General features: G+C 51.3%; 39 protein-coding genes (2 of these 39 only partly in view). 13 read left to right on the plus strand and 26 right to left on the minus strand.

From position 1 onward, the window contains the following. Together AC6I7T_RS18055 and AC6I7T_RS18060 are read right to left on the minus strand one after the other, a co-directional pair. Nucleotides 1-420, minus strand: the beginning of a protein-coding gene (locus AC6I7T_RS18055; protein WP_497788816.1) for a DUF3857 domain-containing transglutaminase family protein. It extends 1545 nt beyond the left edge of the window; the window shows 420 of its 1965 coding nt (coding positions 1-420); the start codon lies at nt 418-420; the stop codon falls past the left edge of the window. Beyond that, a complete protein-coding gene (locus AC6I7T_RS18060) occupies nt 420-2390 on the minus strand; it encodes a DUF3858 domain-containing protein (protein WP_497788818.1) in 1971 nt (656 codons plus the stop codon). The genes AC6I7T_RS18055 and AC6I7T_RS18060 overlap by 1 nt, the downstream gene beginning before the upstream one ends. Nucleotides 2391-3317: 927 nt before the next feature. Here AC6I7T_RS18060 and AC6I7T_RS18065 point away from each other — a divergent pair. Then, on the plus strand, nt 3318-4625 hold the full coding sequence (locus AC6I7T_RS18065) for an NCS2 family permease (RefSeq protein WP_497788819.1): 1308 nt from the start codon (nt 3318-3320) through the stop codon (nt 4623-4625). A 15-nt stretch (nt 4626-4640) separates the two neighbouring features. Here AC6I7T_RS18065 and AC6I7T_RS18070 read toward each other — a convergent pair whose 3' ends face one another. The 6 genes from AC6I7T_RS18070 to AC6I7T_RS18095 all read right to left on the minus strand — a co-directional run bounded on the left by AC6I7T_RS18070 (nt 4641) and on the right by AC6I7T_RS18095 (nt 9855). Then, nucleotides 4641-5237, minus strand: a complete 597-nt coding sequence (locus AC6I7T_RS18070) for a putative signal transducing protein (protein ID WP_497788820.1) — start codon at nt 5235-5237, stop codon at nt 4641-4643. A gap of 14 nt (nt 5238-5251) precedes the next feature. After that, nucleotides 5252-6445, minus strand: a complete 1194-nt coding sequence (locus AC6I7T_RS18075; RefSeq protein ID WP_497788821.1) for an LssY C-terminal domain-containing protein — start codon at nt 6443-6445, stop codon at nt 5252-5254. A gap of 107 nt (nt 6446-6552) precedes the next feature. Further along, nucleotides 6553-7617: a bifunctional DNA-binding transcriptional regulator/O6-methylguanine-DNA methyltransferase Ada gene (ada, locus tag AC6I7T_RS18080; protein ID WP_497788822.1), complete on the minus strand. Its 1065-nt coding sequence runs from the start codon at nt 7615-7617 to the stop codon at nt 6553-6555. Between the two features lie 211 nt (nt 7618-7828). Next, entirely contained in the window at nt 7829-8566 is a 738-nt protein-coding gene (locus AC6I7T_RS18085) for a carbonic anhydrase (RefSeq protein ID WP_497788823.1), read from the minus strand. 28 nt (nt 8567-8594) lie between these two features. After that, the gene (locus tag AC6I7T_RS18090; RefSeq protein WP_497788824.1) at nt 8595-8897 is read right to left on the minus strand and encodes a hypothetical protein; all 303 of its coding nucleotides are present in this window, start codon (nt 8895-8897) and stop codon (nt 8595-8597) included. 13 nt (nt 8898-8910) lie between these two features. Further along, nucleotides 8911-9855, minus strand: a complete 945-nt coding sequence (locus AC6I7T_RS18095; protein WP_497788825.1) for a HipA family kinase — start codon at nt 9853-9855, stop codon at nt 8911-8913. Nucleotides 9856-10139: 284 nt separating this feature from the next. On the opposite strand from AC6I7T_RS18095, the gene AC6I7T_RS18100 reads away from it, so the two are divergent. Beyond that, a complete protein-coding gene (locus AC6I7T_RS18100) occupies nt 10140-13334 on the plus strand; it encodes a glycoside hydrolase family 2 protein (RefSeq protein ID WP_497788826.1) in 3195 nt (1064 codons plus the stop codon). A gap of 101 nt (nt 13335-13435) precedes the next feature. Here the strand turns inward: AC6I7T_RS18100 and AC6I7T_RS18105 are convergent, their stop codons facing one another. From AC6I7T_RS18105 to AC6I7T_RS18120, 4 genes are all read right to left on the minus strand, one after another. Continuing rightward, nucleotides 13436-14203, minus strand: coding sequence for a carbonic anhydrase (locus tag AC6I7T_RS18105; RefSeq protein ID WP_497788827.1), 768 nt, complete (start codon nt 14201-14203; stop codon nt 13436-13438). A gap of 582 nt (nt 14204-14785) precedes the next feature. After that, complete coding sequence (gene metK, locus AC6I7T_RS18110; RefSeq protein ID WP_497788828.1) at nt 14786-15955, minus strand: methionine adenosyltransferase; 1170 nt, start codon at nt 15953-15955, stop codon at nt 14786-14788. 390 nt (nt 15956-16345) lie between these two features. Then, entirely contained in the window at nt 16346-18001 is a 1656-nt protein-coding gene (locus AC6I7T_RS18115; RefSeq protein ID WP_497788829.1) for a M28 family peptidase, read from the minus strand. A 35-nt stretch (nt 18002-18036) separates the two neighbouring features. Beyond that, the gene (locus tag AC6I7T_RS18120; RefSeq protein WP_497788830.1) at nt 18037-18537 is read right to left on the minus strand and encodes a helix-turn-helix domain-containing protein; all 501 of its coding nucleotides are present in this window, start codon (nt 18535-18537) and stop codon (nt 18037-18039) included. 280 nt (nt 18538-18817) lie between these two features. On the opposite strand from AC6I7T_RS18120, the gene AC6I7T_RS18125 reads away from it, so the two are divergent. The 4 genes from AC6I7T_RS18125 to AC6I7T_RS18140 all read left to right on the plus strand — a co-directional run bounded on the left by AC6I7T_RS18125 (nt 18818) and on the right by AC6I7T_RS18140 (nt 28758). Continuing rightward, nucleotides 18818-19921, plus strand: a complete 1104-nt coding sequence (locus tag AC6I7T_RS18125; protein WP_497788832.1) for an ABC transporter permease — start codon at nt 18818-18820, stop codon at nt 19919-19921. 259 nt (nt 19922-20180) lie between these two features. Then, the gene (locus AC6I7T_RS18130; RefSeq protein WP_497788833.1) at nt 20181-21722 is read left to right on the plus strand and encodes an ArnT family glycosyltransferase; all 1542 of its coding nucleotides are present in this window, start codon (nt 20181-20183) and stop codon (nt 21720-21722) included. Nucleotides 21723-22114: 392 nt separating this feature from the next. Beyond that, nucleotides 22115-24709 (plus strand): sodium-translocating pyrophosphatase, encoded by a 2595-nt coding sequence (locus tag AC6I7T_RS18135; RefSeq protein ID WP_497788834.1) that lies wholly within the window; start codon nt 22115-22117, stop codon nt 24707-24709. Nucleotides 24710-25593: 884 nt separating this feature from the next. Then, nucleotides 25594-28758 (plus strand): vitamin B12-dependent ribonucleotide reductase, encoded by a 3165-nt coding sequence (locus tag AC6I7T_RS18140; protein ID WP_497788835.1) that lies wholly within the window; start codon nt 25594-25596, stop codon nt 28756-28758. A gap of 154 nt (nt 28759-28912) precedes the next feature. On the opposite strand, the gene AC6I7T_RS18145 is transcribed toward AC6I7T_RS18140, so the two are convergent. Continuing rightward, nucleotides 28913-32281, minus strand: coding sequence for a hypothetical protein (locus AC6I7T_RS18145; protein ID WP_497788837.1), 3369 nt, complete (start codon nt 32279-32281; stop codon nt 28913-28915). A gap of 370 nt (nt 32282-32651) precedes the next feature. On the opposite strand from AC6I7T_RS18145, the gene AC6I7T_RS18150 reads away from it, so the two are divergent. Then, a complete protein-coding gene (locus AC6I7T_RS18150) occupies nt 32652-33215 on the plus strand; it encodes a L,D-transpeptidase family protein (protein ID WP_497788838.1) in 564 nt (187 codons plus the stop codon). 65 nt (nt 33216-33280) lie between these two features. Here the strand turns inward: AC6I7T_RS18150 and AC6I7T_RS18155 are convergent, their stop codons facing one another. Both AC6I7T_RS18155 and AC6I7T_RS18160 read right to left on the minus strand, forming a co-directional pair. Beyond that, nucleotides 33281-33976, minus strand: a complete 696-nt coding sequence (locus AC6I7T_RS18155) for a hypothetical protein (RefSeq protein WP_497788839.1) — start codon at nt 33974-33976, stop codon at nt 33281-33283. Nucleotides 33977-34321: 345 nt separating this feature from the next. Beyond that, nucleotides 34322-35023, minus strand: coding sequence for a hypothetical protein (locus AC6I7T_RS18160; protein ID WP_497788840.1), 702 nt, complete (start codon nt 35021-35023; stop codon nt 34322-34324). 171 nt (nt 35024-35194) lie between these two features. Here AC6I7T_RS18160 and AC6I7T_RS18165 point away from each other — a divergent pair, with 171 nt between their 5' ends. Then, a complete protein-coding gene (locus AC6I7T_RS18165) occupies nt 35195-35899 on the plus strand; it encodes a HugZ family pyridoxamine 5'-phosphate oxidase (protein WP_497788841.1) in 705 nt (234 codons plus the stop codon). Between the two features lie 279 nt (nt 35900-36178). On the opposite strand, the gene AC6I7T_RS18170 is transcribed toward AC6I7T_RS18165, so the two are convergent. Further along, complete coding sequence (locus AC6I7T_RS18170; RefSeq protein ID WP_497788842.1) at nt 36179-36904, minus strand: hypothetical protein; 726 nt, start codon at nt 36902-36904, stop codon at nt 36179-36181. A gap of 248 nt (nt 36905-37152) precedes the next feature. Between AC6I7T_RS18170 and AC6I7T_RS18175 the strand changes: the two genes are divergently transcribed. From AC6I7T_RS18175 to AC6I7T_RS18185, 3 genes are all read left to right on the plus strand, one after another. After that, on the plus strand, nt 37153-37596 hold the full coding sequence (locus AC6I7T_RS18175; protein WP_497788843.1) for a hypothetical protein: 444 nt from the start codon (nt 37153-37155) through the stop codon (nt 37594-37596). 947 nt (nt 37597-38543) lie between these two features. Beyond that, entirely contained in the window at nt 38544-38837 is a 294-nt protein-coding gene (locus AC6I7T_RS18180; RefSeq protein WP_497788844.1) for a hypothetical protein, read from the plus strand. A gap of 113 nt (nt 38838-38950) precedes the next feature. Continuing rightward, the gene (locus AC6I7T_RS18185; RefSeq protein WP_497788845.1) at nt 38951-39757 is read left to right on the plus strand and encodes a HugZ family pyridoxamine 5'-phosphate oxidase; all 807 of its coding nucleotides are present in this window, start codon (nt 38951-38953) and stop codon (nt 39755-39757) included. A gap of 452 nt (nt 39758-40209) precedes the next feature. On the opposite strand, the gene AC6I7T_RS18190 is transcribed toward AC6I7T_RS18185, so the two are convergent. Beyond that, the gene (locus AC6I7T_RS18190; RefSeq protein WP_497788847.1) at nt 40210-41121 is read right to left on the minus strand and encodes a hypothetical protein; all 912 of its coding nucleotides are present in this window, start codon (nt 41119-41121) and stop codon (nt 40210-40212) included. Nucleotides 41122-41901: 780 nt separating this feature from the next. Here AC6I7T_RS18190 and AC6I7T_RS18195 point away from each other — a divergent pair. Next, nucleotides 41902-44079: a patatin-like phospholipase family protein gene (locus AC6I7T_RS18195; RefSeq protein WP_497788848.1), complete on the plus strand. Its 2178-nt coding sequence runs from the start codon at nt 41902-41904 to the stop codon at nt 44077-44079. A gap of 91 nt (nt 44080-44170) precedes the next feature. Here the strand turns inward: AC6I7T_RS18195 and AC6I7T_RS18200 are convergent, their stop codons facing one another. The 8 genes from AC6I7T_RS18200 to AC6I7T_RS18235 form a co-directional block, all read right to left on the minus strand. Further along, on the minus strand, nt 44171-45805 hold the full coding sequence (locus tag AC6I7T_RS18200; protein ID WP_497788849.1) for a hydroxymethylglutaryl-CoA lyase-like TIM-barrel protein: 1635 nt from the start codon (nt 45803-45805) through the stop codon (nt 44171-44173). A 177-nt stretch (nt 45806-45982) separates the two neighbouring features. Further along, nucleotides 45983-46546 (minus strand): potassium-transporting ATPase subunit KdpC, encoded by a 564-nt coding sequence (gene kdpC / locus AC6I7T_RS18205; protein WP_497788850.1) that lies wholly within the window; start codon nt 46544-46546, stop codon nt 45983-45985. A gap of 9 nt (nt 46547-46555) precedes the next feature. Further along, nucleotides 46556-48598 (minus strand): potassium-transporting ATPase subunit KdpB, encoded by a 2043-nt coding sequence (kdpB, locus tag AC6I7T_RS18210; RefSeq protein ID WP_497794619.1) that lies wholly within the window; start codon nt 48596-48598, stop codon nt 46556-46558. Nucleotides 48599-48655: 57 nt separating this feature from the next. Next, nucleotides 48656-50434, minus strand: coding sequence for a potassium-transporting ATPase subunit KdpA (kdpA, locus tag AC6I7T_RS18215; RefSeq protein WP_497788852.1), 1779 nt, complete (start codon nt 50432-50434; stop codon nt 48656-48658). Then, nucleotides 50434-50523, minus strand: a complete 90-nt coding sequence (gene kdpF, locus AC6I7T_RS18220) for a K(+)-transporting ATPase subunit F (RefSeq protein ID WP_497788853.1) — start codon at nt 50521-50523, stop codon at nt 50434-50436. Before kdpF ends, kdpA begins: the two co-directional genes overlap by 1 nt. Nucleotides 50524-50640: 117 nt before the next feature. After that, nucleotides 50641-52143: a porin gene (locus tag AC6I7T_RS18225; RefSeq protein WP_497788854.1), complete on the minus strand. Its 1503-nt coding sequence runs from the start codon at nt 52141-52143 to the stop codon at nt 50641-50643. Nucleotides 52144-52222: 79 nt separating this feature from the next. After that, nucleotides 52223-52942, minus strand: a complete 720-nt coding sequence (locus AC6I7T_RS18230) for a response regulator transcription factor (protein WP_497788855.1) — start codon at nt 52940-52942, stop codon at nt 52223-52225. A gap of 9 nt (nt 52943-52951) precedes the next feature. Continuing rightward, the gene (locus AC6I7T_RS18235; RefSeq protein WP_497788857.1) at nt 52952-54094 is read right to left on the minus strand and encodes a universal stress protein; all 1143 of its coding nucleotides are present in this window, start codon (nt 54092-54094) and stop codon (nt 52952-52954) included. A 30-nt stretch (nt 54095-54124) separates the two neighbouring features. On the opposite strand from AC6I7T_RS18235, the gene AC6I7T_RS18240 reads away from it, so the two are divergent. Further along, entirely contained in the window at nt 54125-55555 is a 1431-nt protein-coding gene (locus AC6I7T_RS18240; RefSeq protein WP_497788858.1) for a sensor histidine kinase, read from the plus strand. Between the two features lie 23 nt (nt 55556-55578). Here AC6I7T_RS18240 and AC6I7T_RS18245 read toward each other — a convergent pair whose 3' ends face one another. After that, nucleotides 55579-57671 carry the 3' portion of a glycoside hydrolase family 38 N-terminal domain-containing protein gene (locus AC6I7T_RS18245; RefSeq protein ID WP_497788860.1) on the minus strand. The gene runs 802 nt beyond the window's last position, so 2093 of the gene's 2895 nt are visible here — the last part of the coding sequence; its start codon lies beyond the right edge, outside the window; the stop codon is at nt 55579-55581.

Consider the following 57671-nt stretch of genomic DNA (forward strand, 5'->3'; position numbering starts at 1 on the left):
CATGGATCGAACACGATTCGATTCGTGATACTGCAGAGCCTCATCCTGGCCGGAATCAGCAAAATCAGCATCTTTCGCCGTGTACTGCTTCCCATCGGCGCCAAGTACCCAGCCTCGCATGGATGTCAGTTTCTGCTCGACATCGTAGAGAGCCATACAAATTGCATCTGTTTTACCCTGCGGACGCAGAATCCTTACGACACTACGTTCCCGCAAAGAACTCTTCCCGTCTGGATTGACGGTTAACAAATGCTCGCTATAAAGAATGGCCGTTTCCGGATGATTCTTCCCCGAATCCGGAATTGGATTGTGCAATGCTGCAGTCGCCCAATCTGGGAAGTCATTTTTACTTGCTCCGACCATCGGCATCGAGCAGACGGACAGCATGATTGAGAGACAAATGCAGATTCTCTTCATCATTACTGCCCTTTCGCCTGAGAGACTCTCTTCAGGACAAGCTGTTGCTGGTCTGCAGTATTGACCTTCTCGTAAAAGCTGTGAACGTCGGCGTATTCCTCCGCCTTATATAGTGTGTTTCCCAAGGCGAAGACTCTGGTTAACATCACAGTATTTCCGCTGACCTTACTATCCAGTTTCATCTGTGCCATGTTGGGATAGGGAATCACTGTAGGCTTAGGTGCACTTTCGATCGACCATGACGCGGGTAGCGTGACTGTAACCTGATCAGCTTCAATATATGGATAGCGCAGGTCAATTGGAGACTGGCGTTTGGGTTGGTTAACAAAGGAAGAAACGTTTCGTGCCTCGAAGACTTCTATTGGAAAGAATGACCGTGTTTGCGTCATACTCCCAGCGTTCCCTTTGATCTCTCCGGTTGCTATTAACGGAGTCTCAGAAGAGTCTTTATTGGTGAAACCCTTGATTGTGACTTTGAGTCCGGCTGGAACGATCTCATTCAATTCTTTTTCCAGATCTTGCCTGGCCTCTTCTTCATCGTTACGCAGAATAGTCTGTCTCCATCGCAGGGCGATACTGCCGCCCATGGTTAGGATCACCGTTCCGTGAATTTCTCCGGAATCATCCATGGTTAATATGGCGGTACGTCTCTCCTGATTATCGGGATAAGAAGGCTCTGGAGCTGGCCCAAGTATCGGGCCCTGATCGGTTTGTCTTAAGCCTCCTGCCCAGGTGTGCTTCCAATGAAGTTGACCAAACTTGCAGAACTTGGAACCCGGATCGAACCAACGCTCCTTGCCGTCTACATTGACGATTACGAGTACGTCATCGAGCTGGTTGGAACTTAGTATGTTGACGTTGAAGAGATCGTTATTTCGGTTTACCACCTGCATGGCGAAAGCTTTCATCCCCGAAGCGCGGACCATTGCAAGGAAGAGTAGCGCTATCTCATCGGAGCTGCCACGTTTCTGCTTCCAGATATCTTCGGCATTCTTCGCCTCCTTGACGCCGTTGGCCTTTCTTTCCTGCTCACTTTGTTTCCGTGTGAAATCAGTGTTATCTAACGCCATGACAGCGTCATAAAGCTTTGAGAGCTTTTTCTCCTGCGTGTCAGCCCCTGCTGTGATTTGTGCAGCGGCCGATGCAAGTGCCGCTGAAGGATTCGCAAAGTGATCCATCTTTTTGGACCAGTATTTGCCCTCGGCCTTCCAGAATTCGACGCCATTCGTGAAAGGTGAGTAATAGAAAAAGACGCGATAGTTAAAGGTGCGGAGCGGAGGCATGAAGTCTTCATCCGGTTCGGCCGGAATATCATGTACATCCAGTTCGTAATGATCTCCGACATTCTTTATAGACGAGCCCTTGGGTAGATTATCCCAGTGCAGCAGATAGTTAGCTGCGGAGCCACGTTCATTCACAAGCGTAAGCGATGTACTTGCGGGCATAAAACGGAAATGCGCTTTATGCACATAGAGCGCCTGTTGGACATCCCACTCGGGGCTCAGGAATACATTATCGTCATAGCGGAGTTTGTATTTGTATTCCAGAATGCTGCCTACTTCTACAGCCGGCATAGAGAAAACCTTAGCCGAGTAACGTTTGGTTTTGCTTTTGACTAAAAGCTTGTCATAGGGTTTCCCTGTGAAGGGCACAATTGAGCCGTCGCTATGGATTGTTCTCCCTTGGACATCTGTAATAGCAAAGTTGTGACTCTCGTAAGGGATTTCCACATCAGCATAGGACTTGCCTTTTTCGGTCAGGATCTTAATCCGAACATACAGACTATGCATGTGCATTCTGTCGTCCGAAACTTCTTCTCTGTACAGATATACGGCTGGCGCATCCGGAACTGCGGGATCGGAGGTCATTTTTAATTCATCCGCAGTAGGTTGCTGCCACTGCTCAAAGGCAAAGGCAGAGAAAGGGCAGAGACAGATCAAGGCGATAAAGAAGGCAGAAAATCGAATACGCACGATACGAACCTCGGCACGGGTTGAGAACCGCAGTAGCTATGGCCTTTTCACAATCTCTGCATTTTTCTGCATATCTAAAGCGGCATCGAACCAAAGAATGCCTGCATGATAGAAGTTGCTCAGCTTGCGTTCATGTGAAAACGCTAATTGGTTAAGTGAGGGGCAACACTTCTTAAATACCCAGCCACCTATGACTGTTTGTTCTTTTATGCCTGACCCGGGGGAGAATCAAGCAGAAATTTCCAACAGAATTGCTTATGTATCTTCCTCTGTATCTCTCTAGCCGTCAATAGATAACTAATCTGAAACTAGCTGAACATGAAATGGACATCGGCAGAGACCAACGATTCTGAAAGTCTGGTTCATTCTGCGACAAGTGACAGGTGTTCTCTCAATGACCCGCTTCGATTTTGCGATGTAGGAGACTATCTATCCTGAGCTATTCCGGAATAGGTTCATTTCTGGTTTTCATTTGGGTGGATAGATTGTGATAGAGATAGATGAGCCGGAGGTGTCCATCTTCGAGGGAAACTCGAATGTAGCGTGCCTGAAGGTGGGAGTCGCTAAGCTTTCGGTGATCAAGCGATATTGTGAAGATTGGCTTTGTACGGTTAACTCTATTGGAACTTGTGTATTTCCTTAGCTCGCTTCATTCGTGAAAAGCGGTATCCAATACCGCAATATGCATATATCAGTGCGCCAAACTGAATTTCTTCCTTCTCCTCTGCTTTATTGCCGCGAGGTTGGCAGACAGAGAGTCCACATTGTCTCAGAAAATGTGCAATTTGAGAATTTGAAGGATCAATGTAGAGATGTTCTCAACAAACCCGTATTTCTCTTGTGAAGTAGGGAGAAGAGATTCGTCTGCCTTTGTAAGGTGCTTTATCCTTCGGGTTTTCCGGAAAATTTCCTACACTGAAAGAACGCATGCGCGCATATTGGGAAAGCTATTTCGAATTTCGCCGGCTCGGGACGAACTGGCGCACTGAGGTTTTGGCCGGCGTAACCACCTTCCTCACGATGGCCTATATCGTTTTGGTCAATCCATCGATTCTGAGCCAGGCTGGAGTCCCGCTTGCAGGGGCGACTGCAGCGACCTGTCTTTCGGCAGCTCTCGGCAGTATTTTGATGGGAGTTATCGCTCGCTATCCCATTGCTCTTGCCCCGGGGATGGGGCTGAATGCCTATTTCACCTATACAGTTTGCATTGGCATGCACGTTCCCTGGCAGACTGCCCTGGGAGCCGTTTTCATCTCCGGCGTGTTGTTCTTGCTCCTCACCGCTTTCGGAATCCGCCAGCTGATCTTGCGCAGCATTCCACACGAGCTTTATGCGGCTGTGGCCGGTGGAATTGGCTTATTTATAGCGTTTATTGGCCTGCGAAATTCAGGGTTGGTGGTTGCACATCCGTCGACCGTTGTCGCTCTAGGCAATTTGCATCAGCCGGGACCAATTCTCGCTCTTTGTGGTCTGGTCGTGATGGCTGCATTGGAGATTCGAAAAATTCGTGGGTCGATTCTCATTGGCGTGCTGGTGACTACGCTTCTTGCCTGGTGCTTCGGTCTGGTCCACTGGAGTCCCTTGGCCTATAGCTTTTCCGGGATTACGGCAACGGCCTTCCGGCTTGACCTTCGTTCCGCACTTCATGTGGGAGTTCTGGAAATTGTCTTTGTCTTCTTTTTCGTGGACCTCTTCGATAACTTGGGCACTCTGGTTGCCGTTGCAAAGCGGGCTGGACTGATTGAACCCGACAACTCCATTCCACGCCTAAACCAGATTCTGTTGGCAGATGCCACGGCCACAGTTTGTGGCTCCCTGGCTGGCACCTCGACCGTTACCAGCTATATAGAATCCACTGCCGGTGTAGCTGCCGGAGGTCGTAGCGGAGTAACCGCAATTACGACAGGAGCCTTGTTCCTGCTAGCACTCTTTGCTGCGCCCTTGGTGGGCATGATTCCTGCGGCTGCTACTGCTCCGGCGTTGATCCTTGTGGGCAGCATGATGCTCGCCACAATCAGCGAGATTCCCTGGCGGGATCCGATCATCGCGTTGCCGGCCTTCTTAACGTTAATTCTGATTCCTTTGACCTACTCGATCGCGAATGGGCTGGGGTTTGGAATTATCTCCTACGCGATTCTTCATCTTGTGTCGGGGAGATTTCGGAGAGAAGACTGGCTTCTGTATGTGCTAGCGGCGTTGTTTCTGACAAGATTTCTCTATTTGGCAAATGCGTAGAACCGGAAAGACGGCCTATTCGGTGGTCTCTTCTTTCCATGTGTATCCGCAAGAGTTGCATCGTAATGCGTCTTTGGGCAGCGGCAGAGGCAGGCCTACGACATTGAGGGCCGCTAATTTCAGACCAGTATTGCGTGAGCCGTGAATGATCTCTAGAGAATCACATTGTGGGCATCTGGGCTGGGAGAAGCTCTGATCCTCTTCGAGAGGGATGTTTTCCGGAAGAGGCTGAGAGAGAATCTCCAGTGCGGCTTCGGCATCCTCTTCCGAGACCTGAAGCTTGATGCCGCCGAGGAGACCGGAAAACAGCCAATTCATCCGGATTACATTCTCTTCCGAGAGATACACGGGAATGCCTGCAGATTCCAGCACACTGCGGGCAATAGAAGCTTCCGCCAGATCTCTGAACGATTCCACCGTAACCAGCTTTTGCGGAACCACTTCCACGTATCCCTCGGGAAGAGGCATTGTCAGATTCCGCTTTTCCATCTCTGCTGCAAGTGCAGAAAAGGCAATTTCCGTTAGGGTATGCCTCTCCGCAGCCAGATCGAGGAGCTGGCTATCGTCCATCGCAGCATAGTGGGCCGCAAGTTCTGCTTGCGCGTTTTTCATAGGGCTGGTGCCCCTTATTTAAGCACCATCACCACAATCCGTCCATCCGACCGGAACTCACCTCCTGTTGCTGTTTTGGCGGTACGCAATGGATTGTCCGGCAGGACATAAGCGGCTCCAGAAACCATCCCTGCGGCGGAAAAGCTCTTTTCGATGAAGTCCCTCTCGGTATCTATTTCGGGATCGATATGGTGGGTAACTCCACCAGTTCGTTGATCTTTCTCGAAACCGTTGTCATGGGTTGCCGATCCCACCCAAAGTGGTTTTCCGTCCACGGTCTTGGTGGTCTTCCACACGCGCAAATGATGACGGATGGCTGCCACTTCCAGTGGAGCCGCACGAGCGAAGCTTAAATCCTGTGGCCTTCCAAAGAGATAGAGGGTACTCATCGGCATCTGGACATACGCTTCATGGGAGAGCGTGGCCAGGAGTCCGTGGACGATGGCTTCTTCCGGAGATTTATCTACGGCTACCCACCCGGCCGCTTGAAAAGCGTTATTTACCTGATCCGAGGTGCCAACGATTGCAAAATTGACCATATCCCCCGGATTGCTCTGCTGATCCGTGACCCGACGAGGGAGATCGGCGAACAGGTCCGGGGAGAGCATTGTCTGCAATTCCGGCATGGCTACAAGCTTGTTAGTTGTAGCCGTGGCTTTTGCGTTTTTCGTGGAGGTCAGCTTCATCGTGACCTGGTAGGTGCCGTCAGGGGCCAAATCCGAGGCAGAGTTGATTGCCAGATAAAGGTGCCCCGACTGGGTCACGTCAACTGCCTTCTTTACTCCGATCTCGAAGGGAACAGCTACATCTTTCTGCCCGATTCTTCCAATAAGGGTTCCGGGGCCGACACTATTCACCGGGAACTGACGAAGCAAATCGCGCCATCCTCGGGCGATTCCGTCGGCCTTTACCTTACGGCCATCGCTGAGGTCTACTTGGCCATCGGCCGTAAATTCCAGGTGATCTCCGGCTGCAACTGCGACCCCGGTATCCAGCCAGTCCCCTCCGTTGACCTTGAAGTGATAGGAAGACTTCCTTTTGCTCAATTCCGAATTGTCGGGAGCTTGTGCCGCAATTACTTCTATTGGCCGACGTACAGGGGAGGCTGTGGAGGGGGTAGCAGCGTTTTGGGGGGCATTGGGATCGTCATATACCCTGACCGGCTTAGTCGACTGCTGCGCGGTCAGATTTATCGAACCGATTGCCATCCAAAGTAGGAGCCCAATAATTGATCTTTTTCCATACATACCGATATGTATGTGGACGCAACTGCGAGCAAAAAGATTTGCTGGCAATCGGATTTCGAATGTTTCTTTCAGCTCTGGCGTGATCTAGCCTCGTCCTGTGTACCCGTTTGTTCCATCTCGAGCAACTGTTGCTTTCGCTCCAATCCCCAACGATATCCAGCCAGTTTTCCATTGCTCGCGATAACGCGATGGCATGGGACTAACAGTGCCAGCCGGTTGTGGGCACAAGCGCTGGCAACGGCACGAACGGCACGAGGAGCTCCTATCTGCCGGGCAATTTCAGAGTAGCTTCTCGTTTCTCCTCTGGGAATACGTCTGAGCGCCTGCCAGACTCGTTGTTGAAAAGCCGTTCCACGTATGTCCAAGGGGAGTTCTCTTGCCGTGCGATTCTCTCGGCATTGCGCGAGTACCTGATCGACCTTCTGTTTCAGAGAGATATCCTCGGTGATGGTTGCGGCAGGGAACTGGGCTTCGAGCGATTCGCGAACTTCCTTCTCCGAATTTCCGAGCAGGACAGCACATACTCCCCTGTCTGTAGCCCCGATCAAGATCCATCCCAGCTCACATCGTGCAGCACTATAGACGATTTGCTCGCCGCGTCCTCCCGCACGATACTTTCCTGGGCTCATCCCGAGGCGGGAATCCTCATAGACTCTGCTGGAGGAACCATATCCGGATCGGTAAATAGCCTCAGTTACAGCTCCGTTTCTGGTCGACTGGATGGTTTGCAGATGATGTTTCAATTGCGCTGCTCTTAGCTCCCGCTGATAGTTGCTGGCGCTGGTACCCAGAACCCGCTGAAAGAGCCGTTGGACGGTAAAGGGGCTGGCTCCGGCAAGCCTGCCCAGTTCATTTAGCGTAATCTTGCGATCCACATGTTTTTGAATGTGTTGGCAAAGGCGCTCGACCTGCTCCGCTTCGATGTTCCTGTTCTCCGGTTGGCAGCGCAGACAAGCCCTGAATCCGGCAACACGGGCTTCTGCCGAGGATTGAAAGAAGAGAGTGTTCTTTTGTTGTGGTCGGCGGCTGGGGCACATCGGGCGGCAGAAGACTCCGGTGGAGCGTACTGCATAGAAGAAAGTTGCTCCGGGATCGCGTGTGACCACCTGCTGCCAGGCTTTCTCCAGATTCATCTTCGTCTCCCTGGACTTCATTCCTATCCTCACTCTTGGATGGAGAAGCGCACACTCCGATTCTTGCGGTCAAAATGGAGCTCTGGATGCGATTTTTCAGTAAGCATGAGGTGCGAAGACCTACTAGGAGTGGTTATTCCTGATCGATAGCAGCTGTCAGCTACCATTTCGGGAGCTGACAGCTAACAGCTGGAAATTTAAGATTGATGGCTTACCGGGATGCTTCAATCTTCCGGTCATGTGGTGGTTGCAGCGGCCGGGAGTTGCGGGGATAGATCGCCGTAATGATTTGAAGCTGGCTTCTGGAAACTTCCGACTCTTGCTTGAAGACAAACCAGCGCACCCCTTCCGTGCAGGGTGGCGTGGTCAAAGAGCCGTCGTAGGTCCAGTAGCCGCGGTCCGCAGGAAGCAGACCAGCTGCTCCAATCAGCGCCGTTGTCGTCATGGATTTGCCTGCCTGCTTGGGCAGATCCGGCCAGAGAGAAGCCACCACAACGTTGGGATTGCCTTCTTTCATCCGTACGGAAACGATTGCCATCTTGCCTTCAGCATCCTTATGAAGTAGCTGTACTTCGAGATCGCTTAGCTGTCCCTTTACCGCTTCTTCGCTGGGATGGTGAAACTGGAATTGAACGAGATCGTAGCGGTGTCCTCCAACAAGGAAGTAGCTACCTCGTTCGACTTTGCCGGTAATGGTGTGGCCGTCGTTTACTAATGTGATTGGACCCGCGATGTAGTGGAATTCAAGCGGAGGAAGATTGGTAGGTTTAGCACCCCGGATATCCAGAGGGGATTGTTGATGCCCATTTGTGCAGCTGAGATAGGCTGCGTCCAGTTTTGCCCAACGTTCAGGGCCGATTTTCCCTTCGTAACCCCACTGTGCTGTCTGTGCTCCTGCGCTAACGGCTGCCACGACTGACAAGGCAGCTACCAAAAGCTTCTTTCGCATGCTTATCCTTCCCAGGAAACGACCAGGATCAAGCATTGCGCCAGTTCTTCATTTCCTTGAAAAACTGAGCTACTTGCTTCTCCAGGCCCATTCCGTCCGGTATATAGTAGTCCTCTACTCGAAGGTATCCTACCGAGACGTCGTCCAGGGAAGTGAAACTAAGATCTGCCGCTTCCGGGGCGGATGAGAGGGTCAATCTCCAATCCTCTAGAAGCGCAATCAGGTACTGCCGAACTGAAGGCGGGGTGTGATTCAGGAGCTCTTCCCACCTGGGATTTACTCGCAAGATGTAGCTCGAGGATGTCTCGTTATACATCTTGCAAATAATCACTCCTGCCACTCCCTCATCCCGCAAAGGATCTGGGCAAATTCGCACAACGCGACAATGATAGGAGGACGTCATTTGCAGGGTTCAGTGCATGCGCAGCAGGCTTCTTCTTTGTAAACACATATGCCTTTGCTGCACCAAATTCTTCTTTTAATTTAAAGCGGCGATTCTCTAAAAAGGAACAGACGCGTTCCTGCCAGTTTTGGGTCAGCCACTCCTGCGGGATCTGTCCCAAAAATGCGTGAATTTCTTCAGTCGTAATATTCTGGATCGCCTGTTTCCAGGCATTGAAACGCCTCTGCTGGAGCAGTCCTTCGTATACCGGCTTGTGCAGGTGCATAGCACGAGCCCAGCAGGTTTCGTCCTTCAATTCTCCATCCGGACCGCCAAAACAGTGTCCATGATCGATAAAGACGGCGCGAACAGCCCGGCTTCCCTCTGAACTGAGGAAAACAGCCTGGCGTGCATCACGTGCACCCGTCCAGAGATCGAAAAACAACATCCCTGCAAAATCTTCGCGATTGGAAAGGCGTCCAACCCAGCTGCTCGGCAAAATCTCGTTTGCCGGTGTGCCGTCTTCCTGATGGATGACTACCGAACCAAAGGCAAGTCCCGCCTTCGGTCTGACTGACCCTTCTGGAAGTTCCCACCATAGATGGGGATTTGCATCTAGGAGTTCGTCGGAAATACGTACGTAAGCCCAATCGGCAACTGGAAGTCCCAGACGCCTGCACAACATGGAGGCTAGCGCTTCGTTGGCCAAAACAGTCCGCCCCTGCGGATTTCCGGCCATCTTCAGCACGTACAGTCTTCCGTCAGAACCACGAGCCAATAGGGATTGTGAACCGCCGCGGAGCTTGCGATAAAGCTCGACGGCCTCGACAACCCGTGGCTGACCAATTGCATGCTGATTGGAGATACAGCTGTCCCCGTTCAGCGACACGCTCTTCTGCGTACCCAAGGCAACCCTCAAAGAGATTTCCCTCTTAACTGCGGAGGTGAAGTCCCAAATCACTACATTGTGGAAAGTGGAGTTACTGTAGCATTGAACGCGTGACAAATGCATGCTGTTTTTTGTTGAAATCTGTAAAACTAGTTCCCGGAACCAAAATTACCATAGTAACCATATAGGATGATTACTCCATTTTGATCGGACTAGATAACGAAACAGCTTAGTAAAACCATTTACTTTCCCTTACGTGCTTTAGAAAGAGAAATATCCCCCAAAAGGGGTACGATTTTCAAATGTCCCAATTTGAAACTGCTGGCGTCTCTCGCCGTAACTTTTTGCGGGCTGCGGGGGTTACTACCTTGCTTACCGGCATCGATTTTGTCCTGCCGAAGACGGTTTTTTCGGAGCCTCTGGTGTCCGGCGGTATTCATCGTGTGGACCTCGCGGATACCGGCTGGCACATCTGGCCGGATCTCGAAGCGCAGTGGAAAAACGACCGGATTTTCCTCCCTGGAGAATTTGAGATTGCTAAGCTGCCGGTGAATCCTCCCTCCGGTGGGTGGGATGTCCTTTCGTCAGACAAAGGAGTTTTGGCTTCTCTTCCCGCAAGCATTGAACAGTTCTTCTGGGGCAAGTACGGTTTCCGTCCCTACGGCAATGATGAATACAAGTACGAGCCCTCTAGTCCGGCGGCAATTCAGAGCGGGAAAGCGGATTCTGAGGTCAAGAACGGCGCCTATTACGGAGTTTCCTGGTGGTGGAAAGAGATAGATATTCCGGTTGGCTACCGGGGAAAGCGGATTCTGCTGCACATTCGCGGCGCACGTCAACGCGCTGAGGTGTTCCTGAATCGGAAGCTGGTCGGCTACTCGATACTCGAAGAGCTCCCGTTTGAATGCGATCTGACCTCTGCCGCACTACCTGGACAGAGAAATCACCTGGCGGTACGGATTACTAATCCTGGAGGCCGGTTTGATTGGGTAGATCGCAGTTCGCTTCACTGGGGGGATGTAAGCATTCAGAAGAGCCATGGCTTTGGTGCTCTCGATCGGGGAATGGTGCTTACGGCCCATGATCCCGTCCGCATCTCCGATCTCTGGATATTGAATAATGCCGAACCTCACCGTATTACGGCATTTGTTGAACTTGAGAACATTGCAAACGAAACCATTAGTGGCACAGTAAAGTTTGCTGTTCAGGATATTGGCGATAACCATGTGCTGGCTGAAAAACAGCTTCCTGCAAAGGTAGGTCCGGGGAGGCGGGAGAGAATCTCGGCAGATATTAACTGCCTTGATGCTCGCCTCTGGGAGCTTGAAAAGCCAACGCTCTATCGCCTGGTTGTGAAGTTTGAGTCGGAGAAGGCTGTAGATGTTCGTGACCGGAATTTTGGCTTCCGCTGGTTTGCCCCGGAGGGTCTTGGTCAGGATGCAATCTTTCGTCTGAACGGGCGACGTTTGCGCTTATATTCCTCGATTTCTTGGGGATATTGGCCGCTGAATGGGATTTTCCCGACGCCGGAATTTTCGATGAAGGAAGTAATGGCAGCCAAGCAGCTCAATTTGAACTGTCTGAACTTTCATCGAAATCCTGGCAAATACGACGTTTTGGAAGCCCAAGATCGTATGGGACTGCTGCGTTTCATGGAGCCCGGTGGAGGTGCTTTGGCGTCGGAGGTGATTCCTGAGGACGCGTCGAAGTCTGATCCTGCCATTAAGGCCAGGCGTTTTCAGAAGCGTTATGAGGAAGCCAAGATCCTGCATATGATCCGAACCTTCCGCAGTCATCCATCTCTCGTTGGCTGGACCCTACAGAACGAAGGGCGGACAAATCTGACCCCGGAACTCTTCGCCATTTTGGAAAAGATGCATGCCGAAGATCCCAGCCGGTGTGTAGTTGCAAACGATGGTTTCACGATGCGTTCGCATCAGGCCTGGTACGAACCCTATGGAGAAAAGCTTCACACCTCTCCTTTGCCAGGAGAATCTCCAGCTCCGGATCCAGAAATTAATTCTGCGGGCGGATGGTGGGACGATCATCAGGCCGCCAATTCCGATGTCTGGGTTGATGCCCATTGGCAAGGACCGGATAACTACCAATGGCGTTCGAAGAACAAAGGCGAGATCGTCCAATGGGGAGAGATGGAAGGCTCTGCGATGCTGGATAATCACTCGCTCATCCTCTCGCAAATTTCCAGTCACGGCGGCAAGAGTTACGACTTTGTCGATCACAAAGAGATTAACGATGCCTACGAGGCATTTTTGACGCAATGGGGATTCCGCAAAGCATTTCCTACAACGAATGCACTTTATAACGCGTTAGGAAAGCGCTGTTATGAGACGTGGCGTCAATATATGGAGAACGCACGCATCTGTGAGGAGAATGATTATCTTGCGATTTCTGGTTGGGAGTCGACTGCTATCGAGAACCATTCCGGAATTGTCGATGTCTTTCGGAATTTCAAATCTGATCCGACTCTGATCAGTGAAAGTCTTGTTCCCGTACGTCCGATAGCAAAGCAGCATGCGATGGTCTACGCCGTAGGGACAATCGCGACCTTCGATCTGTTTTTCCTCAACGAGACCGACAAGCCCGTTACAGGGAATTTGATTTTTTCCATGACCGCGCCTTCAGGTAAGAAGACGGAAATTGGCAAGTTTCCTGTACCCGATTATGTGAAAGATCAATTCAGCTATCCGGTAAGGATGGGTGTCGATACAACGCCTCTTGAAGAGGAAGGTGAGTATCTCTTTGTGTTTTCGCTGAATGGCAATCCTCAAACGACTCAGAAGCGGCAGATTTGGGTGACCAAGACAGCACTGGAGTTGGAGAAGCCAACCAGAGTAGGACTGATTGGCGGTTCGGAAGAGGTTTCTGCCTTGATCAACAAGATAGGAAACCTTGTTATCGAGCCATTTACGGCGAATGGCAGATATGACCTCCTGGTTGTGGCTGCAGATCCACCAAAGAAGAAAGCGGAATTTGATGCAGAAGCCGGTTACAAATCCTCCGGTGTATCTGAAGCAGTCTTTGAACTGCCTTCCGAAGTAATTCAGCTGGTTAAAGACGGCAAACCGCTTCTGGTGCATGCTCTTACGGATGTAGTTGCAACAGGTACAGCCAAGGCTCTGGCCGCTGCCGGATCACTCGATTACGCGGGCATGGTGGGGCTTTCCCGTGCTCCCTGGATGGGAGCTTGGTATTTCAATCGGGAGCATGCTGTCTATGCCGGAATGCCAGCGAACCAGGCACTGGGTGTCTATTACCAGGTGAAGGGGAATCCATCGAATGGCTGGATAGTGTCCGGCTCCTCTGTAGAGGTGATAACCGGATACAGCCGGGATCATGATCGAAAGATTGGAGCAGGAACTTTCGTTGCGAAATTAGGGAAGGGCACTATCTTGATGCACCGGGTTCCACCGATGCAGAAGGTCCTACAGCAGCGGTTCTATAACAATGCTGTGCAGTGGCTGCTGTCGCATGCTTAAGCGGCTACTCTAGCTGATCGAGCCGGTATTTAGGGAGAGTGCACAGTTGAAAGCTGTGATCCTCTCCCTGCTTGTTGTTATTTGTAGCTATAACAATTGCTTTAGTTGTTGCTCGCCAAGACCGTGCGGCCATTGAGAGACTGAACAGGCCGTGCATTCTTCTTATAGTGCTTGGCAAATATATGGACCTGCTTGGGCGAAACCTCTTGAGGATTCTTCATCACAAACCAGCGAACGCCTTCGGTGCAGGGCGGTGTCGTCAAGGATCCGGTCAGGGTATAGTAGCCGAACGAAGACGGTAATAGATCCTTGGCGTTGATTGTTACATCCGCCAGTGACAAGGGCTGTTCTTTTGTCTTCGGCAGGTGGTTCCACAATACATCTACCATCTGGTTCGCGTGGGACTTCTTCAAGAGAACGGCAACAACTGCAATGTTTCCATCCGCGTCCTGATGGACCAGGTGCACAACCATCTCAGTCGGACGTCCGTGAATGCGCTCTTCGCTGGGATGATGGAAGTGGAACTGCTTTAGCTGATAGACCTTGTCTCCAACGTGGAGCGTGCTGCCAGGAGCATAGTTCACCATGATGGTGTGTCCGTTATCGACAATATCGAGTGGCGCGGGCTTGTAGTCGAACTGTAGCTCCGGCAAATCTGATTTTGTAACTGATTCGATATCAATTGGAGACTGCGCCAGTCCTGAGCCGCAGGCAGCATATTTCGGATCGAGGTTTCCCCAGTGTGTGGGACCTTCCTCTCCGACGTAGCCCCAATGTTGAACCTTGGATTGTTTATGTGCCCCTCCAAGAGCAAATGGACAAAGGATGGACAAAGCGAAGCAAAGTAAACCCGTAAGTCTGATCGACACGTGGTTCTCCAGTGATTTGGAGCATTTTCGCTTTTAGTATGGTCCAGCGGAATTCAATGCAGTGTGGCCGTTCTTTGACGGAACGGCCACGCGGTCATTTGTTCCTGGTCTACAGCGAAAGCGAAATTGCTCTAGTTTTTTGAGTTTATGGAGAACACAATAGTCCAATCGCTTCCGGATGTGGACAGGAATTGACCTGGGAAATCCGGCTCAAGCCCCAATATGGACCTCAAGATAGTGTTTTGAAATGGAAGATCAGCCCGGCGAATCTATCGAAAATACGCTAAATATCTCGTGTTTAGTTACCGATAGGGGCGTGGATTGTGTCCCGAAAATGTATCTTCAAGAAGCGCTGGTCTTTCCCGCTTTGCGAAATAAAGGGGCTTTATGCGAGATCCTTGCATCCTTATTGCAGAATATGAAACAACGTTTTGATATCAACGACATACCGAATTTCGGAGAAGCGACGCGCCATATGGAACGTCTCTCCTCCGAGAGTTCAAAGAAGAGAGCAAAAGCGAAAAGCCCCAGGCTCTAAATGAGCCTGGGGCTTTTGCGGAACGTCAATAATCTGCCGCTATCTTACTTTGCAGAAGCTTTCAACCCTGCCTGCTCTGCCAGAGTTGCAGCCTTGTCGGTTGCTTCCCAGGTAAAGTCGGCATCGTTGCGACCGAAGTGGCCGTAAGCTGCTGTCTTCTTATAGATGGGGCGACGGAGGTTGAGGCTCTCGATGATGCCCTTTGGCGTCAGTTGGAAGTTCTTGCGAACCAGCTCGGTCAACTTGCTGCTGCTGACCTTTCCTGTGCCGAAGGTCTCAACCAGAACGCTGACCGGCTCGGCTACGCCGATTGCATAGGCCAGCTGAACTTCAGCGCGATCTGCCAATCCAGCTGCGACGATGTTCTTAGCGATGTAGCGAGCCATGTAGGCTGCGGAGCGGTCAACCTTGGTTGCGTCCTTACCGCTGAAGGCGCCGCCGCCGTGACGACCCATGCCGCCGTAGGTATCGACGATGATCTTGCGGCCGGTTAAGCCGGTATCGCCCATCGGTCCACCGACGACGAAGCGTCCGGTCGGATTGATGTGATACTTGGTGTTCTCGTCGAGAAGATTGGAGGGAAGAGCAGCCTGGATGACGTGCTTCAGGATGTCTGCATGGAGCTCTTCATTGGAGATTGTCTCTGCGTGCTGGGTCGAAATGACGACAGCATCAATGCGGACAGGCTTGTTGGAGCCATCGTATTCCACTGTAACCTGGCTCTTGCCATCGGGACGCAGATAAGAGAGCAGCCCGTTCTTGCGAACCTCGGTCAGTTTCATCGTCAGCTTGTGTGCCAGCGCGATCGGAGTTGGCATTAACTCGGGAGTCTCGTTCGTTGCGTAGCCGAACATCATGCCCTGGTCGCCGGCACCGCCGGTATCAACGCCTTGAGCAATATCTCCGGACTGCTTGTTGATGCTGGAGATTACGGCGCAGGTATTCGAATCAAAGCCGTAAAGAGCGTTGTTATATCCGATGGAAGCTACTACTCCGCGGACCAGCGTCTGAAAATCTACATATGCTTTGGTGGTGATTTCACCAGCGATGACTACCAGACCGGTTGCCGTAAGGGTTTCGCAAGCGACACGGCTATAGGGATCCTGCTCCACGCAGGCGTCCAGGATTGCATCAGAAATTTGATCGGCGATTTTGTCCGGGTGACCTTCCGTCACCGACTCCGAGGTAAACAAAAAACGGTCGTGTTGAGACAAAAGAGTCTCCTCCTAGATTGGTTGCTGTTGGGTCTTGCAAATTGACCTCCTGCATCTCTGTTTCTCCCTGGAAGCCTTCTTGAGGGAAAGAACCACCTGGAGAACGACCGTGAGCTGTTCCTCCTCTGGATAGGAAACACACTCAAGTGACGCAGGCCTGCCTAATACAACTCAGCATTTAGACAACTGCAAACATCCTACTAGTTCCCTGTAACCCCGGCAAAGTCTTTCAGCCAGGTGGGAAGGATACAGGTCAGAGTGGGAGAGATTTGCAGTTAATGGAACAGAACCAGGACTTTCTGGCTTCGGGACCTGTGACCGGTATAGATAAAAGAGATAAATCTGTAGAGGCAACATTAACTCACTGGTTAATATTGCCTCTGCTGTAAATTATTGATTTACCTGATTGTTGGGCGTGTTTACAAATTGAGGGCTATTGCGGCCATCCGCGAAGCTCCAGGCGGAGAGATAAGCCAGGCGAATGATCTTGGCCATCTTTTCATAATGGATCTTGTCTGCCGTGTCGGACGTGTGGTGATAATCCGGATGGAAGCCGGTAAACCACCAGAAAGCCGGTACATTTTTGAGGACGAAGGGGAATTGGTCGCTACGGAAAAAGACGTTGAGAGCCGATTCGTGATCGAATCTGTCGTCCAACGTCAGTCCCACCCGTCGATTTTCCTCTCTGACAACTTTGGCGTAGTCCGGACTGTAGGCTGCCCCTATTAGATTGAGGCGATTAGACGTATCCGCAGGGACACTGATCAGACCCTTGGTTTGATTGCTCTCCTGCTCATCTCTGCCGATCATGTCGAAATTGATCATGGCCCGAGTCGTTTCAATCGGACGAAGCGGATGGCTCGCCATCCAGAAGGCCCCCAGCAGGCCACGTTCTTCAGAAGCAAAGACTATAAAGAGGATGGAACGTTTCGGCCGCGCTTTGTTCGCAGCGAAGGCATGCGCCAGAGAGACCACTCCAGCGGTTCCCGAGGCATTGTCGTCGGCACCATGCCAAACCTCTTGTCCGCTGATTCCGTTGTGGTCATGATGTGCGCTGATCAGAATAGTTTCTTCCTTGAGCGCAGGAGCCGAGCCTTCCAACAGTCCCGCAACATTATATGTAGTAGCATTCCGCACCTGTGCGTTATGGAAATGCAGTACGACCTTTGTATCCGCCAGCGGGAGCGAGTGAGCCTTGAGATTGTCGTCGATCTTAGCTTGTAAGTCTCCGCTTCGCATGTCGGTGGGCTGCAGTAAGGTTCTGGCAGCATCGTCCGAAATCGTGACGATAGGGATGTGGAGCTCATCGTCGGCTAATGCTTGCAGTGGGATAGGTGTCGTTCTCGCCTCGGATCCTCCGATTCTGGCAATTCTCTCCAGATTCGAAGGGTGTCTCCGATTTGGTTCTCCGACAATTAGCAGAGCAATTGCGCCATGTGCCTGAGCCGTCAGCGCTTTGACTCTGGACGTGGCGTAACGCGTGTTTCCTGTTCCATTAAAGATGGATTTCGGATTGTCTTCCTGTGGCTCATGGTCGAAGACTAGGACAACTTTGCCGCGAACATCGATTCCGGAGTAGTCGTCATAGCCCAATTCCGGTGCCGTAATGCCGTAGCCTGCAAAGACTACGGAGCCGGACAAATTGATGTCCTGCTTATAGGCTCCGGAGATATCGGGGAATTTCCACCTGGTCTCTCTTCCGCCTCGCTCCATGGCTATGTAGCTGGTTTTTCTGTCCGGTTGGAATTCCACCAGAGCAACGGGCTGCAGATAACTTCCATTCGCGACTGGCTTTAGCCCCGCTTTTGCGAATTCGGAGGCCACCCACTGGGCTGCTACGTCATCTCCGGTTTGCAGCGACATGCGACCGTCCAGGGCATCGGAAGCCAGGAAGGTCACATCCGCCCTTAAAGCACTTTCCTGAATTGTCTTGTATCCATTGGAGATACGGGAAGGTGCTTGAGCTTGTAGGGAAGTGCCAAATCCCGCAAATGCAGGAAACAGGAGAAGCAAAAGAGAAAATCTGAAAGACGCACTGGGGGTCATTCACGAGAGGATACACCGACCGGAGAGGGAAATTGTCAGCTTAAGGTGTCTGGAATCTGAGAATTTGCTGAGGGCAGGATGAGGATTGTGGTTTCGCTGCTGGTAGAAGAGTGTGCGAATTCTTCTTTCTTCTTGACGTAACCGACCACCAGATAGGCCACAACCGCCAAAATCAACAGCAAGACGATCACCCCAGCCCATCGGAGTCGTTCGGTTCCCTGGTCGCGGTCGCCTTGCCTGTTCTTCCCTACGTTTTCAGCAAATTCGATCCAGCTGGCATCGTCGTCGGTTACAGCACCGCTCTCCTGGTAAGCGTTCATGAAACGGCCTACCCAGGCATCTTCATCCAGACCCACCACGCGCGCATAGCTACGAACGATGCCTTTATTAAAGACACCGCCAGGCAATTGCCGGAACTGTTCCTGTTCCAGTGCCATTAGGTGACGGCTGCTAATCTTCGTCGCCTCGGTGATCTCTTCGATCTCAATACCGCGAGACAGCCGTTCTTTTCGTAACTCTTCGCCGAAACGTCCCATTACGCTATATCAAACCCTTGGAACCGTTGATTAGATAGCTCTGGCCCATAACATAAAACTGCACCACAAGAAGGTCAAAAGAAAAATCTTTTTTTTCGCTTTATTTTCCTTATTTTCCTTTTACCTGTGGCTGGAGAGGGGCCGAAATTCCCAAAAACTCTTGGATGCATCGGAAGTGTTATGGTGCTTTTGCGAATATCTTCCATCCCGTTACGGAATGGCTTCCCTCCACAATGCTACGCTGAAAGAAGGCCGTTCCAATAGAGGCCGCGGAATTTGCATGAATAAGCTGGTCATAAATAACGTACTTCACCGCCCCTTGCGCACAGTAATCAGTGTATTTGCCGTTGCGGTGGAAGTTGTCATGATTCTCTCGATTACCGCCATTATGCTGGGCATGCTTACTGGCAGCCGGAATCGCCAGATAGGTATCGGTATGGACTTGTTTCTCCGTCCCCCGAACAGTACTTTCCTTTCCGGAGTAAGTGGCGCGCCCGCACCCATCAAAATTACCGATATCGTAGGCAATTTGCCACACGTCAAAGTTGTGGCTCCTATCATCGCTCAGCTAACTACCAGCAATGCGGTGGAGACAATTTACGGCATCGATTTCGCTAGCTATAACGGACTGAAGCCCTTTGTCTTTATTTCGGGTGGGCCATTTCAAGGCCCGTTCGATGCGGTAATCGATGACATTCAGGCTCGCAGCGACCATGGTTATAAAGTGGGCGACAGCATTCAGGTGCTGAACCACACCTTCAAGATTTCGGGCATCGTGGAGCATGGAAAGGGCGGACGCAAGTTTATCCCTATAACTACGATGGGAAACTTGATCGGCGCCGAAGGTAAGGCGTCGATGTTCTATGTCAAGGCCGACGATCCTGCCAATATTCCCGCAATTATTCAGGAAATTCACAATACTCCCGGCATGAGCGAGTATCAGGCGCAGACACTTGACGAGTATCTATCAATGATGACTCCAGAGCATCTGCCCGGTTTGACAAAGGCTCTGAATACAGTAATCGTCATCGCTGCGGTTATCGGTTTCCTGGCTATCTTTCAATCGATGTATACCGCCATCATGGAAAGGACCCGTGAAATCGGAGTTCTGAAATCGATGGGAGCCTCAAAGGGATACATCGTTCAGGCTGTACTTCGGGAATCAGTCTTGATTACCAGCGTCGGCATTTTGGTCGGAGTCGGCTTGACCTACGGAATTCGTGCTTTCCTGCATGTCAGGTTCCCGACCATGGATTTCTTGCTCACAACCCGCTGGCTGATTCAGGGAATCGTGATTGCCTTCCTCGGCGGTATTGTGGGAGCGTTCTATCCGGCGCTGAAAGCTGCAAAGAAGGATCCGATCGACGCACTCGCCTACGAATAGAAAAGAAAAGGCGAAAGCATCAGATTGTGGTGCTGTTTCTTATACAGAGAAACAGCACCCGGCGTGACGGTATACTTTTAGCTAAGAATACGAAGAGTTTTCGATAGCCATTTCCCCAGTGGTATTTGGTGTTTTCGCATTCGGGCGGTCTCATCAGGCACTGAGCGGACAGAAGTTTCTTGAAAAAGGAAAGTGTTACCTGGGTCCCTTGCTCGACTGCGCCGAATTTGGAAACACGATTAGGAGTTAGCAAGCCAGAATGAATCTCAAACGTTGGGGCCTTTTTCTTTGGGTCTCGTGCATCGTCGTGTTTGCAGCACTTCATTTTGTCCACCTCAGCGCAGACTTTCCCAACTACTCCCGCTGGATGGATTGGTCCAAGTACACCGATGAAGGCTGGTACGGAAACGCAGCCATCCAATATCATCTGACCGGTTCGTGGTTCGTTGCCGGAGACTTTAACACTGCAGCGGCCCTGCCGGTATGGCCCTTCCTGGAATGGATTCTGTTCTTCTTCACCGGCGTTAGCATCACCGCCGCTCGAGCCCTCTCAGTCGCTCTCTTTCTTGCCAATTTGACCCTGAGTTACAAGCTTCTCCGCTCGCAGAATGCGCGTTGGATTGCGCTGCTGGGAGTAACTCTTCTGGCAACGAGCAGCTATCTTTACTGCTTTTCGCGGCTGGCAATTCTCGAACCGCTACTAATCTGTCTGACGCTCTCGAATTTGAATCTCGCGATTCGCGTCCCGAAGATGCGTTGGCCTCTGTTGACCTCGGTCGTAATCGGAGTGCTGTTTACTCTGATGGTTCTTACCAAGACGACGGCCGTCTTCCTGGCTCCAGCCTTGGCCTGGGCCTTCTGGTATCCGCAGAGGAAAGAGTTCTCTGCTTTTGTTCGTCGCGCCATCGCTGCTGCCGGTACTTCAGCTGTACTGTGGGGCTTTTACTTCTTCGTAATGGTGCGTCCTCACTACCTGAAGGATTACAAGTACCTCTTCTTCGTGAATGTCTATCAGAAGCCCACTACCATCTTTGGGTGGATCGCCGCCTACTACTACTCTCTCCATGGCAGTCTGTGGTGCGATCGAATTCTGGTTCCGTTAGCCGGAATTCTGGTACTGCTGACACTGCTTTTTGCCCGGTCGTTGTGGCGCAATCCAGTCTTCGTTTCATCTCTGATTGCTATAGCCGGATATGTATTCTTTGTCGGCTATCACAACAACATGCAGCCGCGCTATTACGCTGTGGTGGCCTTCTTTACCTTCTTCGTCGTTGCCCAAACCTTCGCAGCGCTTTTACAGAATCGTAAAGCTTTGGGTTACGCGGCACTGGTTCCTATTCTGGTCGCGGTCGGCTGGAACTCGATCGAACTGCTCTCCTTTGTTCGTCATCCCCAATACACGTTCGTTAACGCGGCCCGGGATCTGACCCGATACATCGATGAGCATCCGAATGGTAATCGTATCCTGCTCTCCATCAGCGGGAATGACGTCCAGTTCATCTCGCATATTCCTTCCATCTGCGACGATTTCGGCACGCTCGATCTCCCCAACCGCATTCGCAAATTCAAGCCAGGCTGGTATGCAGCATGGAACGATCTCGATCCCGGAACCTTGGAAGACTTGCACACGCAGTACTCGCTTGAGCAGGTAGCAACCTTCCCGGCTTTCGATGACGAAGACAGAAATGAACTGGTCCTCTTCAAGTTGCATCCGCTTCCTGCAGGCATGCGTCTCGATCCTGGAGACCAGGATTTGACCCAACCTCTGCCCTGGGACAAGTTCTCTGTTCCCATCGAGTAGTTGCTATAGCATTTCCCGAAAAAGTGTAGATCGAAGCAATAGAAGTTGGCGCGGCTTTCCGCCAAAGACCGGGGTCCCTAGCAAACCTGCCTTTGGTTTGCTGGGGTGGAGAGGAAGCCGCTCTTCACCCTACTTGGAAAGTTCACAGGATTTCGGGAAATGCTTTAAAACATCTCAGACTTTTGCAACACTGCTTCAAAAAAGGACATACCAAAGGTGCCGATTCTCATTGATTTCCGTGAGATTTTCGGCACCTTTTCTCTTATTTTGAAATTCTTTCGTTTTCCCTCTCTTCTGTCGTATGTTCCGTGTGCTAATCTCCCGTGTTCTTCTCCAACGGGTGAGGTCGCGTTCTGAAGCTCTTTCAACCAGCTTCGGAGGGAGGATACTAGGTGACTGTTACAGGTACAGGATGGATGTGGTTCTTTCTTGCAATGAGCACTCTATCGCTCATTGTCGCAGTCTTTGCCCCTCGGGTGACCGGTTCTAAAGCCGGCACGGTAGCCATACAGCGAATCACAAGCGCTATCAAGAAATACACGGGAGTATTCATGAAGCGGCAATACAAAACCGCAGCTGCCGTCCTGGGTCTGATGGTTTCCACCTTCGCCAATGCACAGACGGAACACGGGGGCGGCGGAGAAGCCAGCCTTGTGCTCCCGGATCTGACTAGACCGGATCTGAGCTTCCTTGGCTTGAGCGGACACAACCTGCTCTTGATTGGTCTGCTGTTCTGCATAGGCGGGCTGTTGTTCGGCATGGCAATTTACGTCCAGTTGAAGAACCTGCCGGTTCATCGCACCATGCGCGAGGTATCCGAGCTGATCTACGAGACCTGCAAAACCTATCTTTTCACGCAGGGCAAGTTCATCCTCCTACTCTGGATCTTTATCGCAGTCATCATCTCGCTCTATTTCGGCGTTCTGGCGCCGGTGGGCAATGTCGCGGTGACTCTGCCAATTATCTTGCTGTTCAGCCTTGTCGGCATCGCGGGTAGCTACGGTGTGGCGTGGTTTGGCATTCGCGTAAACACTTTTGCCAACTCGCGGACAGCATTCGCGGGATTGCGCGGTAAGCCGTATCCCTGTTTTGCGATTCCGCTGAAGGCCGGCATGAGCATCGGCATGGCTCTGATTTCGGTCGAACTGCTCATCATGCTTTGCATCCTGCTATTCATCTCCGGCAACTACGCTGGTCCGTGCTTCATCGGCTTCGCCATCGGCGAGTCGCTGGGCGCAGCGGCTCTGCGTATCGCTGGCGGCATCTTCACCAAAATTGCCGACATCGGTTCCGACTTGATGAAGATCGTCTTCAAGATCAAGGAAGACGACGCGCGCAATCCTGGTGTAATTGCCGACTGCACGGGCGACAACGCGGGCGATTCGGTCGGACCCTCGGCTGACGGTTTCGAGACCTACGGCGTCACCGGCGTAGCCCTGATCACCTTCATCCTTCTGGCGGTTCACGACCCGAAGACGCAGGTACAGTTGCTGGTGTGGATCTTCGTCATGCGCGTGGCGATGCTGCTTTCCAGCGCCGGAGCTTATTTCCTCAACGGCTTTATTGCTCGCGCCAAGTATCACAACGCTGATGAAATGGACTTCGAGGCGCCGCTGACTTCGCTGGTTTGGGTCACCTCGATCCTCTCCATCGCTCTGACCTACGTCGTTTCCCACCTGCTGATTCACGACATGGGCGACGGCTCCATCTGGTGGAAGCTGGCTTCGATCATCTCCTGCGGAACGTTGGCAGGTGCTCTGATCCCCGAATTCGTCAAGGTCTTCACTTCAACCAAATCTGCTCATGTGCAGGAAGTCGTCACTTCGGCGAAGGAAGGCGGAGCTTCACTGGGTATCCTGTCGGGCTTCGTAGCCGGTAACTTCTCTGCTTATTGGTTGGGCCTCTGCATGGTCGCGCTGATGGGAGCGGGCTATTACTTCAGCACGGGCATCCCGTCCGGAGCGACTGGACTGATGCTTGCTCCGGCCGTCTTCGCCTTTGGCCTCGTTGCTTTCGGCTTCTTAGGCATGGGACCGGTCACGATTGCTGTAGATTCCTATGGGCCTGTCACTGACAACGCTCAGTCCGTCTACGAGCTTTCGCTGATTGAAAATGTTCCCGGCATCGAAGCCGAGTTGAAGAAGGATTTCAACATCGACGTGAAGTTCGAAGCCGCCAAGCATTGGCTGGAAGCCAACGACGGTGCAGGCAACACCTTCAAGGCTACGGCAAAACCGGTACTGATCGGCACGGCTGTAGTCGGTGCAACAACCATGATCTTCTCGATCATCATGGCCCTGACCGGCGGACTGCAGCACCACGTAGAGAGCCTCTCGCTGCTGCACGCTCCCTTCATGCTCGGCCTGATCAGCGGTGGCGCGGTGATCTACTGGTTCACGGGCGCTTCCACTCAGGCGGTCAGCACTGGTGCTTACCGTGCGGTTGAGTTCATCAAGAAGAACATCAAGCTGGAAGGGGTGGAGAAGGCATCGGTTGCCGATTCGAAGAAGGTGGTCGAAATCTGCACGAAGTATGCGCAGAAGGGTATGTTCAATATCTTCCTGGGCGTCTTCTTCGCCACGCTCGCATTCGCGTTCTTTGAGCCGTTCTTCTTCATCGGCTACCTGTTCTCGATTGCGGTCTTCGGCCTGTACCAGTCCATCTTCATGGCAAATGCCGGCGGTGCCTGGGACAACGCGAAGAAGGTCGTCGAGGTCGATCTCCAACAGAAGGGAACGCCTCTGCACGACGCAGTCGTGATCGGAGACACCGTAGGCGATCCGTTCAAAGACACCTCGTCTGTGGCGATGAACCCGATCATCAAGTTCACGACTTTGTTTGGATTGCTCGCGGTCGAGCTTGCAGTCACGCTCAGTGTGAACAACGGTATGCTCGCACACGTGTTGGCGGTTGCGTTCTTCCTGGTCTCATTGTTCTTCGTGCGGAAGTCGTTCTACGGCATGAGGATTGAAAGCCAAGAGAAGTAACTGCTTTGTAGTGAACACATTTGTCATCGAACAGGTGCTCAAAGCAAGAAGGCCCGCGCTAGCGCGGGCCTTCTTCTTGCCTCTTCGACCATTTGCACCGGATTCCTGTGAGAGAAGGATGCCCTTTCTGTGCCGGTTGGGGTAAGCGGGAACCTCGGGGATTCTACCCCGCGAAATTAGCTTCCGCTGAGCCGACCTTCATTGCCGTCCTGGGTTAGATTCACAGGCTGCCTTTTCAGAGAAACTGCAGGTCAAACTATCCCTCTTCTTATTAAGCATTTGTGCACTATTACTTTGGTTTGGCGCTCTATTCCTAAAATAGAACTCCTATAGAACTCCTTTCGAATGTTGCCTCTGCTTAGGCCAGGGATGCGCACCCCTGGGCCTGAGTTTTTGCCCAGAAATCCGCAATTCCCACAGGTTTCCACAACTTTTGCACTGCTTGTGCGTCTTGTGGAAGGTTCTTCAAAAGCGTAGTTTCTCCTAGGTGTTCCTTCCCGATTCGGTCAGGTCGTAAATCGTGCAAATCTCACCAGGAAAAGTTTTTCTCCGCTCCAGATGCGGCTTCGGCGCGTTCTCCACAACAATTTGGTTGGGCCGGGAAGAGGTAACTGGAAATTCACGTAGAATACAACATGTTGTGGTTGGTGCTTGACAGTGCCTATAGACAGCGCTACTTTCGCACCTACGACCTTTGGGTGATACCGGGTCACACGGCGGTTCTGGAGATGGTGTAACCACCCGGACGCTTGCCACAGAAATCGACATTCATCGGAATTGCAGCACGTTAACGCCTCGTCGCGTTTGTTGTTTGACGCTCCCCTTTCGACCTTTTTCGAGTGGAGCAGAGCTGAGCATCCCACTTTCTGAAGGAGACTCCTTTAATGGCTGAGGTCACTCAAAAAACGACCGTTGCCACGCAAAATGGCACTTCTACCCCTCGCCGCATGTCGTCCGGAGCTCCGGGCTTAAATTTCTCGCGCTTTTTCTCTAAAGCTGGCATTTCTCCCTATGACGAAGTTCAATGGGAACGTCGTACCGCCTCCATCACCGATGCGAAGGGCAACTCGATCTTCGAGCAACAAGATGTAGAGGTACCTGCCGACTGGTCCATGACCGCCACCAATATCGTGGCTTCCAAATACCTGCATGGACAATTAGGAACACCCGAGCGAGAGACCGGAGTCCGGCAACTTGTCGGCCGTGTCGTCGAGACCGTGCGAGACTGGGGTCTCGCAAATGGCTATTTTGCCTCGAAGGAAGATGCCGCCATCTTCCACGATGAGCTGGCACACCTGCTTTTGACGCAGAAGGCAGCCTTTAACTCGCCCGTATGGTTCAATGTCGGCTGCGATCGCATGGAGCCCAATTCCGACGCGCAGAACTGGCATTGGAATCCGCATACCTGCGCCATCCAGTTCTCAGTTACGGGATACCGGAATCCGCAGTGCTCCGCTTGCTTCATTAATGCAGTCGAGGATTCACTGGATTCGATTCTGACCCTGGCGAAGACCGAAGGCATGCTCTTCAAGTGGGGTTCGGGTACAGGAACCAATCTGTCGCCGATTCGCGGCTCGATGGAAGTACTTTCCGGTGGCGGTGTAGCTTCCGGTCCGCTGAGCTTTATGCGTGGCTTTGATGCCTTTGCAGGCGTGATCAAGTCCGGCGGAAAGACTCGTCGTGCAGCCAAGATGGTCATCCTCAATGTCGACCACCCGGACATCATGGAGTTCATCGACTGCAAGTCCAAGGAAGAGGCGAAGGCCTGGACGCTGATTCAGAATGGCTACGATGGCTCCGGCCCCGATTCCGAGGCCTATACCTCGATCTTCTTCCAGAACGCCAACAACTCCGTGCGTGTAACCGACGAGTTCATGCAGTCTTACGAGAAGGACGGAGAGTTCAGCACCCGCAGCGTTAAGGACCGCAAGCCGGTAAAGACCTATAAAGCACGGGAAATCATGCGCAAGATCGCCGAAGCCACCTGGCAGTGCGGCGATCCTGGAATGCAGTTCGACACCACCATCAACAAGTGGCATACCTCGAAGAATTCCGGCCGCATCAATGCGTCGAATCCCTGCTCCGAGTACATGTTCCTGGATAACTCCGCCTGCAACCTGGCGAGTTTGAATCTGTTGAAGTTTGTAACTCCTGCAGGAACATTTGATATCGCCAGCTATCGTTACGCCATTTCCTTGCTGATTACGGCGATGGAGATTCTGGTCGACAACTCCGGCTATCCGACCGAGGCAATTGCCCGCAACTCGCACGACTATCGTCCGCTGGGACTCGGTTATGCGAACCTGGGTGCCTTGCTGATGGCCTTCGGCCTGCCCTACGACTCCGATGCGGGACGCGACTTTGCCGCGACATTGACCTCGATCATGTGCGGTGAAGCTTATCTGCAGTCGTCCAAGGTTGCAGAAGCCTGCCCGCCGCTGGCTTCCGCCACTCCGCTGACGGCAAAGGTAGAGCACGAAGGTGGTGCTTGCCCTGGCTACTACGTGAATCGCGAGCCCTTCCTCGACGTCATCCGGATGCATCGCGCCGAAGTCAACAATATCGGCAAGAACTCGGTGAAGAGCTCCTTCCGCGTTGCGCAGTTCAAGGAACTGATCGATGCTTCACTCGACTGCTGGGACAAGGCCCTTGCCCACGGCGAGAAGTTTGGCTACCGCAACTCACAGGTAACCGTGCTGGCCCCGACCGGAACCATCGGCTTCATGATGGATTGCGACACCACCGGCATTGAGCCCGATCTCGCTTTGGTGAAGTACAAGAAGCTGGTCGGCGGCGGCATGATCAAGATCGTCAATAATACCGTTCCGGCGGCTCTCTTCAAGCTCGGGTATACCGATGCCCAGGTAGATGCCATCGTGAGCTATATTGACGCCACAGGAACGATTGAAGGTGCTCCTGGAATCAAGACTGAGCACCTGTCGGTCTTCGATTGCTCCTTCAAGCCTGCAAAGGGAACTCGCTCCATTCACTACATGGGCCACATCAAGATGATGTCGGCAACACAGCCCTTCCTCTCCGGTGCGATCTCGAAAACCGTGAACCTGCCGCATGAGGCAACGGTTGAAGAGATTGCCGAAGCTTATGCGGAAGCATGGCGCCGTGGTCTGAAGGCTGTAGCCATCTATCGCGACGGTTCCAAGGGCGGTCAGCCATTGAACACCGCCGATGGCAACAAAGCCAAGGAGATCAAGAAGGATTCCAAGGCTCTCGGACTGGATGCTGCTGCCGATCATGTTCTGGCGGCGATGGCCTCTGGCTCGACACAGGGCATTGAGGAAGATCTGAAGGCTCTTGAAGCGAAGAGTGCCGAGAAGGTTGAAGTCGGAGCTCGTTCTGTCGTCTCCGCCACGAAAGCCTTTACTGCAGCTCTGGCCTCGATTTCCGGCAAGCATCTGGATGTTACGGAAGACAAGCAGGACCAGAATGCGCCGCCGCGCGCCGTCCGCCATCGTTTACAGGAAGAGCGTGCTGCTCTGACACACAAGTTCAGCATCGCCGGACACGAGGGCTATATCACGGTAGGTCTCTATCCCAACGGACAGCCGGGCGAGATCTTCATCAAGATGGCCAAGGAAGGCTCCACGGTCTCCGGGTTGATGGATGCTCTGGCAACCTCAGTATCGCTGGCGCTGCAACATGGTGTGCCGCTGAAGGTGCTCTGTGAGAAGTTCGCGCACACGCGCTTCGAGCCTTCGGGCTGGACGGGCAACGAGCAGATCGGCTATGCCAAGTCGATCATGGATTACATCTTCCGCTGGTTACAACTGCGCTTCCTCTCGGGCACGCAACTCTCGCTCTTCTCGGGTTTTGCCGGGGCTGCTGAGTCCCCAGCTCTTCCCACCGCAGAAGCAGAGGAGCAGGGAGAACTCTCCATGGAGGATCGTGGCGTCTATCACGCAGCCGATGCCATGAAGGAATATCTCGACATGGGCGACGCTCCAAGCTGCCACACCTGCGGAGCCATCATGGTTAGAAACGGTTCCTGCTATCGCTGCATGAGCTGCGGTAGTACGAGTGGTTGCAGTTAATAGCTATTTCAATCTCTTTCATGGTAGAGGGAGTAATCAATAGCAAAGCCGAGGCCCTCGCCTCGGCTTTGCTTTTTGACCAGACCGATATCACGATTAACTTTGCGATATTGATCATATAAATACGACGTAACTTGACTACCGAGAAGGGCTATTAGAGGCTTCCGCGTTTTCGGACCAAATAGTCTTTCTGCGTTTGGAATTTAGGATCATCGGGATGTTCCTTTTCCCATCTCTCCAACCAGTGATTTCGTTCCCGAAACTGCTTCAGCATATCGAGACAAACAACAATGGTGTAATACATAGATGCATTCAGTCCTCGAGCTCCTGCGTGCAAAACCTCTGGAGCTTTTATCCCCTTTCTTATTTCCTCGACAGCTTCGGCCCACATTTTTGACGCCTTCTCGTAGTGATTCCCCCGGTATAGATCAAAGCCAGCATTTCGCATCGCATAAGACTTTCGTTCCAAAATTTCGTAGAGGTCTTGCGAATTGGTATTTGTAACAAGTTTGAAGGCGCGTTCTGCGATCGATATGGCTTTGGACCATTCTTTCTCTCCGATCTCTAACTTCAGCCAATGCAAATACATCTCTGGCTTTTTCGCTTTCAGCTTAAAAGCGGCCTCGAATTGATCTCGAGCGTCTGAAATGCGACCTGCTCGTTTATAAATAAATCCAAGTACACCATGGAGGTCCGAAGAGCCCGGATATTTTTCAATCGCATGCCGAAGAATTGTCTCTGCCTCGAGGTGTTGCTCCGCATTTGATCTGAGAACTGCTTGCCTGATGAGCGAACCAATAATACCGTGTTCCAGATTTGGAAGTTTGCCGGCAAGAGCTTTACTTCTAGTCTCGATACGTGCATAAAAGTCACTTTGGCCCTCAATGAGGCGAACGAGCTTTTTTGTATTTAAATTGATCTGATAACGTTGCTCACCCTCGACGGCCGGTATCTTGGGAAATAGAAAGAGAGTTTGTAGTTCCGCTAAAGCAGACAAAAGACGTTCTTCTGATAGTTCTAAAATATGTTGCAACTCAGCGAAGGAGATCGTTACATCGGTTACGGCAGCTGCAACCAGGACTTTCTTTCCGTCACTCGATAGCTTCTCTATTTCTCTTTGTAGAGCATATTTCCTTGCCTCATCTCCTCCCTTCTCCGCCCACATTTTTATTGCGCTGGGAACGTCGACGATTTTGGCAAGTCGCAGGAGATCATCCATATAAAGAGGCGAACTGTCTGTGGTCTTGGCTATGCTTTTGATGATCGAAGGCGTGAAAGCGGCTGCGTTAAGCTTGTAGAGTCCAATTCGTGACTTGATGAATTCTTCTGCTTCATCTGGTTCGAAACCAGGAACATTAAAGGTCCGTATTCCTGGAATCTGTCTCCGAGAGGTCAATAACACGCATGATCGAGTGTGTGGAATTTCGTGTGTAAACAGGCTGACGGTATCATCATCTTCGAGCATTGTGTCGATGTCATCTGCAACTATGAATGCCGGATAATCGTTTAAGAACTCTAGTAATACACTTTTCTTTTTGTTCGTGTCCACTTTTCGGTCGTCTGGTGTAGCCCCGTACTCGGCCAGCAGCTTATCGATAGCTTCCTCTGCACTGGCAAAATCCGATGTTTCGATAGTTGATATCGTCCCTTCACGAAACCTTCTTTTCTTTGCGCTTAGCCAAATCACTAAATGGAAACGCCCGACTCCGTTCGGAATACCCTGCACAAAGCGGAAAGCAGCAGCCGACTTACCTTTTCCCCCATCGCCAGCAAGAAGGCATCTTTTATTATCGGGGTTGGCAAAACAGTCGGATAAATCCCTGAGTAAGGAATTGCGCCCCACAAACTCAAAGTAAATGCTGTCTTCGCTTGGGAGTCTTCGTAAGATGACTTGCTCTTCTTGTCTACTCTTACTAAGTTGCGTTTGCAACATCGTGAGTTCTTCTGCATATGGGAGATACCCTAACCACTTAAGAACTTCCTGCGCTCCATAGAGGAGATGGTGCGCTTCTTCAATGGAGACCTCCTCCTCAACAGGGTGCGATAAAGGGTCCCTAAAATCCTTAATAGCTTTCAGATTACCTAAAAATCGACTTTTGACAGGTTTCGGGAGATTTGCTGGCTGTCCTGCTTCAGTTGAGAATAGCTTGTCAAAATATCGGTCAAAGAAATTAAAGAAATGATTTGTGCCAAGCAGGTCGTAGTCGTCTCGAATTATTGTGGTAGTTCCGAGGTTTTCCCTCGATAGGTTTGCATTCTTCTCTGCCCTCGACCAATCCTCGCCGAAAAGTTTTTGCATCCTCTGAATGTGGTCGGCAGGAAAGAGGTGAGCGAATCTCTCTCGTAAAAACATTACAACCGCATTGCGAAATGTTCGCTGGATAGCTTGGTAACATAACGCATTTGTACCCAGACCTTCGACCGCTGGCTTGGAGGATCGTTTATCTGACCTGCGCGTGACAGATTCTGGAACAAGTGTTGGATCTTGATCCAATTTGTTGTGCTGGTCCTCTTTTCCCTCTAAAAATTCGGGGATCTGAGGGTTAGCCATATCGATTTTTTCTTGGATTTTTTGGAGCTTTGAATTAAGTTCGAGTTTACGGGTGGATTCTTTCTTTAAAATTTGAGTGATATCTCGAAGGCGAATCTCTCCGGCTTTTTGCTGCTTCGTTAGTTCCTCACGTTTCTGCAAAATTGTTTTTGAGAGAGATTGCTTTCTTCGTCTGAGGCTATCGTGATCGCGCTGTTTCTGGGAAAGAGCGGCCTTGGCCTTCTCGACCTGGGCCCCTAGCTCGACGAGAGCCTTGTTCAACTCGGTGAGGTTTTTATCAATTTCATCGGCTTCCTGCTGAAAACCTTCAAGCTTCGTTTGACCCTCATGCAATTCACTCTTAAGTTCGATTTGAAGATCATTCCTCTGTTTTTCCAGCCTCCGTTCGCTTTCCTCTATCTTGGTTAGTTCGTTCTCTATTCCTTTTTTTTGTATTTCTGGATTGTTAGCTACTGAGGTTAATTCCTGAGTAGCAATAGTCTTCACCGATTCTTGATCTAGTCCTCTTGATATAACAGAGATAAATATCAGAATATCATCGTCTGGAAAACGTCCAGCTAAGGTCTGAACGACAGAGCGAAGCCGTTCTTCGCTTTGCTTCCCATTAATTTGCTCGTGAAGATTATTGATCCATGAGTCAGTATCTCCAGGCTCATCTGCAGTAATCTGGAAACTGGATGATGCTGTCTGAATAAGAGAAATATGTTCACGAACCCATTGTTCGCACAAAGATGAAGCGAGGTCTCCATTATTCCGCTCAATTATTTCGCGCTTGTATGCGATCTGAACTTGTTTATCGGTAGGAAGGGTGGATGTGATTCGAAAACCTGGAAAACACCTGCTTCGTAGAGATTCACTGCTGCGCAGGTAATCACGCAAACGAGCCCGAGGAATATCCGATATGAAAGTGTCAAAGAGACGACTATCTCGGAAGTGAAAGGCAGCAGTGTGGGATATTGTCCCGTCTGGCATAAGGTCTCCCTTCGTTCGCGGGTTCTGCGCATTGTATCACTCAACCGGAGTCCCTGAGATATAGCTGTCAATGGGTTGTTGATTTATATATGTGATTTATCTCGAGGCGGTGTGACCCTCAATAGGATCGACAGCTTTGTCAAGAGTGAAAATCTCCTATGCAGTGCTGAAGCAGCGAAATTTGGCCTAGACCGTCGAGGTAAGCGAAAGCTTTTGGTTTATTCTCTTGAATCAGTGAAGGTTGTCTAGAGAAGTTTGAAGTAGGTTCTGGCAATCTACTCAAAAAAGCATGAATGGGTTACCGTCTACTTAAGTTGTACGATCAAGAGATGCTCCGTTATTGTTAAACGCGAAGACAAGGCAGGGAACGGTGAATCGGACAAGAACGGGTATTCTTCAGTCACGCTTCCGGAAATTACAGAGTACAGTTGAATTCACTCTGCTGATTGCTCTGTTATGTAGCGCTATGGGCTGCTCCTCCGAATCTCATAATAGAACGCACGTAGAGGGACGCAACGCAGATCGGATCATCATTGTGAAGTCCGAACACAAAATGACCCTAATGTCTGAAGGCGTGCCCTTAAAGTCTTATAGCGTGGCGCTTGGCCGGAAATCCGGCAAAAAAGAAAGGCGCGGCGATCACAAGACACCGGAAGGGCAGTATGTAATCGATCAGAAGAATCTTGCGAGTCGTTTCCATAAAGCATTGCATGTCTCCTACCCAAATATCCAAGATCGAAAGCTTGCCCATGACGCCAAGGTTGATCCGGGTGATGCAATCATGATTCATGGTGTAGAGGGCCGGTTCGCATGGCTGGGAGCTCTTCAGCATGATATTGATTGGACGGATGGCTGTATTGCTGTAACGAATAAGGAGATTGATGAAATATGGTCCCTTGTACCTCTCGGAACTCCTGTGGAGATTAAACCCTAGCTAAGTTCTGAAAAGAATCGTACAAACCTAACCGCCACTGGTGTTCTGAATACTAAGCGGCTATATCAGCGAAATCGTGGCAATGCTATTCCGACGGATTGAGCGTGACCTGCGCTCTGCAACATTCTTCGCAACACGGTTGAGACGAAGTAACGACGTTCTTCATTCAACATGGTCCCGAAGGTGGCCCTTCGTTTGCCATCCATGACGATTGCCATGCCGCGTGAGTTCCAGTTGAATCCGTTTCTGCCGCCTTCCTCTCGTACAGAGCTGAAGTCAGACCAAGAGTAACTTCGTGTCCAACCGAGTGGCCCTACACCTGTAAAGATTGACAACAGATCTCCCTGCCGCACAACCTCCACCTTGCCCGCAACCATCATCATGCATAATCCAATCATGGCACTACCGCCAAGTAGAAAGGGTATGCCGAAGATCGTTGTAGATAGATCAAATTGTCCAGAAGAGATCTGCTTTCCGTAAAGGCTACTCAACGCTCCACCTGCCCAGACACAGGTAAAGGGGACGAAGAAGAGCACCATCCAGGAACGTGTTGTTGCACCAACGCGGAAACCATCAGACAGTGGTTCAAACCAGGCACCGTTGGGCGGGTTACCCAGATCGAGTGAAGCGGTCGAGGTACCACCAACAAGTTCCGAAAACGAAAACGTATTGCCACAACGACGGCAGAGGGCAATGTCGGTAGCTACGTTGATATCATCGAGCGGAATTGCTAATCGGCATTGTGGGCAAGTGGCTTCCATCCTATGGAAGAATTTCACACAGCTGTTGCGAGATCAACAGAGAAAAGTAATACGTCTTCACCGAGTGAAGCAGGGATCATATAGACGTCCTGGAGACTTGCGATGAAGTAATTTCTGCATTGCGCAACCGCCTGGACGGGCAGGTTCAAATTGAGTCCGAACAAACTTCGGAGCTCCAGAAAAAGACAACATGGAGGATTTTCCCTGAGGTGAAACTGCATATTCAAACCAAAGAAGGCTTGAATGTGCACTATATGACAGCCCTGTTAGTTCCCCAGGTAGTTCAAACCCTGGATATAGGATGGGCAGTATCTCTTATTCTTGCTTCCAGCGAGATTCTGTTTCCTAATGACGCAAATGTTTGCCCGGAGCCATCGAGCTACTCTGCGATGAAGGCGAGGTTAATCCTTCGGACTGTATCTTTTCAGCCAGACCCGAAATATCGAAGCTTACAGTCTGAGGTGCTTCTTCGTAATAACTAAATTCCACAATCAGCTTGTGGTGTTTCAATAGGTCTTTGACGAATTGTTGTTCATGGCCGTATGGAAACAGGGCCTTACGATCATCCGAGATTCCCCAAACTTGGGATAACGGTTTCTCCTCATCGAATCTAAAACGCATACGTGTGCCATATTCGGCATCTCGCCGCCGGTCGACAATTCCATGTACAACCACGTAAACGCCGATAGTGTCATCTTTGCTGCAAAGTTTGCCATTTTCAAAACATATTTTGAGTGAGGCGTAGTGAAAATTGCCGTATTTTTCACCATCGGGCTCGATAGATTCAGTAGAAAGATACTCTTTCTTTGTTCCATCGATTGCGTTCGTGGTGATGTCGGAGCTTTTCCACTGCGGCTTCCAACCACAACAGTGTGGATCCATGGTATGAAAGTCATTATCCAATTTTCTATGGAGTCGTTCTATCTCTTCCTCTTTCGAGCTCGAATTTTTGCATGCCGCCACACTGATAAAGAGTACAGTTAGCAGGAGGTAACAAGTGACTACAAAACTTCTATGAGAAATTTGACGACTAGCGACATCCATCATTGATGTTCCTTATTTTCCGTTTCCACTTCTAGATGGCTTATCGGCAACTGGTGATCATTTCTTCTCAATCTATCCTCTGGGATGTTTCAATTAGATACGGCGTGCGTCATGATCCTGCTTTTAACTGGATTTGTAGAAGTATCGATATCATAATCTCCAAGCGAGGTATCTATGTCGTCGAATGAAACTACGGGACTCCGTCAGCACGCATCGACGGGTCCTGCACTCTCGCAACTTCCCCAACCCAGCCATGCCGAACGTGTTCGCACCCTCTTGTCCCAGATTTCTATTGGCACTCTATCGACGCTCTCTCGAAGGCATATCGGGTTTCCTTTCGGCTCGCTGATGCCTTTTGCGCCAGATTCTCTCGGACGGCCAATCTTCCTTATCAGTAACATGGCTATGCATACGCAGAACCTAAAGGACGATCCGCGATGCAGCCTTTTCGTTGGAGAGGTGAATGCCGAAGGCGATCCTTTGGGCGCGGCGAGAGCGACTCTGATCGGTAATGCCGAACTTGTGCCGGAAGAGGAGAAAGCCTCTGTACGAGAACTGTATCTTCGCCGTCATGAGAACAGCCGTTATTGGGTGGACTTTCCGGATTTCAACTTCTTCCGGCTACAGCCAGTCGATCTCTATTACGTCGGCGGTTTTGGAGTCATGGGATGGGTTGCGGACGAGGAGTACGAAAAGGCTACGCCCGATCCCCTGGCTGATTCTGCATCCGGAATCCTCGAACACATGAATGCCGATCATCGAGACTCGATGATCCTGTTGGCGCGAATGTATGCGCAGATCGAGGCGAGCGATGCAACCATGACCTCAGTCGACCGCCTGGGTTTCTCGTTGCGTTTGAAGACTGCTGAGGGGGGGTAAAGGAGCCCGCATTAACTTTCTTCATGAGGTCACTACCGCGCAGGAGACCCGCAAAGTCCTTGTGGAGATGGTGCAACAAGCCAAACAGCAAGACTCGCTCTGAGTTCTTTTCTCCCGGGGGAGAAGATGAAATAGCCCGGAGTGGAGTGAAGCGGAACCCTGGGTTACGTTCACTCCACCTGCCAAGAATGCCTGATTTATGTCGTTTTGTTAGTCTTCATGTTCTTCGCCAGGAACAGCTCCTGGATGGGCAACCCACTCAGATCGGAGTTTCTTCCTTTACCATCCGTTTGGATACTGGGACACGTAATCGGAAAGATTCTTATCTGTTGACTTCGCCTTGTTGAAGAGTTCAAAAAGCTGATCTCTTGTGGCTGTAATCGGCGCGGCGTCGCTGACTACTGCTTTCTCGATGGGAGATTTGTGATCATAGAGTTCCAGTAATGCAGCAAAAAGGTAGCTGTTATTACCGGTGGCCATCGAACGATCCGACGCAGCAGTTAGAAAATCGGAGTCGTTCGTCTGTTGCTGCGATAACGCTGCGAGGCGCTCATTAATCGTATATTTGCCACTTTGGTCGTATACGATACTTGTCAACTGGCTCCGAGACAGGTCACTGAACGGATTCTTGCCGTTACCCAGGATGAATGCTGTGGCGCTCTGTGCGCTGGCAATCCGATCTGAAGTTGCGGGACTGGGAAGTTGCGCTGCATTTTTGGCTAGCCCTACTTCATCGCTTGCAGCCGTCAATTCCGCCATGACATCGCTATATGCTTTTCGGAGTTGCGTTTGAGTCAATCCTGCATAAGGATCAGTTACCGTGCTTTGCGATGAAGAGAGAGCGCTCTGTCCTTCGTCCGACAAGGTGACGCTGTCTATGCCGTTTTGAACACTGTTTCCTGACTCCGCGCCGTTTTTACTGCTGTTAGCGCTCGAAGCGGAATTTCGGCCGTTCAAACCCGATGCAGCACTCGCTGTATAAGCATCACCAATACTGGTCATCATGACTATAATATGCTCCTCTGTAATCGAGGTAATAGCATGTTATTGACCGATAATTACGGTTTCATGCTTAATATTTTCTAATATCCAATAACTTCTTGTCGAATGTTAGTTTTCGGATCTCTGTCAGCACCATTGCTGCAGCAGTTTTGCCCCTGATATTGATAATGTCAAAATATAAACGGACGTAACACCGCTATGCTTCGGTGCTGATGTTATATTTCTGCCGAATCAAGAAAGGGAGAAGTTACATGTCTAAAATCAGATTGCTGATGTGCATCAGTGTAGCAATGGCGATGTTTAGTAGTCTTGGGGCGTCTCTACATGCGCAGATGACGACTACCATCACGATTCAAAACGATACCAGCTACGCGATGCCATTTAGCACTCGTGGTCAACCTCTATCTGCCGATTTTACAGGCATTGTCTCTCCAACCCCGACCACGGTCGCTCCTAAAGGCAGATTCACTTTTGTGTTGATCAGCTCCTATCCCGATATATCGGGAGCAAATTTCTATTATGAAACCTCCGCCCAAGACCAGGGCTGCAAATTCAATACTTCCTATACAACAAATGGAGGTTATACGATCCATGCAGCTTCATCGCTGTACAACCCGGTGAAGTGCTCCGCGACAATCACGAGCTTTGACATGAAGACGCATAATTATGCCGTAACCTTTACTATCGGAGGTTGATCAATCGTTTTATTCCGATAGATCCAATCTCTTTTCATCGAGTCAAAAGAAATATCTCATGCAATAAAGCTTGTAACTCTCGCATGAGAAGTGCATCACTCCGATACAAATCCAGTTGAAACGGCATTGGGCGACTTGGCTCACGCCCAATGCTGCGAATCTAGGCAATTGTAGGGCATCGGCAATAGCTCTTCTTCGAGGACCGCTGTTTGGGAAGGATGAAGGTCCCGAGCCATTCTCCCAGATCCCCTGCTTTCGATGAATTCGTGGACAACCAGCCTGTATTGCGGCCTGATTCCGGACTGCATTGGAGATGCTTTTCTTCGGCTGTATCTGTTGACCTTCAGCATGGCTTTGTGTCCGATCCATTCTGTACGGTCAGAATTCATCGTCTGTATAACCATCGATAACTGTTCATAACCGCATTGACAGCACAGACGTTCGCGCCTATCCTGCCGGTAGAGCTTTGTTAGCGGCTGTTAGGATTCCTGCAGAAGCTTCGATAGTCCAGTTAGCAGAGCTTAGCGTCGTCGGTACGATGCGACTGTATGAAAGCGATACAGCTCCCAGAAGCGGAGAGCATTCGGTGCTACCAACACCTCCTGCTCCCCTAACCAATGACCATCCTTCAAGCAAAGGAGCAGCCATGGCTGTATTTCAAGGTAATACCCGCCTGTCACGGATGCAAATCCTGTATCCGCCGAGCCCTCCCAGGGCAGCCTTCCCAGTCCAAATTGTTATTGAGAGATCGTCATAGCCTGACGAACCTGTTCTCTCTGCCGGTTGGCACGGCCCGCTTCCGTCGTTAGGGAGAGGTGTGTCTGCCGGGATTCCATACACGACCGTTTTCCCTGTTTCATGGAAAGCGCCGGAGACATGCGCGCTGTCCTCATGCCTATCCGTGCGGACAAGGAAGACGGTCCCAACCCAAACGAGGACCAGGATCGATGATCGATGTACAGATGTACGAATATCTATGCGACCTGAATCGGCACTACCGGCAGATGCTGAATGCTCTGCAACAGCTCGCAAGCTTCTATCCGAAATTGCGTCAGGAAGAGTTCCGGCTCTATGAGCTTCGACTGAAGGAATTGCAGGCCAGCGCCAATGTCCAATTTCTAGAGTCCCTGCTGGTGGACGAGGTAAAGCAATGCGATCAATATCAGCAGGAGATTCTCGACCTAGGAGACCGCGATTCTACAGAACCGGAGAAAACAGATAGCAAACAGGCGGAAGCATAGGAAAAACTCTTCGCTGAATGGACGGAAAATCTATGCGTTGGTTGGTTGGGTGCCTCCTGATACCAGGATTTTTATCCTCCGCGTTGTTATTCTGGTTCCCAAGCGAGGTATCTATGTCGTCGAATGAAACTACGGGATCCCGTCAGCACGCATCGACTGGTCCTGCGCTCTCGCAACTTCCCCAACCCAGCCATGCCGAACGTGTTCGTACCCTCTTGTCCCAGATTTCTATTGGCACTTTATCGACACTTTCTCGAAGGCATATCGGGTTTCCTTTCGGTTCGCTGATGCCCTTTGCGCCAGATTCTCTCGGACGGCCCGTCTTCCTTATCAGTAATATGGCGATGCATACGCAGAATCTAAAGGACGATCCGCGATGCAGCCTTTTCGTTGGAGAGGTGAATGCCGAAGGCGATCCTTTGGGCGCGGCGAGAGCGACTCTGATCGGTAATGCCGAACTTGTGCCGGAAGACGAGAAAGCCTCTGTGCGGGAGCTGTATCTTCGCCGTCATGAGAACAGCCGTTATTGGGTGGACTTTCCGGATTTCAACTTTTTTCGACTGCAGCCAGTCGATCTCTATTACGTCGGCGGTTTTGGCGTTATGGGATGGGTTGCGGACGAGGAGTACGAAAAGGCTGCGCCCGATCCCTTGGCTGATTTTGCATCCGGAATCCTCGAACACATGAATGCCGATCATCGTAATTCGATGATCCTGTTGGCGCGAATGTATGCGCAAATCGAGGCCAGCGACGCAACCATGACCTCAGTCGATCGTCTGGGTTTCTCACTGCGTCTGAAGACTGCTGAGGGGGTTAAAGGAGCACGCATTAACTTTCTTCATGAAGCGACTACCGCTCAGGAGACACGCAAAGTCCTTGTGGAGATGGTTCAACAGGCGAGGGAGCAAGACTCGCTCTGAATTTCGGCGCGCGAGAAGATGAAACAGGTTAGGCGAGTTTATTGCGGCGAAGTGGCTTTGGTCGTGTGTCAGGGCTGGACTTCAGTCCAGCCGCAGCAATTCTCTTAATGATGGATAGACATTCTCGGTAACGAATGCTGCGTGAAAATTGAGCAGGCCGAATAGTTGCAAGGTACTGTTTGAGAGTATCTTCGCTCGTGCAAGCCATGACCAAAACGCTCAAACGAGTATAGGTTAATCCCTTTGTTCTTCCCGTTGCATGTGTTACCGAAAATGTTTCTTCTCTCTTAACGAAGACTGTTTTCGGATGGCCTGAAGGCCATCCCTGACACAATGCCTCACCAATGGTGGCAACGACCGAAATTGCTGTTATATTTCGTTGTTCTTTGTTGCTATCCTTCGCGAAATACTCCAAGCAGTAAGTCTCCCACGGAGAGTTTCCCCTGCGAAACCTATCGGAAGCACCGCTTCGTTTCAGCGCTGCCGAGGCAGGCTCCGCTATTGCTGCACCATTGCCAATGGTCGATTGCCAAGATGAAGTGGCCAGAGCCTATTACCGGACATCCCGGAGCGTCGGTTCCTGCAGAAGGTCGATTCCCCGGATCGACGTGGGGTGCTGCCGCGGGGCTTTCCTTTTCTTCCGGCTCACGTCTTGAACGGAATGTTTGTGCGGGTTTCGAATCGTGGTTGGGGAGCGCCGAGCTTACGTTCTCGTCTGACATCTTCTGCGTCAGTCCCGAAAGTTCGAAATCGATGACATGCGTTGTTTTGTCGGAATCGTGGAACTCTATGGACAGTTTGTTGTGGGACTCCAAATCTTTAACAAACTGCAATTCGTGTCCAAAGGGAAACAGGGCTTTATGATCGTCTGAGATACCCCAAAGTTGAGATGTGAGTTTTTCGTCATCGAACCAGAGGCGCACCCGTGTATGGTATGTATCGCTTCCGAGTGGTGCCACCGCTTCATTTACGGCGATGTAAACTCCGATATCATCTCCCTGGTCACAAATCTTGCCATGTTCAAAACATATGTTTAGCGTGGCATAACTGGGTTTTAATTCATCGAGACGATCGGGTGAAGTTGATTCAGCGGAAAGAAATTCTGTTTTGATTTTGTCGGACCCAGATCCCGTGGTCCTGAAGACCTGCCATTCAGGTTTCCAACCGCAACAGTGTGGGGCGTCGGCGTGAAGATCTTTCTCCGGTACAGATTTTTGCGGTTCGTCATTTCGTGCTTCTGAGCTGTAGGTTCCTCTACTCCACCGGGATGTCGGCATTCTGAATAGAAACAGAGCGACCACAATGCAGCCTAATAAGACGATTGTTCCTACTAGATCTCCCGGAGATTTGACTACTTTTGTCATTGAGCTTTCCTCTGAATAAACTCCAAGATAATTTATCGGCAGCTGAGCCCTCTTTCCCGAATATTTAGTTAAAGTGTATTGATTAGAAGCAGAGACATCCGAGTCTATCTCTTCTGAAAGAAGAGATCTCGAGTTTCTACATTTGCAAGCAGCAAACTGATGAAGAAGAAGAAATCAGCGCAGGAAGGTGGCGGTTAGAAACCGCCACCACAGCCGGTTCGGAGACCGGCGCTACTTGAGACCTGCTACGCCTGCTTCTGCGCGGCTTTCAGCAGATGCTGACGTTCCACAATTTTCTTTACGACATGGTCGTGCAACGAATCGCCTTGATGAAACGTAACAAAGTAAAGTCCAGCTTCTTTTCCCTCGTGGGCAACCGTGCGTGGTTTCGAATTTTGACTTCGCTGAAGCTGGGTTTCACTGCACCATACAGCTAGCCTTCATCGGCCCTTGTTCCTTCCCGTTCGTGCCTTCGTGCCATCTCTGCGCATGCTATCAAGCTACCGCAGACGCACTGTATGGTACAGCCGGTCTCTGAACCGGCTGTGGTGGCGGTTTCTGACCGCCACCTTCCTCTTCTGCAGTTTTCATCCTCTTTGGGTGAGCCTATGGAAGTATGACTGTAGCGTTGGAAGGTCTGAATCAATTTTGAGTAGATCTTTCATACACGTAGGGTTGGTGCTTAATTTGATGTCCGGAATGGGCCAAAAGTAACAGAAATCTTATTTGGTAAGTGATGACGCAGCCGTAGCGGACAGACTACACTCTCTGAAATAGTCTATGAAATATCTTGCTTCGCTCCGCGTCCTTTTGTTGTGTTGCGCTGTTGTTCTTGAGTCTGGCGTTACAGCTCACGGTCAAAACCAGGAAAGGCCCAAAATAGGGGTTGCACTTAGCGGAGGCGGCGCGCTCGGTTTAGCACATGTGGGTGTGATTCGTTACTTCGAAGAACATCACATCCCGATTGATTATGTGGGCGGAACAAGCATGGGTGGGCTTATTGGCGGTTTCTATGCCACGGGGATGGATTCTTCTCAGTTGACCTCGGTGATCGAACATGCCGATTGGGATGCTCTCTTGAGTGCAAATCCCCGGTTCATCGATCAACCTGTGGTCGATAAGCAAAAGTGGAACCGGACATTTGGAAATCTGACATTACGTTTCGGTAAAGGCTTTTCACTCCCGGCAGGCTTAAATCCCGGTGAGAACCTGGCACTGTTATTGAGCCGTACCACCTTGCCGTATTCGGATCTCTCCAATTTCGACGAACTGCCTACACCTTTTCGCTGTGTTGCTACCGATCTTATTAGCGGTAGCGGTGTGGTGCTTGATAAGGGATCTCTTGCTCAGGCGATGCGCGCAACGATGTCGATACCGGGAGTCTTTACTCCGGTGAAGCGGGATGGCATGGTTCTTGTGGATGGCGGCCTTGTTCAGAATATTCCGGTAGATGTGGTGCGGCAGATGGGAGCCCAGACTGTAATTGCCGTTTCCCTTTCCATTCCTCAAGCAAAGCCCGATCAGATCAAGTCTCTTGCCGATGTATTACGGCAAACTGTATCTGTATCTGTTCTGCAAAACGAACGGCAATCCTTGAAATCCGCAAATCTGGTAATTGAAGCCGATACTTCGAAGTTCTCCGGCACCGATTACGCAAAATGGAAAAGGATCATTGAAGCAGGCTATGAGGCAGCGCAAAAGAAGAGTGCGGAGTTAGCCAAGTTTGAATTGTCACCACAGGAGTGGCAAGAGTATGTAGAGGCGCGCAATCGGCGTATTCGTCATCTCGGCAAGCAGGGGCAAGTCGTTAATATTGTAAGTGCCAATCCGACATTCCAAAAAAATGCCGAGTATGAGATTCATCGCAAGCTGGGGGATGGCCTTGTTCCGGAACAGAAGCTTGAAGAGACGCTTATCGGAATGGTTGCAGCGACAGCTGTTCCCGGGGCCTCCTATGAATGGCAGCATGGACCTGATCAGAAGGAAGGCTATAAAGTAACCTTTCCGCAAAGGCCGGGGGATCAGCTGCTTGCCCGACTCGGCTTTCTCTATGGGATTTCTCCTGGAGAGCCCTCGCGAGCTGAACTGAAGCTATCGACTACCACTATCTTCGAGAAAGCGTATAAAGAACGTCTGGCCGGTGTCGTGAACATCGGATATGATCCGGGCGCTCGCGCTGAGATGTATCATCCCTTTGGTGGTAGCCCGTATTTCGTTGCTCCTGGGCTCTTCATCGAGCGCTATCACGTGAACAGCTATGTTGGGCCTCAGCGCCAGAGCGAGACGCGTGATCGCTTTGGCGGCTCCTTCTATGGAGGCATTGGAACTTGGCGCTTTGCTCAACTTCGGGTAGGTGCACGGGCTGGCTATGATTCCTACAGTAAGGCTCGGGTGGTAGACGGTGTAAAGGCCGAGAGCGAAGGATTTGCTGCTCCTGAGATGCAATGGATCTATAACTCGGAGGATTCCGGAGGACTTCCGACACACGGCACACAAAGTGAAGGATCGGTTGGTTATAGTTTCCGGGAGAAGTCGTATCCGTATCTGCGGCATAGCTTCAGCACCTTCCAGCCGGTAAACAAGAACTTTGCATTATTTGCAATGAGTGAGGCCGGTAGCAGCTTTGGGCGGAAGCTTAACTATTTCGAACAGTTTACTGGGGGCGGTCAAGCTCAATTAAGCGCTTTCCGGTATCAAGAGTTCCATGCGAATACCATGCTGGAAGGTGGTGGTGGGATAGTTATTCATGGCCCCACTGTGCGGTGGCTTTCTATTTATCCAGGAGTTGCTGTCTGGTATGAAGCCGGAGGCTTCGACATGGGCTCTCAGGGGTGGAAGACACATCAAAGCACTTCGACGGGGGTCTTTTTCCCAACTCCGCTGGGGGCCGCAGGATTGGCGCTGAATTTTGACGAAGCCGGGAAAGCCCGTTTTAGGCTAATGCTTGGTAGCTTCTGATATCACAGTTGTGTGCTTCCAGACGATTCGCCAGAAATGCGAATCGTCTGGAAGTCCTAAGTGGGTATCTTTAGTCTCTCGAAGATTGTAACTAATCCAGATTCTTTTGCAGCCAGTAGTGGAAGCCGTCCACGATGGCCATTAATGCGGCCTGGTTCAAGTCGCTGCTGACGCCTGCAGTAATCCATGGCTCATATCCATCGGCATGGAAGCTTACGGTGACGCGCACATGAGCAGCAGAATCGTGAGCGGAGACGTCAAGAGCTGTGACGCTGAAGGTTCCGAGGCGAATCTTTCCGAGTACCGGATACAAACCTATCAGTTCTCGCCTCATGGCTTTCGATAAAGCATCGACTGGGCCGGCTCCGATTGCGAAGGCATGTTCGATAGTGGTGTCTCCAATGGTCAGAGACATCTTGGCATCGACAACCCGTTTGCCACCTTCGTCGAATTCGTCGATGACGCGCCAACGATTCACACTGAAGCGTTCCTTCAACGTGTTGAGTACTCGCATGCAGGCCAGACGGAAGGATATCTCACTTACCGTATAGCCTCCGCCATCGATCATCGCCGGATTGCTATCGATGAGCAACTGCGCCTGTTCGGCATTCAGAGGAACACCGAGCGATTCGGAGAGCAGCATGATGTTTGCGCGTCCAGACTGAGCGTTAACACCGATAACCGGATTCGCTCCGACCTTGGGAGGATCGCACCAAAGATAGGCTCCAGGATTTTTCCGCTCGCTGCTGCCGTGCATTCCGGCCCAGGTTCCAAATGCCCCGCGGCCCACGATGGGCGCACCGTGAGGAACTTCCAGTCCGAAGGCTGCATAAGCGGAGTGGGCAAGGCCTGTGAGTCCGGCGAGAGAGTCTGTGGGCACAAACTCGGCTTCTCCCTTAAGCTGCATGCTCCCGATCACAGTGGTCAGATTGACATTTCCGCAGCGTTCGCCGGTACCTAGCAGCGTTCCTTGTACCTGAATGGCTCCGGAGAGAATCGCTGCACGGGAGTTGGCAACTCCAAGCCCGCGATCGGTGTGCCCATGAAAGCCAAAACTCATTTCGGGATAGGAGCTTGTCAGGTCGTCGAAGACAAGAGATACCTCTTCGGGGCTGGAGCCTCCGTTGGTATCGCAGATAACAATCCTACTTACCTTCTGTTCGGAGCACTGCTTGACCAGCTGATGGACGTACTCCAAGCTACGTTTGTTAAAGTCACTGTCGCCGGAGCGTCCAAACTCGACTCTCCCGCAGTTGGCATCCATCCCATGTTCGAAGTCTACGATCACCTCCAGCCCTTTATCGTGCAGGAAGGCAATCGTTTCGTATGTCATTAACAGGTTATCTTCGGGAGTGGTTGCCAGGGACTTGGTCACGTCCAGCAGCCGGGACTTAACGACGATGACCGCAACCGGGATCCTGTCCTTATGATTCAGGATTGCCTGAATGTCTGGCCAATCCTGCACCTTTGTATCGCGCCCGCGAGTTCTGCCGAAGAGCGCCAACTTCATGGTTCCCGTATCTACGGTCTTGAGCGTGGCTGCGAGATCCTCTACAAACTGATTTGCGCCAGCAAAACCAATCTCGGCATATTGCACCCCGAAGGCAGCCATGCGCTGCAAGAGGACGGCTGCATTTGGCACAGAGATTTCCAGGTTAGGTTGCTGCAGCCCGTCTCTCAGGCTGGTATCGAACAGCTCGACTTTTCTGGTTCTACTTTCGTTCATTGTCCCTATGCCCGATTGTAAAAGGTCCTTCGCAACGGATGGCCCGGGAAGCGGATATGCGAATCTTCATCATATCCTGCCGGGCCTTCCATGGGGCAATAGGGAAGTGGGGGAGGGAAGGTAAGAAGTTCAACAGGGCCTCGGGTTCCCAAAGAGGAGGGAACCTGAGGCTTCAGCTTAATGTTTCTGATCCAGATCCAGGTTCAGCAAGAGCACATTTACGCGAGGTTCACCGAGAAGACCAAATTGCCGGGGTTCGGTATGTTTTGCTACCAGAGCTTTCAAGGCTGTTTCCGGTATCTGTCTTTCCCTCGCGATTCTTGGAACTTGATAGTATGCCGCCGCCGGGGTGATATCGGGATCGAGTCCGGAACCCGAAGTTGTGACCAAGTCTACAGGCACGGCTCCGGGCTGGGCAGCTTGAGCGGTGGTAACGTCGGCTGTCACACGGTCCACGTACTTTTTGCTTGTAGGTCCGAGGTTGGACCCCCCGGATGAACTGGCGTCATAGCCATTCGCGCCTGCTGCGGAGGGACGGCTATGGAAGTACTTCGAGCCAATAAAGGGCTGACCGATGATTCGGGAGCCAATGATCTGTCCGTTCCGTTGCAGGAGCTGACCGTTGGCTTTGTCCCGAAAGAGCGCCTGAGAAACCACTGTAAGCAGCAACGGGTAAGCCAAGCCGAGAATTACAGCCGTGACGATCGTATAAAGCACCGATATAGTTACGTTCTTGCGCATAAAGGTCTCCTAGGCAAGATGAAGCGCGGTGATAAGGATGTCGATAATCTTGATTCCTACGAATGGCGCGACAATTCCGCCGAATCCGTAGAGCCACAAATTGCGTTGCAGAAGCGAGGCAGCATTCATCGCACGGTACTTCACTCCCTTGAGTGCCAGAGGAATCAGTCCAACAATGATGAGCGCATTAAAGATGACGGCTGAGAGTATGGCTGATTCCGGAGTGTGGAGATGCATGATGTTCAGTGCGTTTAATACTGGAAACGCCCCGGCAAACATCGCAGGAATAATCGCAAAGTACTTGGCCACGTCATTCGCAATCGAGAAGGTGGTCAATGCGCCACGCGTCATCAGGAGCTGCTTGCCGATCTCGACAATCTCAATCAGCTTGGTTGGATTGGAATCGAGATCGACCATATTACCGGCTTCCTTTGCTGCCTGCGTTCCGGTATTCATGGCAACACCTACATCTGCCTGAGCCAGTGCTGGAGCGTCGTTTGTGCCGTCTCCGGTCATCGCGACAAGTTTGCCGTTGCTCTGCTCGCGCTTGATGAGGTCCATTTTGTCTTTTGGCGTGGCTTCGGCCAGGAAGTCGTCCACTCCGGCTTCACGTGCGATAGCAGCGGCGGTGAGCGGATTGTCGCCGGTAATCATGATGGTGCGAATGCCCATTGCGCGCAGTTGGGCAAAGCGCTCGCGCATGCCACCCTTTACGATGTCCTTCAGATGAATCACGCCGAGTGCTTGATGATCTCTGGCGACAACCAGCGGTGTTCCACCGGAACGCGCTACGTTATCGACGATTTCGCGAACCTCGCGGGGCATCTTGCCGCCACGGGATTCCACAAACTTGGAGACTGCATCGGCGGCTCCCTTGCGGACCATGGTTGCACCGATATTTACTCCGGACATGCGCGTAGTGGCGCTGAAGGGAACGAATACGGCGCCCATTTCTTCAAGGTTGCGTCCGCGAAGTCCGTAACGCTCTTTGGCCAGAACTACAATCGAGCGGCCTTCTGGAGTTTCGTCCGGAAGCGAGGAGATCTGTGCTGCATCGGCAAGTTGATCGCTGCTGATACCAGGAGCGGGAATGAATTCCGCTGCCTGACGGTTACCGAAGGTGATGGTTCCGGTCTTGTCGAGAAGCAGTGTATTGACGTCTCCGGCGGCTTCGACAGCGCGTCCACTCATTGCCAGAACATTGTGTTGAACCAGACGATCCATTCCGGCAATTCCGATTGCAGAGAGCAGTCCTCCAATCGTCGTCGGGATCAGGCAGACAAGCAGTGATACCAGAACGAAGACTGTCTGAGGCGCTCCCGAGTAAACGGCAAAGGGTTGCAAGGTTACAACTGCGAGCAGAAAGATGATGGTTAATCCTGCCAACAGAATATTGAGTGCAATTTCATTCGGAGTTTTTTGCCGCTCCGCGCCTTCTACGAGAGCGATCATGCGATCCAGGAATGTTTCTCCGGGATTCGAGCTGATTTTGATTTTGAGATAGTCGGAGAGAACGCGTGTCCCCCCGGTTACAGCTGAGCGATCACCACCCGATTCGCGAATAACGGGAGCTGATTCGCCCGTGATAGCGGATTCGTCCACGGAGGCAACGCCTTCGATGACTTCTCCGTCTCCAGGAATCATCTCTCCAGCAACGACGTTGACGATATCGCCGACACGAAGCAGAGAGCTGACTACATTTTCACTCTGCCCGTTTGGTAACAGACGATGTGCCATCGTCTCCGACTTTGCTCGACGGAGGGTATCTGCTTGTGCTTTACCCCGGCCTTCCGCCATAGCTTCGGCGAAGTTGGCAAAAAGGACTGTAAACCAAAGCCAGAGGCTGATCTGAAGATCGAAGCGAAAAGCATGCGAATGAGTTCGCAGATCCTGGATAAGTAACAGTGTTGTTAATGCGCTGCCGATCTCAACAATGAACATCACCGGATTCCGCATCATCAGGCGCGGATCCAGCTTGCGAATAGCATCCAGCAGTGCTTGCCGGACCAGCGACTTCTCCCATAGTGGACGGCGATGCTTCTGCGGCTCCATCGGGACAGCATCCGAAGATTGTGGTTCAGGAAGAATAGTTGTAGCCATGGGGAATCCTCAAAAGACCTTTCCGGCATGAAGCAACAAGTGCTCCAATATTGGGCCAAGACTTAAAACGGGGAAGAACGTCAGTGCACCGACAATCAGAATCACACTCACCAGCAATCCGCTGAAGAGAGGTGTTGTTACTGGGAAGGTGCCTGCCGATGCGGGAACGAATTTCTTGGTGGCAAGGTTTCCGGCCAGTGCCAGCATCGGCACGATCATCAGGAAACGTCCCAGGAGCATAGCCGTAGCCAATGTCAGATTGTAAAAATGCGTATTGGCACTCAGTCCAGCAAAGGCCGATCCGTTATTGCCTGTGCCTGAGGTGAAGGCATAGAGAATCTCGGAAAGTCCGTGTGGTCCGGCGTTAGTCAGGCTGCTAAGGCCATGTACCGGTAGAAGAACGGCAATAGCTGTGAAGACTAGGATCGAAAGCGGAAAGATGAGCACATATAGCATTGCCATCTTCACGTCGTAAGCTTCGATTTTTTTACCGAGATACTCCGGTGTGCGGCCAACCATGAGCCCTGCGATGAATACAGAGACTACAACCATGATCAGGATTCCATACATACCCGCACCAACGCCGCCGAAGACTATTTCTCCCAGCATGATGTTGACTAGAGGAACCAGTCCTCCCAGAGGCATGAAGGAATCATGCATTGAGTTCACGGCTCCACAGCTTGCATCCGTTGTTACGGTTGCAAACAGTGCGGAGTTGGCAATGCCGAAGCGAACTTCTTTGCCCTCCATGTTTCCACCGGATTGCAGCATACTTACCTGCTGGTCAACCCCGTGAAGGAGCGGATTCGGTTGCGATTCTGCCCAGTATGCAACTGCTACTCCGGCAAAGAAGAGGACAGACATCGCTGCAAATACGGCCCAGCCATGTTTAGGGGACTTAGTCATTCGTCCTAAAGTTGCCGTAAGTCCTGCAGGAATGAGGAAGATGGAAAGCATCTCCAGCAGATTCGATAGCGGGGTCGGATTCTCAAAGGGATGTGCGCTGTTGGCATTGAAAAAGCCACCGCCATTGGTTCCCAGCATCTTGATTGCCTCTTGAGAAGCAACAGGTCCTTGCGCAATGGTTTGCTGAGAGACTGTGTAGGTAGATGACTTGCCATCTGTACCGGTGGTAGTGACTGTTTGTGGCTCCACGATAGAAGCCACATCGTAAGAGCGGAAGTTCTGCACCACTCCCTGAGAGACCAGGACTATTCCGTAGATCACGCAGATGGGGAGCAGAATTCGGAATGTAGCTTTCGTCAGATCGACCCAGAAGTTTCCGAGTGTTTTGGACTCTTTCCTGGAGATTCCACGAATAAAGGCCACCGCCAGGGCAATTCCCACCGCAGCCGACCAGAAGTTGTGCGTCGCCAGGCCCAGCATCTGAGTGAGATAACTCATGGTGGATTCCGGCGTATAGGACTGCCAATTGGTGTTGGTGGTGAAGGATGCTGCTGTATTGAACGCCAGATCCGGTGCCACGCCACCTAGTTTTTGTGGATTGGCCCAAGGCAGGTATGCCTGGAGCCTCTCAAGCCCATAGGTCAGAAACATACTTGCTGCACTGAATAGCAGCATGGAAACCGAGTATTCGGTCCAGCGCATCTCATGCTGCGCATCAATTCCCGTAAAGCGATAGAGCAGCCTTTCCAGAGGATTGAACACTGGATCGGCAAAGGTCTTTTCACCCGAGAAGACTTTCGCCATGTAGACGCCAAGGGGCTTGGTCAAGGCGAGAATGATTCCGAAGAAGATGAGGATTTGTAGCCAACCGTTTGCGGTCATTAGAATTTCTCCGGTCGCAGTAACGCGAATACTAAATAAACCAGCAGGAATACCGTGATTGTGAGTAGTAGTACGGTTCCAATCGTCATATCGATTACCTCAACCGTTCACATGCAGACGTGTAGGCAATTGCGATTACGAAGAATGCAGCAGTTGCGAAGATCATCAGGAAATCCCACATAAGTGTTTCCTCCTCCAGTGTGCGATTACCACGCGCCTTGTTTGCGGCCCATCCACCAAACCAGTCCAAGCGTTGCAGTGGATTGGCTTTGGCTCATTCTGCCGCCCGGATGTGTCGCGAAATAGGGGATGTTTGAAAAGTCGCGACGCCATTCGGCACGTGTCAAAAAGCCTTCCGAAAATTTGTATTCCGCAGTTGTAGTTACTTCTTTTAATGCTTGGGTGTTGCCACTGAACAAACCGCCGCGATCCGATAGATATTCAGTTCTTCCGGCAAAGGCCCATTTAGGCGTTGCCTGATAGCGAAGATATGCGGCTCCTCCGCTTACATGCGCGGGAGAGGAATGTTCATTGACACGATTGATGACATAGTCAGCTTCGCCTACAAGCGTCAATTTGGGTGTTGCTGTCCATGTGGCGTAAGTGTCAAAGATATGTTCTCTGCCATCCGGGGTTCCGGTTGCCGTGGTGCGTTGTTCTTGGCCTGTGCAGTAGTTGATGTTCCAGCTGAGACGTTGGGACGGCTTGATATTGAAGAGAACAGCTACGGATTTGAAGCCGTTAAAGTCCTCCGTCTGTTGTGTTCCATTGATGAGCCATCCGGAGACGGAAGCCTTTGTACCCAGATTATAAGTGGCTCTTATTCCCATGTGGTAGAAGGGGAGATAGTCGAAGTAGTACGAACGAGAGTAGTTGATCTGATCTTTCGTATAGTTGCCTTCGACCCCGAAGGAGCTTCCCCATTTCCCAAAATCGATTGTCAGTCCACTTCCAATAGGAGCGACATAGGTTCCGTAAGCCTGCCATAGATTGCGGTAAACCTGCGGCCGAGGCTCATTCTGTGCGCTTCCTTGTAGAGCTTCGGTTGCCTGTCCGTATTGGAGGTCGAGTCTCACTCCGAGACGATTTCCCGCAGCGGGATTGGGCGCATGTTCCAGAACAATATTTGCTTGGTTGATGCTGAAGCTGTTGCTGGAGACGTCATAGGCGCGAAGAAGATTGGTTTTATCGCTCGGATGATTGAAGTTGTAGGCGTAATAGCCGTCGAAGGCAAAGTTAAGCGTCGTTCCCCGAAGGAAATCGAGATTTGCCCGATCTTCTGAATCAAAAACAGGAGCGGCAGGAGCCGGAGTAACCGGATCTTTTGTAGCGTTTTTGACTGCGCTTTGGAGCGCTGCTGCTTGAGTCGTTATTGAAGCACTCTCTTCAGCAGTGGAGTGATTTTCCAGCTTTGCAATACGGGCTTCCAATAACCGGATTTCTTGCTGTAGAGCTTGAATCTGTTGCTGTTCGTTGGAGAGAACGTTGGTAGGTATTCCCTGGGCAGACATTAAAGCCGGGGAGGCAAATAGGCTGGCTGCAAAGATGCAGCGAATGGATTTGTTTATTTTGTTTTCATGGTCAGCGAGCGAGGTGTGATTGTTGTGATTGACACGATCCTTAAGAGCTCTGCCAAACCCCAGAAAGCAGTAGATCAGGAAGGCGATACCGGGAAGAATGATTGCGAATAAAATGCTGGTTCCGACCATAAGAGCTCCGGCCGCAATGCGACCGCTTCTTATTCAAGCCGGATTGGTGTAAGAAGTCCGTACGGAAGTCATAAAAAAGTCATAAAGAATTGCCGGAATCGTCTGTCGGATGGAAACGGTATCCTACCCAAGGCTCGTTCACAATGTAGTGTGGTTCCGGCCTATTCTCGATCTTCTTGCGCAATTGTCCCACCAGAACGCGCAGAGCTTCAGGTTGGTCGACAGAATAGGGGCCCCAGATAGCGCTCAACAGAGTTCGATGCGTCAGGACCCGTTCCGGTCTCTCGGCCATGAACACTAAAAGGTCGAATTCCTTCGGCGTCAGATGGACTTCTTTCTTCTTGATCTCTACGACATGCCTGTCGCGGTCAATGAAGAAGTCACCCACTGTCAGAGAAGTGCTTTCCGTAGCAGGTTTATGCAGATTTCTTCTGCGAATATGAGCACGTACCCTTGCCAACAGTTCCTGGATGCTGAAGGGTTTGGTGACATAATCGTCTGCTCCGGCATCCAGGGCTTGAATCTTCTGTTGATCCTGGTCCCTGACAGAGAGAACGAGAATCGGTACATCGGATTGGGCGCGCAACTCTTTGCAGAGAGCCACTCCATCCATGCCCGGCATAACGAGATCGGTGATCACCATCTCCGGTGGCCATTTGATGATGGTTTCCAGGGCTTCTTCGGCATTGTGTGCCACCTTGACTTCATATCCGCTAGAAGTCAGGGCCGATTTGAGAACACGAGTGATCTGTGGCTCGTCGTCTACAACCAGTAACCGATATGGCGAATCGTTCTGCATTTTTATAGCTTACGAATTCTGGGTGATAATGTGGACGTCAGTGAAGGGAGCCCGCTCCAGAAAGCGCTTGATCCCCCAGTAATACAAATATTTCTTGAGACCCGTTATCGCAGATCGCCCAAAGATGACTTGTGTGGCACGCGTCTGCTTCACAAATTCTGCAACAGCGAGCGGCACGCTTTTCCCTGTAAGCTCGACGATAGTTGCATTTTGATTCTGTGCAAAGCGAAGGTTGCTGGCTAACGTCTTGGCCCGTTCCGGGGTCGGTTCTTCTACTTTCACATGGACTACGTATAGTTCTCCATCTACACGCTCCGCCATGCGTGCTCCCCGAGCGATCAGCTGTTGTGCCGCCGGATTTGCACTGATGCAAACTACGATACGTTCCTGAACAGACCACGCGCTACCAAGATGCTTGCGCTGAACATATTCGTCGAGATTGCGATCGACTGCTCGCGTTACCTGCTGGAGGGCAAGCTCTCTGAGAGCAATCAGGTTGCCACGCCGGAAAAAGTTCGATAAAGCTTGGGCAGCACGCTCCGAGGGATAGATGTCACCTCGGTTCATGCGGGTCTGAAGGGCCTCAGGCGTAAGGTCGGCTACAACGATCTCATCCGCGCGGCGTAATACCCAGTCGGGAACTGTCTCGCGGATGATAACGCCTGTGAGATTGCGGACTGTTGGTGTCACGCTTTCTATGTGCTGGATATTTACCGTGGTGAGGACGGTAATGTTGGCGTCCAACAGGTCCAGCACGTCTTCATAGCGCTTTCCGTGGCGACTGCCTTCAATATTGGTGTGAGCAAGTTCGTCGACCAAGACCACCTGAGGCTTGCGCTCCAGAATGGCATCCAGATCCATTTCTTCGAATAACGTGCCTCGGAACTCGATCTTGCGACGAGGAACTGTTTCGAGTATGGCTGCCAGTTCAGCGGTTCGTGGCCGGTTGTGGGTTTCGACGATTCCTATGACTACATCTTCTCCACGCTGGTGTCTGCGGATGGCTTCGCTCAGCATGTTAAAGGTCTTGCCCACGCCTGGCGCATAGCCGAGAAAAACCTTAAGCAAACCGGTTTCCCGTGGCGGTGTAGTTTTTTCCAGCCAATCTTCCGGAGTTTTCTTTGCAGGCCCCTGCTGCTCAGGTATAGGCATTACAATACCCCCGTGAGCCGCAAGGGACTTTTGCAACTCGTCCAATATGCCGTTGTCGTTCTGGTGGTAGGCTGCATAGTCTTTGTCTACACCAGGTTGGTGCATGTCAATCCTACGACAGTGGCGTTAACTTTTTTACTGGGAATTCTTTTTACGGCGGATCGCTTAGGTTTGCGCTACGCAATTTTCATGTCACTCCTGGCGGCTTTGGCTTTTAATCTCTTCTTCCTTCCGCCCGTTGGAACCTTGACAATTGCCGATACCCAGAACTGGGTAGCGCTTCTGGCTTTTCTTATTGCCAGTATTCTGGCGAGCCACCTCTCGGAAAAGGCGCGTAATGAAGCCTTCAACGCCGATCGGAGACGCAGGGAAGTAGAACGGCTTTATGAATTCAGTCAGCAGATGCTTGTTTCGGAGAGGGTCGAGGACCTGCTAAATAACATTCCGGTCCAGATCTGTTCTACCTTTCAGAACGAATCGGTAGCTGTGTTCCTCAGTAAGAACTACACAACCTATCGCTCGCCGGATGGACGAAGAGTGATCGGAAAAGATGAATTGGAAGAAATCTCAGATCACACGGAGATGGTTCTGGACGAGAGCCGGGACGTATGCGTATCTCCTCTGTTGCTGGGATTAAAATCCATTGGCTCTTTGGGTATCCAAGGGAATTTGCCTTCCAGAGAGACGATTGAAGCACTTGGAAGTCTGATTGCCATCGCTATTGAGCGGGGTGTGACTGCGGATCAGCTGAGCCACACCGAAGCTGTTCGGGAAAGTGAACGTTTGCGTTCTGCACTGCTTGATTCTGTGACTCACGAGTTAAGAACGCCGCTGACGGCAATTACCGCATCGATTACCAGTTTGCGGTCTGGTCTGGTTGAGGAAGAAGAATCAAGACAGGAACTGCTTGCCGTGATCGATGAGGAGAGCGCCAGACTTAATCGTCTCATCGGCCAAGCGGTTGAGATGGCTCAACTCGATGCGCAACAGATTCAACTGAACTTCCAGGAAGCTTCGATGCGTGAGGTGGTTGAAAATGCTGTGGAGCAATCGGGGCACTCGCTAAAAGGACATCCTGTAGAGATTCGAATTCCTGATACGCTGCCGAAAGTCCGCATGGACGTGGTATGGATTCAGAAAGTGCTAAGACACCTGCTGGAGAATGCCGCAAAGTATTCTCCGGCTAGTGGTCCGATCTTTGTCAGCGCCGAGGTGCAGAAGAACAGGTTGGTAACGAGCGTTGCAGATCGAGGACCAGGTATTGAGGATCTGGAAAAGGGATTGATCTTCGATAAGTTCTATCGTGGCTCCAGCCAAAGATATCGTGTGCAGGGAACAGGCATGGGCCTGGCAATTGTAAAAGCTATTATCAATGCTCACGGTGGGCAGGTCGATGTGACAAGCCAACTGGGCGTTGGTTCCGTCTTCTCTTTTCAATTGCCTTTGTCAGGAGCCGACTAAATTAATTAATAGATCTGGAGCTTTCAGGAGCGATCCGCCCGAATTGTAACCAGATCCCATCCCGGGACAACTATCTCTTGCCCTTCTTTTAGTGGTTTGAGTGGAGCTTCGCTTAGATCGCTAATCCAAAGACGTATTGGTTTGGAAGATGGCCAGGACAGACGAACGCGACGTTCTTCTCCTGAGGCTCCAAAGAGACGCACAATCCATGCCTTGCCGTCTTCACTTGGCTTGAGTGCAGTAACCAAAACATCTTGAGGTTGTACTCGAAGAAGTGGCGCTGCTGAGTGTTCAACCTGTGCAGGAGAGACTAGCAGAGGCTGAGATAATTCCGTAGCCAGTCGGCTTGCCGCCGCGGGATCGTAGCCATTATGAGGACGCAGGGCGTAACGGAATTCGACAACACCCTCCTGGTATGCCCGATAGTTTGTTCCCCAGTGATTATTCATCGCCCAGGAATAGAACTTTTGTGTTGGCTCTATATTCTTTCTCCACACGTCGGGTTTGGTTTGCGATCCGAGCATGGTTGCGGAGATTTCTCCGATCTCAACTAAAGGCGCATCGAGGGTAACCCAGGTGACACCTTCCTTTTCGTTGGCAACATCGATCCAGCGGCCTACCGGCAGCCAGTTTTTGCATGAACCGGGAAGTTGATCGGTTTCCGGCTTCATCACAGCCAGAGGGATATCCATCCGGATTTGACCCTGATTAACAGCAAAGGGAAAGGCAAACTGCACGCTTTCCTTCGATTGGTGCTGGGCAAAATCGTCGCCGGGGCCTCCTTTACCTGGATGGGGATTGAGAGGTGCGCGCTTCTTGTCGACGAGATTCACTAATTCAATATGATCCGATCCGGTAGTTAGCCGGACCTTACGAACCAGACTATGGCAGCCAGGAGCCTGCGATGTTATGCGCACGACTGCAACCAAAGGTCCCTGTTCTTCGACGGTGATCTGTGCAACTCCGCTGTGCTGTATCGCGGAAAGATCCTTGCCCTCTAAAAAGAGATATTCATTCAGGGACTGTCCCCCGCTTAGGTCGACAAGGTTTTGTAACTTTCCATGTTGCTTGAGCTCGATGAGATTTCCGGTTTGAGCATCTATTCTGGCACTAATGAGGCCATTGTCCAGATTGCCTTCTTTGATCGAAACCGGAGTTTCTGGAGCGTGCGCTTCCCCCGCCGAAAGATGCAGCCGTACAGATCCAAATCCCGGGACCTCGGGGACGAAGATCGCAAGCTCTCCACTCGACAGTCGCTGGGAGGCCAATGGAGTTCCGTGGTCATCGATAACGCGCTGGCCTGCAGCAGACTGTTCCTTTGAAAGACAGACAATTTCACTTCGCGGCCAGGAACTTGTATTGTGTACTTCGAAAACGTTAGTTCTGCCAGTTGCCGGCGATTTGCCAAATGCTTCAGCAAGGAGCTGCTGTGAGCCCTTCTCTGCATTTACTGCAAACTCCCGTTTTACATCCCATTGCTTTGTTGTGAGTGGATTCTCGGAGTCCGACACGCTGCACCAGGCACCCCAGGTGTGCTCGGAATATAGGAGCACGTTTCGCCACGCTTCCCGATACTTTTCCGGAGAGTAAGCCCCTGATGACAACATCGCTGTAAGTGTTTCGGCCTGGGTGAGACGGTCCACGGCTACTCGGTTCATGCGTGTTTCCAGCGCAGACGATCCAGCTCCGTCTTCCCAGTAAGGAGTCAGATCACCTCTCTTCTCTGGAATTTGCTTTCCATAGCGTTGCTCAAAGGCCGCAAATGCTTTGCTGGTAGAAGAGATCACAAACTTAGGCCATTCGTATTCCTGATTCCACGACTTTACGAACTCACATATCTCGGGATCCGGTTCTGCATTGTCTCCATGACCCGACCACCGAATGTGAGAGATGTCGTAGGGGAAATTGACCTCATCCAGGCGGTCTTGATATTTTCCAACCCACTCGGGCGTCATCTTGTTTACGATGTGCGACATGGCATAACCCGTCCAGGGAACCCATACGAGCACGCGTTCCCGTCCTGAAGGAGATATCCACCAGAAGGGCTTGTCCTGCCATTCGACCATGAAGGTTCCGATGCGATCGAAGTAATTGGGCGCAGCCGAGAAGTATCGAA

The organism is Humiphilus diazotrophicus, from assembly GCF_059726315.1.

Coding starts and splice junctions, on each gene's coding strand:
- AC6I7T_RS18065 (WP_497788819.1), top strand. CDS start 3,318: ATGCGCGCATATTGGGAAAGCTATTTCGAATTTCGCCGGCTCGGGACG.
- AC6I7T_RS18070 (WP_497788820.1), bottom strand. CDS start 5,237: ATGAAAAACGCGCAAGCAGAACTTGCGGCCCACTATGCTGCGATGGAC.
- AC6I7T_RS18075 (WP_497788821.1), bottom strand. CDS start 6,445: ATGGCAATCGGTTCGATAAATCTGACCGCGCAGCAGTCGACTAAGCCG.
- ada (WP_497788822.1), bottom strand. CDS start 7,617: ATGAATCTGGAGAAAGCCTGGCAGCAGGTGGTCACACGCGATCCCGGA.
- AC6I7T_RS18085 (WP_497788823.1), bottom strand. CDS start 8,566: ATGCGAAAGAAGCTTTTGGTAGCTGCCTTGTCAGTCGTGGCAGCCGTT.
- AC6I7T_RS18100 (WP_497788826.1), top strand. CDS start 10,140: ATGTCCCAATTTGAAACTGCTGGCGTCTCTCGCCGTAACTTTTTGCGG.
- AC6I7T_RS18115 (WP_497788829.1), bottom strand. CDS start 18,001: ATGACCCCCAGTGCGTCTTTCAGATTTTCTCTTTTGCTTCTCCTGTTT.
- AC6I7T_RS18120 (WP_497788830.1), bottom strand. CDS start 18,537: ATGGGACGTTTCGGCGAAGAGTTACGAAAAGAACGGCTGTCTCGCGGT.
- AC6I7T_RS18125 (WP_497788832.1), top strand. CDS start 18,818: ATGAATAAGCTGGTCATAAATAACGTACTTCACCGCCCCTTGCGCACA.
- AC6I7T_RS18130 (WP_497788833.1), top strand. CDS start 20,181: ATGAATCTCAAACGTTGGGGCCTTTTTCTTTGGGTCTCGTGCATCGTC.
- AC6I7T_RS18140 (WP_497788835.1), top strand. CDS start 25,594: ATGGCTGAGGTCACTCAAAAAACGACCGTTGCCACGCAAAATGGCACT.
- AC6I7T_RS18145 (WP_497788837.1), bottom strand. CDS start 32,281: ATGCCAGACGGGACAATATCCCACACTGCTGCCTTTCACTTCCGAGAT.
- AC6I7T_RS18155 (WP_497788839.1), bottom strand. CDS start 33,976: ATGGAAGCCACTTGCCCACAATGCCGATTAGCAATTCCGCTCGATGAT.
- AC6I7T_RS18160 (WP_497788840.1), bottom strand. CDS start 35,023: ATGATGGATGTCGCTAGTCGTCAAATTTCTCATAGAAGTTTTGTAGTC.
- AC6I7T_RS18165 (WP_497788841.1), top strand. CDS start 35,195: ATGTCGTCGAATGAAACTACGGGACTCCGTCAGCACGCATCGACGGGT.
- AC6I7T_RS18170 (WP_497788842.1), bottom strand. CDS start 36,904: ATGATGACCAGTATTGGTGATGCTTATACAGCGAGTGCTGCATCGGGT.
- AC6I7T_RS18175 (WP_497788843.1), top strand. CDS start 37,153: ATGTCTAAAATCAGATTGCTGATGTGCATCAGTGTAGCAATGGCGATG.
- AC6I7T_RS18180 (WP_497788844.1), top strand. CDS start 38,544: ATGATCGATGTACAGATGTACGAATATCTATGCGACCTGAATCGGCAC.
- AC6I7T_RS18185 (WP_497788845.1), top strand. CDS start 38,951: ATGTCGTCGAATGAAACTACGGGATCCCGTCAGCACGCATCGACTGGT.
- AC6I7T_RS18190 (WP_497788847.1), bottom strand. CDS start 41,121: ATGACAAAAGTAGTCAAATCTCCGGGAGATCTAGTAGGAACAATCGTC.
- AC6I7T_RS18195 (WP_497788848.1), top strand. CDS start 41,902: ATGAAATATCTTGCTTCGCTCCGCGTCCTTTTGTTGTGTTGCGCTGTT.
- AC6I7T_RS18200 (WP_497788849.1), bottom strand. CDS start 45,805: ATGAACGAAAGTAGAACCAGAAAAGTCGAGCTGTTCGATACCAGCCTG.
- kdpC (WP_497788850.1), bottom strand. CDS start 46,546: ATGCGCAAGAACGTAACTATATCGGTGCTTTATACGATCGTCACGGCT.
- kdpB (WP_497794619.1), bottom strand. CDS start 48,598: ATGGAGCCGCAGAAGCATCGCCGTCCACTATGGGAGAAGTCGCTGGTC.
- kdpA (WP_497788852.1), bottom strand. CDS start 50,434: ATGACCGCAAACGGTTGGCTACAAATCCTCATCTTCTTCGGAATCATT.
- kdpF (WP_497788853.1), bottom strand. CDS start 50,523: ATGACGATTGGAACCGTACTACTACTCACAATCACGGTATTCCTGCTG.
- AC6I7T_RS18225 (WP_497788854.1), bottom strand. CDS start 52,143: ATGGTCGGAACCAGCATTTTATTCGCAATCATTCTTCCCGGTATCGCC.
- AC6I7T_RS18230 (WP_497788855.1), bottom strand. CDS start 52,942: ATGCAGAACGATTCGCCATATCGGTTACTGGTTGTAGACGACGAGCCA.
- AC6I7T_RS18235 (WP_497788857.1), bottom strand. CDS start 54,094: ATGCCTATACCTGAGCAGCAGGGGCCTGCAAAGAAAACTCCGGAAGAT.